General features: G+C 69.8%; 52 protein-coding genes (1 of these 52 running past the window's edge). 20 read left to right on the plus strand and 32 right to left on the minus strand.

The genetic code is table 11. The features are described from left to right. The first annotated feature begins 658 nt into the window (after window positions 1–658). Entirely contained in the window at window positions 659–1,435 is a 777-nt protein-coding gene (locus KZC51_RS00005) for a hypothetical protein (protein WP_247627972.1), read from the plus strand. Between the two features lie 120 nt (window positions 1,436–1,555). Here the strand turns inward: KZC51_RS00005 and cydC are convergent, their stop codons facing one another. The 5 genes from cydC to KZC51_RS00030 form a co-directional block, all read right to left on the minus strand. Beyond that, the gene (gene cydC, locus KZC51_RS00010) at window positions 1,556–3,226 is read right to left on the minus strand and encodes a thiol reductant ABC exporter subunit CydC (RefSeq protein ID WP_247627973.1); all 1,671 of its coding nucleotides are present in this window, start codon (window positions 3,224–3,226) and stop codon (window positions 1,556–1,558) included. Further along, entirely contained in the window at window positions 3,223–4,920 is a 1,698-nt protein-coding gene (cydD, locus tag KZC51_RS00015; RefSeq protein WP_247627974.1) for a thiol reductant ABC exporter subunit CydD, read from the minus strand. Before cydD ends, cydC begins: the two co-directional genes overlap by 4 nt. Beyond that, window positions 4,917–5,945: a cytochrome d ubiquinol oxidase subunit II gene (gene cydB / locus KZC51_RS00020; RefSeq protein ID WP_247627975.1), complete on the minus strand. Its 1,029-nt coding sequence runs from the start codon at window positions 5,943–5,945 to the stop codon at window positions 4,917–4,919. The genes cydD and cydB overlap by 4 nt, the downstream gene beginning before the upstream one ends. A 14-nt stretch (window positions 5,946–5,959) precedes the next feature. Next, window positions 5,960–7,375 carry a cytochrome ubiquinol oxidase subunit I gene (locus KZC51_RS00025; RefSeq protein ID WP_247627976.1) on the minus strand — a complete coding sequence of 472 codons (1,416 nt, stop codon included), beginning with the start codon at window positions 7,373–7,375 and terminating at the stop codon, window positions 5,960–5,962. Window positions 7,376–7,465: 90 nt separating this feature from the next. Continuing rightward, a complete protein-coding gene (locus tag KZC51_RS00030) occupies window positions 7,466–8,110 on the minus strand; it encodes a helix-turn-helix transcriptional regulator (RefSeq protein WP_247627977.1) in 645 nt (214 codons plus the stop codon). Between the two features lie 100 nt (window positions 8,111–8,210). On the opposite strand from KZC51_RS00030, the gene radA reads away from it, so the two are divergent. Then, a complete protein-coding gene (gene radA / locus KZC51_RS00035) occupies window positions 8,211–9,578 on the plus strand; it encodes a DNA repair protein RadA (protein ID WP_247627978.1) in 1,368 nt (455 codons plus the stop codon). Between the two features lie 34 nt (window positions 9,579–9,612). Here radA and KZC51_RS00040 read toward each other — a convergent pair whose 3' ends face one another. The 4 genes from KZC51_RS00040 to KZC51_RS00055 form a co-directional block, all read right to left on the minus strand. Continuing rightward, the gene (locus KZC51_RS00040) at window positions 9,613–10,023 is read right to left on the minus strand and encodes a dehydrogenase (protein ID WP_247627979.1); all 411 of its coding nucleotides are present in this window, start codon (window positions 10,021–10,023) and stop codon (window positions 9,613–9,615) included. 344 nt (window positions 10,024–10,367) lie between these two features. Continuing rightward, entirely contained in the window at window positions 10,368–11,018 is a 651-nt protein-coding gene (locus KZC51_RS00045; protein WP_247627980.1) for a hypothetical protein, read from the minus strand. A 9-nt stretch (window positions 11,019–11,027) separates the two neighbouring features. Continuing rightward, window positions 11,028–11,531: an amino-acid N-acetyltransferase gene (locus KZC51_RS00050; RefSeq protein WP_247627981.1), complete on the minus strand. Its 504-nt coding sequence runs from the start codon at window positions 11,529–11,531 to the stop codon at window positions 11,028–11,030. A 95-nt stretch (window positions 11,532–11,626) separates the two neighbouring features. After that, window positions 11,627–14,155: an ATP-dependent Clp protease ATP-binding subunit gene (locus tag KZC51_RS00055; RefSeq protein WP_247627982.1), complete on the minus strand. Its 2,529-nt coding sequence runs from the start codon at window positions 14,153–14,155 to the stop codon at window positions 11,627–11,629. Between the two features lie 231 nt (window positions 14,156–14,386). Between KZC51_RS00055 and KZC51_RS00060 the strand changes: the two genes are divergently transcribed. Genes KZC51_RS00060 through KZC51_RS00075 form a run of 4 tightly spaced genes read left to right on the plus strand, consistent with a single transcriptional unit; the run spans window position 14,387 to window position 16,648 of the window. Continuing rightward, complete coding sequence (locus tag KZC51_RS00060) at window positions 14,387–15,004, plus strand: DUF2975 domain-containing protein (protein ID WP_247627983.1); 618 nt, start codon at window positions 14,387–14,389, stop codon at window positions 15,002–15,004. After that, complete coding sequence (locus tag KZC51_RS00065) at window positions 15,004–15,645, plus strand: DUF2975 domain-containing protein (protein WP_247627984.1); 642 nt, start codon at window positions 15,004–15,006, stop codon at window positions 15,643–15,645. Before KZC51_RS00060 ends, KZC51_RS00065 begins: the two co-directional genes overlap by 1 nt. After that, window positions 15,645–16,415, plus strand: a complete 771-nt coding sequence (locus tag KZC51_RS00070; protein ID WP_247627985.1) for a hypothetical protein — start codon at window positions 15,645–15,647, stop codon at window positions 16,413–16,415. Before KZC51_RS00065 ends, KZC51_RS00070 begins: the two co-directional genes overlap by 1 nt. Then, window positions 16,412–16,648 (plus strand): helix-turn-helix domain-containing protein, encoded by a 237-nt coding sequence (locus tag KZC51_RS00075; RefSeq protein ID WP_247627986.1) that lies wholly within the window; start codon window positions 16,412–16,414, stop codon window positions 16,646–16,648. The genes KZC51_RS00070 and KZC51_RS00075 overlap by 4 nt, the downstream gene beginning before the upstream one ends. A 5-nt stretch (window positions 16,649–16,653) precedes the next feature. On the opposite strand, the gene KZC51_RS00080 is transcribed toward KZC51_RS00075, so the two are convergent. Together KZC51_RS00080 and KZC51_RS00085 are read right to left on the minus strand one after the other, a co-directional pair. After that, complete coding sequence (locus KZC51_RS00080) at window positions 16,654–17,025, minus strand: YbjQ family protein (protein WP_247627987.1); 372 nt, start codon at window positions 17,023–17,025, stop codon at window positions 16,654–16,656. A 78-nt stretch (window positions 17,026–17,103) separates the two neighbouring features. Beyond that, window positions 17,104–18,834, minus strand: coding sequence for a cation:proton antiporter (locus tag KZC51_RS00085; RefSeq protein ID WP_247627988.1), 1,731 nt, complete (start codon window positions 18,832–18,834; stop codon window positions 17,104–17,106). Window positions 18,835–18,886: 52 nt separating this feature from the next. Here KZC51_RS00085 and KZC51_RS00090 point away from each other — a divergent pair, with 52 nt between their 5' ends. Continuing rightward, the gene (locus KZC51_RS00090) at window positions 18,887–19,936 is read left to right on the plus strand and encodes an LLM class flavin-dependent oxidoreductase (protein ID WP_247627989.1); all 1,050 of its coding nucleotides are present in this window, start codon (window positions 18,887–18,889) and stop codon (window positions 19,934–19,936) included. A gap of 189 nt (window positions 19,937–20,125) precedes the next feature. Then, window positions 20,126–20,335 (plus strand): methyltransferase, encoded by a 210-nt coding sequence (locus KZC51_RS00095; protein WP_247627990.1) that lies wholly within the window; start codon window positions 20,126–20,128, stop codon window positions 20,333–20,335. A 22-nt stretch (window positions 20,336–20,357) separates the two neighbouring features. On the opposite strand, the gene pheA is transcribed toward KZC51_RS00095, so the two are convergent. Further along, window positions 20,358–21,308 carry a prephenate dehydratase gene (gene pheA / locus KZC51_RS00100; RefSeq protein ID WP_247627991.1) on the minus strand — a complete coding sequence of 317 codons (951 nt, stop codon included), beginning with the start codon at window positions 21,306–21,308 and terminating at the stop codon, window positions 20,358–20,360. 68 nt (window positions 21,309–21,376) lie between these two features. On the opposite strand from pheA, the gene pgm reads away from it, so the two are divergent. Beyond that, complete coding sequence (gene pgm / locus KZC51_RS00105; RefSeq protein ID WP_247627992.1) at window positions 21,377–23,038, plus strand: phosphoglucomutase (alpha-D-glucose-1,6-bisphosphate-dependent); 1,662 nt, start codon at window positions 21,377–21,379, stop codon at window positions 23,036–23,038. Between the two features lie 55 nt (window positions 23,039–23,093). Here the strand turns inward: pgm and KZC51_RS00110 are convergent, their stop codons facing one another. Both KZC51_RS00110 and KZC51_RS00115 read right to left on the minus strand, forming a co-directional pair. After that, window positions 23,094–24,200, minus strand: coding sequence for a glycerate kinase (locus KZC51_RS00110; protein ID WP_247627993.1), 1,107 nt, complete (start codon window positions 24,198–24,200; stop codon window positions 23,094–23,096). 125 nt (window positions 24,201–24,325) lie between these two features. Further along, complete coding sequence (locus KZC51_RS00115; protein WP_247630556.1) at window positions 24,326–25,282, minus strand: LacI family DNA-binding transcriptional regulator; 957 nt, start codon at window positions 25,280–25,282, stop codon at window positions 24,326–24,328. Window positions 25,283–25,446: 164 nt separating this feature from the next. On the opposite strand from KZC51_RS00115, the gene galT reads away from it, so the two are divergent. Genes galT through galE form a run of 3 tightly spaced genes read left to right on the plus strand, consistent with a single transcriptional unit; the run spans window position 25,447 to window position 28,809 of the window. After that, a complete protein-coding gene (gene galT, locus KZC51_RS00120; RefSeq protein ID WP_247630557.1) occupies window positions 25,447–26,607 on the plus strand; it encodes a galactose-1-phosphate uridylyltransferase in 1,161 nt (386 codons plus the stop codon). After that, on the plus strand, window positions 26,604–27,782 hold the full coding sequence (gene galK, locus KZC51_RS00125) for a galactokinase (protein WP_247627994.1): 1,179 nt from the start codon (window positions 26,604–26,606) through the stop codon (window positions 27,780–27,782). The genes galT and galK overlap by 4 nt, the downstream gene beginning before the upstream one ends. 49 nt (window positions 27,783–27,831) lie before the next feature. Next, window positions 27,832–28,809 (plus strand): UDP-glucose 4-epimerase GalE, encoded by a 978-nt coding sequence (galE, locus tag KZC51_RS00130; protein ID WP_247627995.1) that lies wholly within the window; start codon window positions 27,832–27,834, stop codon window positions 28,807–28,809. A 3-nt stretch (window positions 28,810–28,812) separates the two neighbouring features. On the opposite strand, the gene KZC51_RS00135 is transcribed toward galE, so the two are convergent. The 4 genes from KZC51_RS00135 to KZC51_RS00150 form a co-directional block, all read right to left on the minus strand. Beyond that, the gene (locus tag KZC51_RS00135; RefSeq protein WP_247627996.1) at window positions 28,813–30,138 is read right to left on the minus strand and encodes an MFS transporter; all 1,326 of its coding nucleotides are present in this window, start codon (window positions 30,136–30,138) and stop codon (window positions 28,813–28,815) included. After that, entirely contained in the window at window positions 30,135–31,046 is a 912-nt protein-coding gene (locus KZC51_RS00140) for a polysaccharide deacetylase family protein (protein ID WP_247627997.1), read from the minus strand. The genes KZC51_RS00135 and KZC51_RS00140 overlap by 4 nt, the downstream gene beginning before the upstream one ends. 21 nt (window positions 31,047–31,067) lie before the next feature. After that, window positions 31,068–32,210: an ROK family transcriptional regulator gene (locus tag KZC51_RS00145; protein ID WP_247627998.1), complete on the minus strand. Its 1,143-nt coding sequence runs from the start codon at window positions 32,208–32,210 to the stop codon at window positions 31,068–31,070. A 197-nt stretch (window positions 32,211–32,407) separates the two neighbouring features. After that, entirely contained in the window at window positions 32,408–33,841 is a 1,434-nt protein-coding gene (locus KZC51_RS00150) for a gamma-aminobutyraldehyde dehydrogenase (protein WP_247627999.1), read from the minus strand. Window positions 33,842–33,940: 99 nt separating this feature from the next. Between KZC51_RS00150 and KZC51_RS00155 the strand changes: the two genes are divergently transcribed. Genes KZC51_RS00155 through KZC51_RS00165 form a run of 3 tightly spaced genes read left to right on the plus strand, consistent with a single transcriptional unit; the run spans window position 33,941 to window position 36,185 of the window. Next, window positions 33,941–34,408: an Lrp/AsnC family transcriptional regulator gene (locus KZC51_RS00155; RefSeq protein WP_247628000.1), complete on the plus strand. Its 468-nt coding sequence runs from the start codon at window positions 33,941–33,943 to the stop codon at window positions 34,406–34,408. A gap of 29 nt (window positions 34,409–34,437) precedes the next feature. Then, window positions 34,438–35,841 (plus strand): NAD(P)/FAD-dependent oxidoreductase, encoded by a 1,404-nt coding sequence (locus KZC51_RS00160; RefSeq protein WP_247628001.1) that lies wholly within the window; start codon window positions 34,438–34,440, stop codon window positions 35,839–35,841. Next, a complete protein-coding gene (locus KZC51_RS00165; protein WP_247628002.1) occupies window positions 35,838–36,185 on the plus strand; it encodes a cupin domain-containing protein in 348 nt (115 codons plus the stop codon). The genes KZC51_RS00160 and KZC51_RS00165 overlap by 4 nt, the downstream gene beginning before the upstream one ends. A gap of 34 nt (window positions 36,186–36,219) precedes the next feature. Here KZC51_RS00165 and KZC51_RS00170 read toward each other — a convergent pair whose 3' ends face one another. The 5 genes from KZC51_RS00170 to KZC51_RS00190 all read right to left on the minus strand — a co-directional run bounded on the left by KZC51_RS00170 (window position 36,220) and on the right by KZC51_RS00190 (window position 40,924). Further along, entirely contained in the window at window positions 36,220–37,167 is a 948-nt protein-coding gene (locus KZC51_RS00170) for a DNA-methyltransferase (protein ID WP_308194273.1), read from the minus strand. Window positions 37,168–37,277: 110 nt separating this feature from the next. Further along, the gene (gene lplAB, locus KZC51_RS00175) at window positions 37,278–38,327 is read right to left on the minus strand and encodes a lipoate-protein ligase LplAB (RefSeq protein ID WP_247628003.1); all 1,050 of its coding nucleotides are present in this window, start codon (window positions 38,325–38,327) and stop codon (window positions 37,278–37,280) included. A 45-nt stretch (window positions 38,328–38,372) separates the two neighbouring features. Beyond that, complete coding sequence (locus KZC51_RS00180; RefSeq protein WP_247628004.1) at window positions 38,373–39,110, minus strand: DUF1684 domain-containing protein; 738 nt, start codon at window positions 39,108–39,110, stop codon at window positions 38,373–38,375. A gap of 174 nt (window positions 39,111–39,284) precedes the next feature. Beyond that, window positions 39,285–40,154, minus strand: a complete 870-nt coding sequence (locus tag KZC51_RS00185) for an alpha/beta fold hydrolase (RefSeq protein ID WP_247628005.1) — start codon at window positions 40,152–40,154, stop codon at window positions 39,285–39,287. A gap of 32 nt (window positions 40,155–40,186) precedes the next feature. Further along, a complete protein-coding gene (locus KZC51_RS00190; RefSeq protein WP_247628006.1) occupies window positions 40,187–40,924 on the minus strand; it encodes a copper homeostasis protein CutC in 738 nt (245 codons plus the stop codon). A gap of 83 nt (window positions 40,925–41,007) precedes the next feature. On the opposite strand from KZC51_RS00190, the gene KZC51_RS00195 reads away from it, so the two are divergent. The 4 genes from KZC51_RS00195 to KZC51_RS00210 all read left to right on the plus strand — a co-directional run bounded on the left by KZC51_RS00195 (window position 41,008) and on the right by KZC51_RS00210 (window position 45,123). Then, on the plus strand, window positions 41,008–41,448 hold the full coding sequence (locus KZC51_RS00195; RefSeq protein WP_247628007.1) for a MarR family winged helix-turn-helix transcriptional regulator: 441 nt from the start codon (window positions 41,008–41,010) through the stop codon (window positions 41,446–41,448). 5 nt (window positions 41,449–41,453) lie between these two features. After that, window positions 41,454–42,782, plus strand: coding sequence for an MFS transporter (locus KZC51_RS00200; protein ID WP_247630559.1), 1,329 nt, complete (start codon window positions 41,454–41,456; stop codon window positions 42,780–42,782). 32 nt (window positions 42,783–42,814) lie between these two features. Beyond that, window positions 42,815–44,725 carry a BCCT family transporter gene (locus KZC51_RS00205; protein WP_247628008.1) on the plus strand — a complete coding sequence of 637 codons (1,911 nt, stop codon included), beginning with the start codon at window positions 42,815–42,817 and terminating at the stop codon, window positions 44,723–44,725. 62 nt (window positions 44,726–44,787) lie between these two features. Further along, entirely contained in the window at window positions 44,788–45,123 is a 336-nt protein-coding gene (locus tag KZC51_RS00210; protein WP_247628009.1) for a hypothetical protein, read from the plus strand. A 206-nt stretch (window positions 45,124–45,329) separates the two neighbouring features. On the opposite strand, the gene rocD is transcribed toward KZC51_RS00210, so the two are convergent. From rocD to KZC51_RS00245, 7 genes are all read right to left on the minus strand, one after another. Next, window positions 45,330–46,499 (minus strand): ornithine--oxo-acid transaminase, encoded by a 1,170-nt coding sequence (gene rocD, locus KZC51_RS00215; RefSeq protein ID WP_308194274.1) that lies wholly within the window; start codon window positions 46,497–46,499, stop codon window positions 45,330–45,332. A gap of 71 nt (window positions 46,500–46,570) precedes the next feature. Further along, the gene (gene ddaH, locus KZC51_RS00220; RefSeq protein ID WP_247630561.1) at window positions 46,571–47,449 is read right to left on the minus strand and encodes a dimethylargininase; all 879 of its coding nucleotides are present in this window, start codon (window positions 47,447–47,449) and stop codon (window positions 46,571–46,573) included. 176 nt (window positions 47,450–47,625) lie between these two features. Further along, on the minus strand, window positions 47,626–48,624 hold the full coding sequence (locus tag KZC51_RS00225; protein ID WP_247628010.1) for an NAD(P)-dependent alcohol dehydrogenase: 999 nt from the start codon (window positions 48,622–48,624) through the stop codon (window positions 47,626–47,628). Between the two features lie 18 nt (window positions 48,625–48,642). Beyond that, window positions 48,643–48,858, minus strand: coding sequence for a helix-turn-helix transcriptional regulator (locus tag KZC51_RS00230; protein WP_247628011.1), 216 nt, complete (start codon window positions 48,856–48,858; stop codon window positions 48,643–48,645). Next, window positions 48,858–49,322: a hypothetical protein gene (locus KZC51_RS00235; RefSeq protein ID WP_247628012.1), complete on the minus strand. Its 465-nt coding sequence runs from the start codon at window positions 49,320–49,322 to the stop codon at window positions 48,858–48,860. Before KZC51_RS00235 ends, KZC51_RS00230 begins: the two co-directional genes overlap by 1 nt. A 317-nt stretch (window positions 49,323–49,639) precedes the next feature. Then, window positions 49,640–53,323 carry a proline dehydrogenase family protein gene (locus KZC51_RS00240; protein WP_247628013.1) on the minus strand — a complete coding sequence of 1,228 codons (3,684 nt, stop codon included), beginning with the start codon at window positions 53,321–53,323 and terminating at the stop codon, window positions 49,640–49,642. A 74-nt stretch (window positions 53,324–53,397) separates the two neighbouring features. Further along, window positions 53,398–53,958, minus strand: coding sequence for an acyl-CoA thioesterase (locus KZC51_RS00245; RefSeq protein WP_247628014.1), 561 nt, complete (start codon window positions 53,956–53,958; stop codon window positions 53,398–53,400). A gap of 130 nt (window positions 53,959–54,088) precedes the next feature. Between KZC51_RS00245 and KZC51_RS00250 the strand changes: the two genes are divergently transcribed. Beyond that, the gene (locus KZC51_RS00250) at window positions 54,089–54,595 is read left to right on the plus strand and encodes a GNAT family N-acetyltransferase (RefSeq protein WP_247628015.1); all 507 of its coding nucleotides are present in this window, start codon (window positions 54,089–54,091) and stop codon (window positions 54,593–54,595) included. Between the two features lie 125 nt (window positions 54,596–54,720). On the opposite strand, the gene KZC51_RS00255 is transcribed toward KZC51_RS00250, so the two are convergent. Next, window positions 54,721–56,235, minus strand: coding sequence for a cytochrome b/b6 domain-containing protein (locus tag KZC51_RS00255; protein WP_247628016.1), 1,515 nt, complete (start codon window positions 56,233–56,235; stop codon window positions 54,721–54,723). Window positions 56,236–56,237: 2 nt separating this feature from the next. After that, window positions 56,238–56,795 carry the 3' portion of an electron transfer flavoprotein subunit alpha/FixB family protein gene (locus tag KZC51_RS00260; RefSeq protein ID WP_247628017.1) on the minus strand. It continues 414 nt past the right edge of the window, so the window shows 558 of its 972 coding nt (coding positions 415–972); its start codon lies off the right edge, out of view; its stop codon occupies window positions 56,238–56,240.

Genomic DNA, 56,795 nt, shown 5'->3' on the forward strand with positions numbered 1-56,795 from the left:
CAGCCGAAGCTAGACGAGGATAATTTGGCATTTGACAAGTGCACGCTGTTGAGTTCTCAAGGATCGGATGCTCCCACGACCCAGTCATCACAACCAGGCCCGAAGGGCAACTTCTCTATCTTATCCGTATCTTCCGGGCTGTCAAACCGACACGCCGAAAGGCTCGGAACCAGATCTGCAGCTCGGGGCTCAAGGCCTCCGAGGCAACTTCACTAGCTTATCCGTTCCGTCCTCGCTGTCAAACTGACAGCTGATCCGGTGTGGATGCCCCAGGTCAGACAGAAGTGTGTCTGCGATCTTCTCCGAGGAGCTGATCGAGTGGGGGTGGCTCTCCGCTTGAGGGGGGTGAGGCTCTCGGCCTCTCCGCTTCCCTGTGGGGCGAACAAGTAATAAGTTACGCGGATCCCGGGGAACCGGCAAATCCGCCTCCACCGCCGGGCGTGTCGCCCGCGTTCCCGGCATCACTGCAGGTGGCTCGCGCACGCGAAGGGAAGCAGATCCGCGTCCGTCTGCACGCACGCACCCACGCACCCACGCACCCACGCACCCACGCACCCACGCACCCACGCACGGGAGGGTTATCCACGGCAGTCCCACCTGGGTGGGAGTCCCACCCACGGTTAGGATGGCCTAAGCACCCGAAGGAAGGATGCTCACCATGGGCTTCATCACCTCCGCCGCGCTGGCCGCGACCGGCTACGTGGTCCTCGATGACCACGACCAGGCGGCTGACCCTCCCGAATGGCTCGACCTCGAGTACGTCGGTTGGCGTTCGTCGGGCATCACCCGCTTCGCTCCCCTCTCCAGCTACGCCGGGGACATCGAGTGCAACGGATTCTGGAACCACACCCCGCCGCGCACCGACAAGAACGGCGTATGGGTGCCGTCTCAGGTCGCCATCGCCCCGGTGCTGCAGGCACGCGCGCTGGAGCCCGGCGCCATGGTCGGGCGCTGCCGCGTGATCGAGCTGCAACCGAACGAGTATGCGGATGCCATCTACAACCTCCACCAAGACGACAACAACCGCCTCAACGAGGAGGGCACGGGCTGGGTGGTGCGCGGGTACTACAACCTGACGGATGATCCTGACTCGATACTCATCCTGCGCTCGGACCGCTTCGATCCGGCGACCGAGATCCGCCTGCCGCTACGCGCGGGCGCACGCATCATCGTCGACACGCAGCGCTTCTGGCACGCGGTCTGGCACCGGGGCACCGCCCCGCGCTATGCACTCATCACGTCCTGGACCTCGGGGCCCGAGCTCGACGCGTACATCACCGCGAACCACGGCGATCCGCATCCGCCGACCGTCGAACTCGACGCGCAGTTCGTCGACGACGCCCAGGTCGAGTTGCATCGACGTATCGAGGAGCGTCGCCGTGCCTTCGAGGCGCAGGGCATCGTGATGGAACCCCCCACTCCGCTCTACGGGTGAGCGCCACGCGCTCCTCTTTCCAGTCACGCGCAGCTGCGCGGTGAGGGGTCACGACACGCCCCACACCGCAACACGCCCGCGGCGTGTCTTGACCCCTCACGGACGTGCGAAGCGGACGGGTCACACCGTGCGGCCGGCCTCGATCCGCACCACACGGTCGACGGTTCCGACCGGAGGCGCGACGTGCGAGATGAGCAGCACCGACTGCGGGCCTGTCGCCTCGAGCAGGTCGCGCAACAGGGCATCGGACGCCGCGGGGTCGACGCCCGCTGTCGGCTCGTCGAGCACCAGCACGGGGAACCCGCGCAACAGTGCGCGCGCCAACGCGATGCGCTGCGCCTGGCCGCCCGACACCAGCGCTCCCCGGTCGCCGACGCGCGCGTCCAATCCGCCGCGTTCGCGCACCCACTCCCCCAGGCCGACGCGGTCGAGCACGTCCTCCAACTCCGTGTCACTCGCGGTGTCGCGCGCGAACAGCAGGTTCTGGCGGATGTCCTCGTCGAACAGCTGAGGGCTCTGCTCGCACAGGCCGATCGTGCGTCGCAGCGCCGGCCCCGACAGCTCCTCGGCGCTCACTCCGTCGAGCGTGTACTCGCCCTCGACGCGCAGGAACCCGACGAGCGCCGCCGCGAGCGAGCTCTTGCCGGCACCGCTCGGACCTGCGACCAGCACCCGTTCGCCCGGACGTAGATCGAGGTCGACACCGCGCAGCCCCGCGGCTCCGCCCGGCCAGGTGGCCCGCACATCCCGCAACCGCAGCGTCGGCGTTCCCTCGACGACAGCATCCGCGCCCTCATCGCTGCGCAGCTGCTCCGGCATCCGTTCGGGCAGCACGTCGACGATACGCTCGGCGCTCGCGCGCACGCTGCGCCACGACGCAGCCGCGATCGGCACCGCTCCGAACACCTCGAAAACGACCATCGGCACCAGCACGGCCACGGCCAGCCAGGGTCCGTCGATCGCACCGGTCGCCAGTCCCGGGGATGCCGCGGCGAGCGCCCAGACCGATGCCGCTCCCGCCACGGCCGAGACCACGCCTGCGGCCACCGCCTGCGCGAGCGACGCTCTGCCGACGACCCGGCGCAGGGCGGCGTCGGCCGCGGTGATCCGAGCGCGGGCCTGTTCCTCGGCACCGTAGGCGAGCAGCACGTCGAGGCTTCCGAGATAGTCGACGAGCGCGGCCGACAGCTCGGCCCGGCGCGCGGAGACGAGCGCCTCCGCCCGCGAGCCGAACAGCCACCCCATCCCCACGGCGGCCGCAGCGGCGATCAGCAGACAGGCGGCGAGCGTCAGCGCGGCCGGCGGAGACACGAAGGCGACGAACCCGACCGCTCCGACCGCGACCAGACCCGACACCGCGAGCGGCTGCACCACCCGCAACGGCAGGTTCTGCAGATTGTCGACGTCGTCGACCAGGGCCGACAGCACATGGCCGCGGTCGGTCGCGCCGAGACCGGCCGGCGAGAGCGGGATGAGCCGGCGCACCATGTCGGCGCGGGTCGTGGCGAGCTGACGCAGCGCGGCGTCGTGTCCGCTCAGCCGCTCGAGGTACCGCAGCACGGCACGCGAGACCGCGAAGAAGCGCACGCCGACGACCGCGATCGACAGCGGCACGAGCGAGTCGACGATCGAGGCGCTCACGATCAGCCATCCGCTCACCGCGAGCAGGCTGACCGCGGCACCGGCGGACAGCGCACCCCACAGCAGTCCGGGGAGGAAGCGCCGCACCGGCGGCTGGGCGAGCCGCAGCACCGCACCCACCCGTGCACGGCGGGATTCGACCACGCTCATGCCCTCACCCCCAGCGCGACGACCTGGTCGGCGATCTCTCGCGCGGAACGGCGGTGCGAGACGAGCAGGATCAGCGCACCGGCATCCGCCCGTTCCCGCAGCGCCGCCCACAGCCGTGCCTCGGTGTCGACGTCGAGGGCGCTGGACGGTTCGTCGAGCGCGAGCACGCGCCGGGGATCGTGCGCGTGCCGATACAGGGCCCTGGCGACGGCGACCCGCTGCGCCTGGCCGCCCGAGAGTCCTGCGCCCTGCACGCCGAGCTCGAGAGCCGGATCGATCGTGTCGGCGCATGCGGCGTCGAGCGCGGAGCGGATGCCGTCGATGTCAGGAGAAGGATCGCCGAGCGCGACGTTCGCTCCGACCGTGCCGCGCAGGAGCCCGGGGGTCTGCCCTGCCCACGCGAGCCAGTCGGCGGGATCGAGCCCACGCACGTCGCCGCCGTGGAAGGATGCGGAGCCCGCGAACTCCTCCGCCCCTCGCAGCGCCGCGAGCAGACTCGACTTTCCCGCCCCGCTCGGCCCCTCGATCAGCGTGATCGTGCCCGGCGCGGCCGCGAAGAAGACCGGCGGCAGGTCACGGACGCGCAGTCCGTCGACGACGAGCCCTGCATCGGCATCCGCATCCGCCGTCTGCAGGATCGATGGCCGAATGCGGGAGGAATCACCGGTGTGTGCTCCTGCAGATCGCGGATGCTCCTGCAGACGGGCAACCCCACCGGACGCACCGGCACCCCGCGCCGACGACACGTCCCCGGCCTCATCCAGCACGGCGAAGATGTCCTCGGTCGCCGCGACCCCCTCGGCCGCGGCGTGGAACTGCACGCCGACCTGCCGGATGGGGAGGAACGCCTCGGGTGCGAGCAGCAGCACGAACAGCCCCACCTCGAGCGAGAGGTCGCCGGACAGCAGCCGGAACCCCACAGACACCGCGATCAGCGCGACCGCGAGCGAGGCGAGCAGCTCCATCGCGAAGCCGGAGAGGAACGAGAACCGCAGCACCTTCATGGTCTCGCGGCGGTACTCATCGGCCGTCGACTCGATGCGGTCTGCGGCGCGCTGCTCGCGTCCGAACAACCGCAGCGTCGCGAGCCCCTGCACGGTGTCGGCGAAACGCACGGCGAGCCGCTGCAGCGTGTGCCACTGCTTCTGCTGCACGGTGCGGGTCGCGATGCCGATCAGGATCAGGAACAGCGGGATCAACGGCAGCGTGATGACGGCGGTCAATCCGCTCGGCCAGTCCTGCCACCACATCACGGCGAGCACCACCGGCGTCGCGATCACGGTCAGCACCAGCTGCGGGATGTAGCGCGCGAAGTAGGAGTCGAGCGCCTCCAACCCGTGCCCGGCAGTGACGGCGAGCGCCGTGCGGTTGCGCTGCGCGAGCCACCCGGGGCCGAGGCGCCCGACCGCGCGAACCAGCGCCGCCCGCAGCTGCATCCCGGTCTTCGCGGCTGCGCGGGCGCCCGCCGCATCCGACGCCGCGATCAGCAGTCCGCGCAGCAGCGCCACGGCGAGCAGCCACAGCAGGGATGCCGTGACATCGCGCCCCGCGAGCGCACCGGTGACGGCATCCGTCAGCAGCCAGGCGAACACGATCACGACCGCGGTCTGGACGACGCCGATCAGCGCGGATGCCGCGAGGAACCCCCTCGCGGCACCCGCGTAGCGCAGCAGTCTCGGATCGACGGGTTTCACGCGTGCGCCGGAGCCCCCTCGATGGTGCTGCGGCTGACGCGCTTGCGGAAGACCCAGTAGGTCCAGGTCTGGTACGCGATCACGAGCGGCAGCGCGATCAGCGCGGTCCAGCTCATGATCTGCAGCGTGTACGGGGTGCTCGACGCATTCGCGATCGTGAGGCTGTACGCCGGATCGATCGTCGAGGGCATCACGAACGGGAACAGCGCGGAGAACAGCATGACCACAGCGAACAGCACCGTGAGCATCCCGGAGAAGAACGCCCAGCCGTCGCGCCGCGCGAGCGAGAACCCGACGGCGGCGATGAGGCTGACGGCCGCGAGCGCCCCGGTGCCGATGACCAGCCAGAGCAGAGGAGCCTCACGGCCCATCGCGATCGCGACCGTCCAGATCACGGTCGCCGCTGCGACGAGGATCGTCGGGATCGCGGCCTTCTTCGCCAGCTGCTGCGCGTCCTCATGCACCTGGCCGTCGGTCTTGAGCGCGACGAACAGCACCCCGTGCAGGAAGAACAGCAGCAGCGTGGTGACGCCGACCAGCAGCGCATACGGGTTCAGCAACGCGAAGAATCCGCCGACGTAGATGTGGTTCTCGTCGAGCGCGACGCCCTGCACGATGTTGCCGAAGGCGACGCCCCACAGCAGCGCGGGCACGGCGGAGCCGATGACGATCATCCGGTCGAAGCCCGCCTTCCACTTCGTGCTCTCGCGCTGGTGGCGGTACTCGAACGAGACGCCACGCAGGATCAGTGCGAGCAGGATCAGCAGCAACGGCAGGTAGAAGCCGCTGAACAGGGTGGCGTACCACTCGGGGAACGACGCGAACAGGCACGCGCCCGCCACGATGACCCAGGTCTCGTTGAGGTCCCAGACCGGACCGATCGTGTTGATGACCTGCCGACGCGACACGTCGTTCTTGCCGAGGAACGGCAGCGACATCCCGACGCCGAAGTCGAACCCGTCGAGCACGAAGTAGCCGACGAAGAGGAAGGCGACGATCCAGAACCAGAGTGTTGCGAGATCCATGATGTCCCTTCCTCTCAGTACACGACCGACGGCAATTGGGCCGTCTCGTCATGGGGTTGCTCGGTGGTGTCGGGGCCCTTCTGCGCGGCCTTGATGATCAGGCGGATCTCGACCACGGCCAGCGCGGCGTAGATCGCGGTGAACGCGATCAGCGAGATCAGCACCTCGAGACCGGAGACCCCCGGCGAGACGCCGTCCTGCGTGGTCATGAGTCCGAACACGATCCAGGGTTGCCTTCCCATCTCGGTGAAGACCCAACCCATGATGTTGGCGACGAGGGCGAGCGGGAACGACCAGATCGCGAGCTTCCACATCCACTGCGCCGGGGGCTTCTTGGCGCCCTTGCGGGTGAGCCACAGACCGACGACGGCGACCAGCGCGGCGGCCATGCCCAGCCCGATCATCCAGCGGAACGCCCAGTAGGTGATCCACAGCACCGGTGCGAAGTCGGTGAGCCCGGTGGCCGCGTAGGTCTGGCTGTACTCGGCGTTCAGGTCGTTGATGCCGTGCACGCACGCGTCCAGCGTGTGCGTCGACAGCAGCGAGAGCAGATACGGCACACGGATCGAGAAGAGCTCCGAACTGCCGTCAGGGGTGCCGAGCGTGAAGAGGCTGAAGGAGGCGTCGGGTCCACAGACCGTGTTGAACGTGGCCTCGGCGGCGGCCATCTTCATGGGTTGCGCGTCGTACATCGCGAGCCCGAGCTGGTCGCCCGTCAGCACGACGCCGGCGGTCGAGATGATCATCGCCCAGAGCCCGAACTTCAGCGAGATGCGCATGGTGTCGAAGTGCTGGCCGCGCGAGAGGTGCCAGGCGGAGACCGAGATGACGACACCCGCGGCGAACATCAGCGCGCCGAAGATCGTGTGCGGGAAGGCGGCGAGCGCCACCGGGTTGGTCAGCAGCGCCCAGAAGTCGGTGAGCTCGGCGCGGTTGGTCACGGGGTTGTACGTGTAGCCGACCGGGTTCTGCATGAATGCGTTGGCCGCGATGATGAAGTAGGCCGACAAGATGCTGCCGATCGACACGCACCAGATGGTGGCCAGGTGCAACTTCTGCGGGAGCTTGTCCCAGCCGAAGATCCAGAGACCGATGAAGGTCGCCTCGAAGAAGAACGCCAGCAGGCCCTCGAAGGCGAGCGGAGCACCGAACACGTCACCGACGAAGCGGGAGTAGTCCGACCAGTTCATGCCGAACTGGAACTCCTGCACGATGCCGGTGACGACGCCCATCGCGAAGTTGATGAGGAAGATCTTGCCGAAGAAGCGGGTCAGGTGCAGGTACTGGACCTTGCCGGTGCGCACCCACGCGGTCTGGAAGATCGCGGAGACCAGCGCCATGCCGATCGTGAGGGGCACGAACAGGTAGTGGTACACGGTCGTCAACCCGAATTGCCATCGGGACAGGACCAGGGGGTCGAGCCATTCCATGGGCCACTCCTCTTTCTCAGCCTGCAGCCACGCTAACGGCGAGCCCGCCGCCGCCGTGGGGCCGCGGGCCGTGAATAAGACAGATGTCGCCTAGGCGGCGGTCATCTCCGTCAGTCGCAGCTGCACCACGCAATCCGCCGGAAGGGCGGAGGTGCGCACGGCCTCAGCGGCGAGCGGCCCACCGGCTTCGGTGAGCACCCCCTGCATGAGGCCGAGGTGCACGGTGCACAGCATCGGACGGTCTTCGGCGCGGCCCGCGGCATGCGGGCAGGGGCTGAGGTCGACAGTGAGCTGCTCGTCATCGACGACGGGCTCGAAGCCGCTCTCCTCCAAGTGTTCGATCAGGGCGTCCAGCTGGTAGGTCGCATCGCGACCCAGAACGGATGCCGGTGCGGGAAGCACCCGGCGCAGCAGGTCTCCGCGGCGCGCGGCCGCCGTGACCTTGTCGCGGGCGATGGGGCTGGAGGCATCGGCGGCGCCCGTCGCCGCGCTGTACAACGTGCGCGGGCGACCACGAGTGGTGCGATGCTCGGTGGCCTGGATGACGTAGCCGCCCTCGATCAGACGCTGCAGGTGCTCGCGGATCGTGTTGGGGTGCAGGCCGGTGGCCTCGCACAGTTCGCCGATCGTGCGCTCCGGCCGTGTCCCCGCTGCGCTCGCTTCGAAGAGCAGGTGCAGCAGCTGCACGCGCGAGAACGTCGAGATCGGCCCGCAGATGGGCCCGGCATTGGCCATGACTCCATTATGGCCAGGGCGTCGTCTCGCGCGGGACCATTCGGCCGTGAATAATGCTTCGGCCGATAGGGATGTCAGATGCCGCCGATAGCCTGGGAGCATGGCCACCCGAAAACCCGCTCCACCGGCGTACGTCTGCACCGAATGCGGGTGGACGACCGCCAAGTGGGTCGGCCGCTGCGGGGAGTGCCAGCAGTGGGGCACGGTGCAGGAGCAGGCCGCCAAGACCGGCATCTTGCAGCGCGTCACCGCGCTCGCCCCGACCTCGGACCGTGCGGCACGACCCATCACGCAGATCACCACGCTCGATGCGCCTCGGCGCACGAGTGGCGTCGGCGAGTTCGACCGCGTGCTCGGCGGCGGCATCGTGCCCGGTGCGGCGATCCTGCTCAGCGGTGAACCGGGCGTCGGCAAGTCGACGCTGCTGCTCGAGGTCGCCGCCCAAGCGGCGCGCGCCGGGCGGCGGGTGCTCTACGCGAGCGCCGAGGAGTCCCAGGCGCAGGTGCGACTGCGCGGAGAGCGCACCGGCGCTCTGCACGACGAGCTGTATCTGGCGAGTGAGACCGACCTGGCCACGATCCTCGGTCACATCGACGAGGTCCAGCCCCAGCTCGTGATCGTCGATTCGGTGCAGACCGTCTCGTCATCCTTGATCGACGGCGCGGCCGGACAGCCGAGCCAGGTGCGCGAGGTCGCATCGGCGCTGATCCGGGTCGCCAAGGAGCGCGGTCTTCCCGTCATCCTCGTCGGCCACGTCACGAAGGACGGACAGGTCGCCGGTCCCCGCGTGCTGGAGCACCTGGTCGACGTCGTGTGCCACTTCGAGGGCGATCGGCAGACGTCGCTGCGGTTCATCCGGGCTCTCAAGAACCGGTACGGCCCCACCGACGAGGTCGGCTGCTTCGAGATGGCGGGAGACGGCATCTCCGAAGTCCCCGATCCGTCCGGCCTCTTCCTCTCGCAGGGTGCCACAGAGCCCGGCACCTGCGTGGCGATCTCGCTGGAGGGCCGGCGTGCGCTGCCGGTGGAGGTGCAGGCGCTCACGGTTCCGAGCACCTCGCCGAACCCACGGCGCATCGTGCACGGTGTCGATTCCTCTCGCGTGGCGATGGTGCTCGCGATCCTCGAGAAGCGGGCGCGCATCCCCACCGGGCAGCTCGACGTCTACGTCTCCACCGTGGGGGGCGTGCGCTTCACCGAGCCCGCAGCCGACCTCGCCATCGCGGTCGCGGTCGCGGGATCGATCCAGCAGTTCTCGGTGCCGCGGTCAGTCGCGGCGGTCGGCGAGCTGAGCCTCGCCGGCGAGATCCGTCCCGTCACCCAGGCGACGCAGCGCCGCTCGGAGGCGGCGCGCCTGGGCTACGAGCGCGTGGTCGACGACCGCTCGAAGTCCCTGCGCGCGGCGCTCGACGACGTGCGGGCGCACAAGCCCGGGCTGCGGGCCGTCCCCGACCTCCCGCCGTTCTGAGCAGCACCCACGGGTCCGTGAGCGTGTCGAAGGGTCAGGCGTCGAGCGCGTGCAGCAGATCCGCAGGAGCCGCCTGCATCGGATGCGGGCCGGCGATGTCGAGGAACACCGTGGTGATCGGATGCGCGGCAAGGAACTTGCGCAGCCAGGCCGCGTCGTAGATCCCCACGCCAGGGGGAAGGTTGGCCGGCTTGTTCACGGCGTCGCTGAACAGCAGCAGCGCGAGATCGCCGGTCTCGCGATCGCGGTACGTCCACACCTCACCGCTGTCGAGCGGATTGTCGCGGGCTCCGGGAGCGATGAGGGGAACGACGGTCGTGCCGTTGCGGAGCGCCAGCGCGACCGCGGCGATGTCCTGCTTCTCGAGCGCCTGCGCGAGCGCCTCGGAGCGGAACTCCTCGGGTGCGGGCTTCTTCTTCGCGGACTTCGCCTTCTTCGCTGCCATGCCTCCAGCTTAGGCACCACGAGACGCATGCACGCCGGAGGGAGCGGAGACGATTGGGGCCCTCTCGAGTCCCACATTGGGGACTGGGGTACTCGAGAGGGCCCTCGGACTCTCGAGCGGCGATGTCGAAGCGCTGGGGACGCTGTAGTTCGACGCCACTGGGGATGGCATATGCCGCATGATCCCGAGAGCCATGTCAATGGTATCCCAAAGAATGGGGCCTGTCAGCCCCCCGCCGCTCAATAGCAGCGAAATCAGAACCTTCCGAACCGAAACTCGGCGTATCCATCGATATTCGAAGGCGTGACCGAAGATCCCCTTCGAACTGCTCTCGGATCCTGCGCTCAGTACAGCAGGATCTGCTTCGTGTCGAGGCCGGTGAAGCCGCCGATCGCGACCTCCACGTGATACGACGCCCCGCCGCCGGGGGCACGCTGGCGGTTCTCCTGATCGCAGGTCTCGACGCTCGACCGGGTGCGGTCCCACGTCACCGGCTCCTTGCTGGTGACCGTCGTGCCGGCCTTGAGCGTCACGATCATGCTGCTCGGATTCTCCTGGCAGTCCGTCGACCGCCACCACACGTCGGAGCCGCTCATCACGGTGAATGTCTGCGTGGACGATCCGACATCCAGCGTGCAGTCGGTCGTGCTCTTGTTCGTCAGTGAGATCGACAGCTTCGGCAGCACTCCTGCCGCATAGCTGTCGGCGTCCGTGATCGCAGCGACCTCCACATCCTTCGCCGTGCAGGCGACGATCGCGGGGGTCGCCGGCGCCGTGGGATCCGGCGAGGGGGACTCATCGCCTGCAGACGGCGTCGCGGCCGGGGTCTCGCTCTCGGAGGTGGTAGGCGTCGACGTGGGCTGATCGGCTCCCTGCGCCCACGGCTGGGCGATCAGGAGCCACACCCCCACACCGATCGCGGCAAGGAACAGGACGAGGCTGCCGAGCAGGACCACCCGACGCCGACGGTAGACAGCTGCGGAGGGGCGGACCATCCCTCCAGGTTAGTTGAGCTGCCTGATCATCCTGGTGTTGCCGAGCGTGTTCGGCTTCACATGGGCGAGGTCGAGGAACTCCTCCACGCCGGCGTCCCCGCTGCGCAGGAGCTGCGAGTACACGTCGGGGTCGACGACCTGCTCCCCGATCGGCGTGTATCCGCGCCGCCCGAAGAAGTCGACCTCGAAGGTCAGGCAGAACAACCGCGAGAGTCCGAGCGTCACAGCGTTCGCCTCGAGCTGGTCCACGATCGCGCGGCCGACTCCGTGGTGCAGCCAGTCCTCGCGCACCAGAAGCGTGCGCACCTCCCCGAGATCCTCCCAGATCACGTGCAGGGCACCGCAGCCGATCAGCTCGCCGTCGGCCTCCGCCACCACGAACTCCTGCACGGAGCCGTAGAGCACGGCCAGATCCTTGCCGAGCAGGATGCGCTGCTCGACCATCGGCTGCAGAAGGTTCCGGATGCCGATGATGTCGGCGCTGCGCGCCGGTCGGACGATGTACTCGCTCACCCTTCCACCCTAGAACCCGCGGCTGGAAGATCGACGAAGGGCGGATGCCGCAGCATCCGCCCTTCGTGTGATCCTGGTCTGTCGACCGGCTCAGGTCACTCTCCGCTGGCGACCGCCAGATCGGGAGTGGCCGTGATCTCTCCGCCGGTGTTGACGCCGACGGAGACCTGCTCGCCGCGAGGACCGTGCTCGAACTGGAACTCGCCGTCCTGGACATCCACCTTGACGTGGTCTCCGGGGTTGAGCTCGCCGTGCAGGATCTTCTCGGACAGACGGTCCTCGACCTCGTGCTGCATCGCGCGACGCAGCGGTCGGGCACCGAGCGCCGGGTCGAAGCCGATCTCGATCAGACGCTCCTTGGCGGCCTGCGACAGCTCGATCGTCATGTCGCGGTCGAGCAGACGCTCGCTCAGGCGCTTCGTGAACAGGTCCACGATCTGCACCAGCTCGTCCTTCGACAGCTGCGGGAACACGATGATGTCGTCGACGCGGTTGAGGAACTCGGGCTTGAAGTTGCGCTTGAGCTCCTCGTTGACCTTGCCCTTCATCCGCTCGTAGGTCGTGGCGTTGCTGCCCTCGATCTGGAAGCCGACCGGCCCACCGGCGATGTCACGCGCACCGAGGTTGGTGGTCATGATGATGACGGTGTTCTTGAAGTCGATCACGCGACCCTGGCCGTCGGTCAGACGACCCTCTTCCAGGATCTGCAGGAGCGAGTTGAAGATGTCCGGGTGCGCCTTCTCGATCTCATCGAAGAGCACGACGCTGAACGGCTTGCGGCGCACCTTCTCGGTGAGCTGGCCGCCCTCTTCGAATCCGACGAATCCGGGAGGGGCGCCGAACAGACGCGAGACGGTGTGCTTCTCACCGAACTCGCTCATGTCGAGCGAGATCAGTGCCGCTTCGTCGTCGAACAGGAACTCGGCGAGCGCCTTGGCGAGCTCGGTCTTTCCGACACCCGTGGGGCCGGCGAAGATGAACGAACCAGAGGGACGCTTCGGGTCCTTGAGACCGGCACGCTGGCGACGGATCGTCTTGGAGAGGGCGGCGATCGCCTCCTCCTGACCGATGACGCGCTGGTGCAGGGCCTTCTCCATGAAGACGAGTCGGCTGGACTCCTCTTCCGTGAGCTTGAAGACCGGGATGCCGGTGGCCTGTGCGAGCACCTCGGCGATCAGGCCCTCGTCGACGACCGCGGCGGTCGCCACATCACCCGAGCGCCACTGCTTCTCGAGGCGCAGGCGCTCGGCGAGGAGGTTCTTCTCCTCGTCGCGCAGCGATGCGGCCTTCTCGAAGTCCTGCTCCTCGGAGGCGATCTCCTTCTGCTCGCGGACCTTGGCGATCTTCTCGTCGAACTCGCGCAGTTCCGGCGGGCTCGACAGGATCGACAGACGCAGGCGGGCGCCGGCCTCGTCGATCAGGTCGATGGCCTTGTCCGGCAGGAAGCGGTCGGAGACGTACCGGTCGGCGAGGTTCGCCGCCGCGACGATCGCGCCGTCCGTGATCTGCACCTTGTGGTGCGCCTCGTAGCGGTCGCGCAGCCCCTTGAGGATGTTGATCGCGTGGGGCAGGCTCGGCTCGGCGACCTGGATCGGCTGGAAGCGGCGCTCGAGCGCGGCATCCTTCTCGAAGTGCTTGCGGTACTCGTCGAGCGTCGTCGCACCGATCGTCTGCAGCTCGCCACGGGCGAGGAGCGGCTTCAGGATGCTGGCGGCATCGATCGCGCCCTCTGCGGCACCCGCACCCACGAGGGTGTGGATCTCGTCGATGAAGACGATGATGTCGCCGCGCGTGCGGATCTCCTTGGTGACCTTCTTCAGGCGCTCCTCGAAGTCGCCGCGGTAGCGGGAACCGGCGATGAGCGAGCCGAGGTCGAGCGAGTAGAGCTGCTTGTCCTTCAGCGTCTCGGGCACATCGCCCTTGACGATGGCCTGCGCGAGACCCTCGACGACGGCGGTCTTGCCGACGCCGGGCTCACCGATCAGGACGGGGTTGTTCTTGGAGCGGCGAGACAGGATCTGCATGACCCGCTCGATCTCCTTCTCGCGACCGATGACCGGGTCGAGCCTGTTGTCGCGCGCGGCCTGGGTCAGGTTGCGACCGAACTGGTCGAGCACGGCCGAGCCGCCCTGGGTTCCGGCAGGCGAGTCGTTGCTCTGCGCGCCGACGGCGGCGGGCTCACGACCCGGAGCACCGGAGAGCAGCTGGATGACCTGCTGGCGGACCTTGTTCAGGTCGGCGCCGAGCTTGACCAGGACCTGCGCGGCGACACCCTCGCCCTCGCGGATCAGACCGAGCAGGATGTGCTCGGTACCGATGTAGTTGTGGCCGAGCTGGAGCGCCTCGCGGAGGCTGAGCTCGAGCACCTTCTTGGCACGGGGGGTGAAGGGGATGTGGCCGGTCGGCTGCTGCTGACCCTGGCCGATGATGTCCTGCACCTGCTCGCGCACGGCGTCGAGCGAGATGCCGAGGGACTCGAGCGCCTTGGCAGCGACACCTTCGCCCTCGTGGATGAGGCCGAGCAGGATGTGCTCGGTACCGATGTAGTTGTGGTTGAGCATCTTCGCCTCTTCTTGGGCGAGGACGACCACACGACGGGCTCGGTCCGTGAATCTCTCGAACATGCTGTGACTCCTTATTCGCACGGGGCGAAGCGCTGACGCCGATGACGTTCTCTGCGCCTGTACATCGAGAGTAACCACCGCACAGGGCAGGTATGCCCGTGTTCGCCGTCGGCGGAGTGGGGCCGCGGCGGTCGGCATGACGGGGCCTCTGGAGGACGAGGGTTGACGAGGTTATCGTTTGTCGTTACTTTATCGTTTATCGCTAATAACGATCATCGATAAGGAGCGATCATGACCTCGACGAAACAGGGCACGCTGTCCCGCGGCGACGCCGGCGCGCTCATCGCCTTCTGCATCGCCGGAGTGGCGATCGCGGCGTACATCATCGTCTTCTCGATCATCCGCATCATCACTCTCGTCAGCGGCACGATGATTCCGGTGATGGTCGAGTTCGTGGACCAGCCGATCGAAGCCCCGCTCGGCGCGAACGGCGAGAGCATCACCCTGGAGCTGGATCGGGCGAGCCTCACCGTCCCGTCGCTGCCGCCGGTCGCGATCGGAGCGGGAGTGCTCGGACAGATCACCCAGATCGTCACGATCGTGGTGGTGATCGGATGCCTGATGCTGCTGGCCCGCGGCATCCTGTCCGGCACCGTGTTCAGCCGACGCAACACCGCACTCGTGATGGTGGCGGGCATCGTCGGCCTGGTCGGCTTCGCAGCCGTGCGCTTCTTCGAGAACATGGTGGCCAATGCCGCCGTCTCGGCTGTGACCGACAACGCGCTGAACAACGCGGTGATGAGCATCGAACCGTTCACCTTCATCCTGGCGGCATTCATCATCTCCGTCATCGGCACCGCGTTCGTGATCGGCGACCGACTGCAGCGCGAGACGGAAGGACTCGTCTGATGCCTTCCACTCCCACCAGGACCGCCCGCTCGCAGACCGCGGATGCCATCACGGTGCTGCTGTTCGGTGCCGCTGCGCTGGTCGTCGTCGCGATCAGCACCGTCCTGCGCACCCTCGGCACCTTCCGGGATCAGGGGATCGCGTGGTCCGTGCCGATCGACGAGCAGCCGATCAGTGCGACTGCGGACTCCGGAGCGGTATCCGTCGACGGCATCGCCCAGGAGGTGATGGTGTTCGCGACCGACGTCGATCCGCTCTCGACCGCGGCGATCATCGGCTCCCTCGCGCTGTGGACGCTCGCCCCGCTCATCGTGATCCTCGGCGTCATGCTCGTGGCGTGGAACCTCCTCCGCGGCCGCTTCTTCGTGCGGGCGAACGCGCGAGCCTTCGACGCGATCGGGTGGACGCTCGTACTCGCGCCGATGCTGATCGTGATGCTCGAGAACAGAGGGCTGAACGGGGTGCTCGGCGCCGTCGGACTCGGCCCCGGTGAGCCCGTGCATCCGATCGATTTCTGGTCGATCGTGCCCGTCTTCGCGACCGGTGTGGCGGTCGGACTGATCGCCAACGCGTTCCGCCAGGGCATCCGGCTGCAACAGGAGAAGAACGTGCTCGAGAAGGAAACGGAAGGACTCGTCTGATGTTCGCCTACTCATCGAGAGAGCTCGGCCCCTCGCTGCTCTTCATCGCAGCCGGACTCGCGGTCATCGCGGTCATCGTCGCGATCGTGGTCTGGCGCGGCAAGCGCAGAGGCAGCCGCACGCTGGCGATCGACGCTGCACTGACAGTCTCCGGATGGTGGGTCACGCTGTCGGCGCTGGGCGCGATCATGATCGTGATCAAGATCTTCGCGACAGACTGGGCCGAGATCGCCTCCACCTCGCTGTGGGTCCCCTGGCCGAGCGATCTCGCCTGCTCGGACGACTTCGAGACCACCGGCGCCGTGCTCCGATGCGGGGGCGGCACGATCGAGAACATCGCCGTGGGCGGCGCCTCGCTCGGATTGCGGGCGCTGGCCGGCGCGGCTCAGCTCTCCAACCTCGCCTTCACCACGATGCCGGCAGCGATGATCATGGTCATCTGCTTCCAGACGCTCCGCGGGCGCGCGTTCTCACAGACCGTGTCACGCGGCCTGACGATCGGCGCGATCGGGGTTCTCGTGTTCGGGCTCGCGTCCGACATCTGCGGCGGCATCGCCGCGACCGCGGGACTCCGCGAGGTGTTCTCGCCCGACAGCGAGTGGTACCCGATGACGTTCCAGCTCACCGTCACCCCGCTGCCGTTCGCGGCGGCGCTCGGTCTCATCGCGCTTGCGGCCGTCTTCCGCCAGGGTCTGCGCCTCGAGCAGGAGCGGGAACGCCTGCAGCGGGAGAAGGACGCACTGCTCAAGGACACGGAGGGCCTGGTGTGAGCCCTGCCGAGAACGAGGACGAGCTCACCGGCATCCACTGCCGCCTGGACGAGCTGCTCGCCGAGCGCGGCATGACGCTGACCGAGCTGAGCGCCCGCGTCGGCGTCAGCATCGTGAACCTCTCGGTGCTCAAGAACGACCGCGCGCGCGCCATCCGCTACTCCACGCTGCGGGCGATCTGCGACGCGCTGGACTGCGAGGTCGGCGAGCTCCTGGTGCTCGCCGAGCGCTGAGACCGTCAGGCGGCGGGAGCCGGAGGAGTCGGCGCGGGAGCCGGTGCAGCGGGTGCCGGCGTGAGCGGCTCCACGACCACTGCGGTGCCGTAGGCGCAGATCTCGGTGAAGTTCTGGATCGATCCGGCGTCGAACCGCATCGCGACGATCGCGTTTCCACCGCGCTGCTGCGCCTGATCCCACATCCGCGCCATCACGACCTGTCGCGCCTCGTACATCACCTGGGTGTATTCGGGGATCTCCCCTCCGCCCAGCGAGCGGAAGCCCGCGGTGAACCCCTGCCCGAAGTCGGTCGAGCGGACCGTGAGGCCCATCACCTCTCCCAGCACCTGGGTGATGCGATAGCCGGGGATGTCGTTCGTCGTCACCATGAACATGAGGCCATCGTGCCAGCATCCGCCGCTCGTCCGCACCCGCCGCAGGCGTGGCGCGTCGGCTCCGGACGCGAGCCGGGGCTACGCCCGACCGAACTGGCGCGTCGCGCCGCGTGTGTCGAGAGCGAGCTCCTCGGCATCCATCGCCGCGATCAGCTCGCGCATCAGCTCCTCGTCGAGCTCGCCGGCATCGCGCTCCTGCAACAGGATCTCGCGCCGCACGTGCAACCACCCGCGGGTCAACGCGACGAGGTCTTCGTACGACGGCCGCGGCACGGTGTCCTCGACCTCCTGCGCAGCATCCGTGTCCTTCTCGACGCGGCTCATGCGCTTGGTGAACGCATCGAACACGCTGAGGTCGACGGCACCGTACTTCTCTTCCCACTCGACGCGCTTCTCGGCGAGATAGGCCTTGCCCGCCTCGCGACTCTTCTCTCTGACCGCAGCCAAGGCGCGTTCGTCGTCTTCGTGGTCGACATCGCCCTCGATACCCAGGCGACGGATGAGCATCGGCAGTGTGAGCCCCTGCAGCAGGAGCGTGCCGACCGTCACGATGAAGGCGACCACCACGATCGCGTGCGAGGCCTCGGCGTCGAGCGTCGCGAGGTCGGCGGCGGCGAGCGCGATCGCCAAGGTGACCACTCCACGCATCCCGGCCCACGAGATGACCGCGTTGTCCTTGGCGGTGAGCTGCAGTCCTGCCATCTGCTCGCGCACGATGTGGGTGCGCAGCTCGTCCGCGGTGTACTTCGCCCACCGGCGACTCCGACGATGCCGCTTCTCGAACTCCCCCGACTCGACGCCACGGTCCCAGCGTTCGAGCCGCTTGCGGTCCTGGAAGTTCGCCCACGCGCTCGTGGGGTAGATGTACAGGGGCCGCACGATGAGCACGACCAGCAGCACCGCGCCCGACAGCATCAGGATCTGCTCGACGGACTCGCTGCCCAGGTCGCGCAGCACACGCGGGAACTGCAGCCCGATGTACGCGAACACGAAGCTCTCCAGCAGCAGATCCGCCGAGAGCCACAGCGGCTTCTCCTGCTGACGCGTCGTGTAGTCCGTGCGCGGGGAGTTGAAGCCGACGTAGAGCCCCATCGCGACGACCGCCAGCACGCCGGAGCCGAGCAGGTGCTCCGCGATCGCGTACGCGCCGAACGGGGCGAGCAGTCCGAAGGTGCCGATCACGACCGGGTCGTTGATGCGCATGCGCAGCTGGTGCAGCACGATGCCGAAGAGCAGGCCGATCGCGACGCCGATCACGACCGCCATCAGGAACTGTCCGACGCCTCCCCAGACCGAGATCGCCTGACTGGCGAGGATCGCCGCGAACACCCGGTACAGCGTGAGCGAGGTCGCGTCGTTGATCAGGCTCTCACCCGAGAGCACGGTCATGATGCGGCGGGGCAGCCCGAGCTTGCGTCCGATCGCCGCTGCGGACACCGCGTCGGGCGGGGCCACGATCGCGCCGAGGAGCAGTGCGCCCGGCAGGGTCAGCGACGGCATGATCCACCACGCGACGAAACCCACCGCGACCGCGGTGAGAAGCACGAGCCAGATGCCCAGGCGACGGATCTGCGGCAGGCTGCGCTTGAAGCCGACGAACGAGACGTCGAGCGCGGCCGAGTACAGCAGCGGCGGCAGCACGAGGCTGAGGAGCAGGTGGCCGTCGATGTCGAGATCGGGCACGAACGGGAGGAAGGATGCCGCCAGCGCGACCACCGTCACCAGCAGGGGTGCCGGCCACCCGCGCCAGCGCGCGAAGGCGGCGACGGCGACGGCTCCGACGAGGACGTAGAAGATCCCGGCTTCCATGCCTCCACGGTAGTGGGGAATGCAGCGCCAGCAACGCGCGTTGCAGACGGGGATGTCCGATACAGCTCTCTCCGTCCTCGACCTCGTGCCGGTGCGCACCGGGCAGACCAGCACGGAGGCCATCGCCGCTTCCCTCGACCTCGCCGAGACGGCCGACCGCCTCGGCTATCGGCGCTACTGGTTCGCGGAGCACCACAACATGCCCGCCGTGGCGTCCACGACCCCGCCGGTGCTGATCGCCGCCGCCGCGACCCGCACGAGCCGTATCCGCCTGGGCTCCGGTGGCGTCATGCTCCCCAACCACGCACCGCTCATCGTGGCGGAGCAGTTCTCGGCGCTCGAGGCCATCGCCCCCGGGCGCATCGACCTCGGCCTGGGCCGCGCGCCCGGCAGCGATCCCGTGATCACACAGCTGCTGCGCGGCTCGGGCACCACGAGCGACGTGGAGCAGTTCCCCCGGCACGTGCAGGACATCTCGGCGCTGCTCTCCGGAGACGGCGCCACCCTGCGCTTCACCTCGGGCGGCGAATACACCGTGCACGCCACCCCCGCGGCGACCGGCGTGCCGGAGGTGTGGCTGCTCGGATCGAGCGACTACTCCGCGCAGCTCGCGGCGTCGCACGGCTTGCCGTACGTGTTCGCGAACCACTTCTCGGGCCAGGGCCTGGAGCGAGCGCTCGACCTGTATCGCACCGGCTACCGTCCGAGCGAGGAGCACCCGGAGCCGCGCACCTTCCTCACGGTGAACGCGGTGGCCTCGCCGACCGTCGAGGAGGCGGAGGCTCGCGCCCTCCCCCAGCTGCGAATGATGGCGCGGCTGCGTCTGAACAAGCCGCTCACCGCGCTCGAGACCGTGGAGGAGGCGATCGCGGCGGGTATCGCCGAAGCGGATGCCGCCACCGACCAGGTCGTGCAGGGCGCCCGGTCGCGCTGGTTCGTCGGCACCGGAGAGTCGGTCGCCGCAGAGGTGCGCGACTTCGCCACGCGCTACGGCGTCGACGAGGTCATGCTCTCCCCCGTCGCCGGCGCGTACGAGGCCGAGCCGAAGTCATCCGCTGTGGGCCGCGCCCAGACGCTGGAACTCGTCGCCGCAGCTCTCTAGCCGCGCCGCAGCCGCACCGCCGAATGCACGACCTGGCGCCGAGTTGCACGACCTGTTCGCGTCGGCATCCCGTCCACTCGGCGCGATCCCGTGCACTCGCCGAGAGCGCGCACTCACGAGGGCTGTGTCAAGGGGCCTGGCCTTCGGGAGAGGACGGGCGTAGCCTCGGGACGAGAGAGGGGTTCGACGATGAGCACCACCAAGACACTCGCACTCTGGGTCGCCTACGGCACGAACGGTGTGGTCGGCAGCATCCGCCACGACGACGAGGGCTATCAGGTCACGATGGCGGGAGCGGACGGCCCAGCGGGGACGTACCCGACCCTCGCCTCGGCGAAGGGGGCCCTGCACGCCCGGATGATCCCTGGGAGCGCCTGGCCACTGTTCCAGGAGCACTGAGCTCGCGGACACCGGGCCCCGACTACTCCGCCGGTTCGCCGCTGAGGATGCCGCGCAGCCAGTCGCGCGCCTCGACGAACACGTCGTCGGCGTAGCGCTCCGGGTAGTGCACGATCTGGCGGTCGGCGCGCGGGTACGAGCCGAGGAACACCACGCGGGGGCTGAAGCGGCGGATGCCGAGCATCGCATCCGCCATCCGCTCGTGCTCGATGTGTCCATCGGCGTCGATCACGAAGCGGTATCGACCGAGCTCGTCGCCGATCGGCCGCGACTCGATGAGCGAGAGGTTGATGCCGCGGGTCGAGAACTGCTCGAGCATCTCGAGCAGCGACCCGGGGTGGTCGTGCGGCAGTTCGACGATCAGCGACGTCTTGTCGGCACCGGTCGGCGCGGGCGGGGCGGTCGTGCGGGTGACGAGCACGAACCGCGTCACGGCCTGCGCGTTGTCGCCGATACCGGAGGCGAGGACGTCGACGTCGTAGTGGTTCACGATTCCGGGGGCGGCGATCGCCGCCTGCGCCGGGAGTGTGCCGTCGAGCACACCGATGGCCGAGGCCACGTTGCTCGCCGCCGGCACGTGCGAGTGCTGCGGCAGGTGCTCGCCGAGCCAGCCGTGGCACTGGGCGTAGGCGACGGGGTGGGCGGCGATGACCTGCACCTGGTCGAGCGTGGTGCCGGGGGGCGCAACCAGCACGAAGTTGACCGGCACCAGGTACTCGCCGATGATGCGCAGGCCGGGGAGCGTCGCAAGAGCGTCCTGGGTGGTGGAGACACCGCCCTCGATGGAGTTCTCGATCGCGATCATCGCCGCGAAGCTGCGACCGTCGAGCACGTCGGCCAGCGCTTCGCCGACGTTGTGCACGGGACGCCACTGCTGACCGCGCGCCTCTGCGACCTGATCGAGTGCCGCTTCCGTGAAGGTTCCGGCAGGGCCGAGATAGCTGTAGGTACGGCGTTCAGTCACGCGTTTCACCTTAGCCCTCCCCGCGATGGAGGAGACCGAAGTTTCTCCTGCAGCGGGATCGGGGGCAGACTGTGTGCATGACGAGCCGTGCCGGCCTCCCCGCGGAGGACACTGACCTCATCGATGTCGACGAACTGATCGCCGCGTACTACGACCGCATCCCGAAGCCCGACGTCGCCTCCGAGCGTGTGGCCTTCGGCACCAGCGGCCATCGCGGTTCATCGCTGTCGGGCAGCTTCAACGAGAACCACATCCTCGCCACCACGCAGGCGATCGTGGACTACCGGGCGGGCCAGGGCATCACCGGTCCGCTGTTCCTCGGCAGAGACACGCACGCGCTCTCGCTCCCGGCCGAGCGCACGGCGATCGAGGTGCTGCTGGCGAACGGGGTGGACGTGCGGGTCGACTCGCGCGACTCCTGGGTGCCGACCCCGGCGCTCAGCCATGCGATCCTCACCTACAACCGCGCCCTTCGACAGGCTCAGGGACCGGGTGAGGGGAACGCGGGTCTCGCCGACGGCATCGTGGTGACGCCCTCCCACAACCCGCCGCGCGACGGCGGCTTCAAGTACAACCCTCCGCATGGCGGACCTGCCGACACGGATGCCACGGGCTGGATCGCCGACCGCGCGAACGAGCTCATCGCGAACGGGCTCGACGGCGTCAAGCGACAGCGCTTCGGCGACGTCGACTGGGATGCCATCACGGGCTACGACTTCCGCGACGCGTACGTGCGCGACCTCGCCACGATCATCGACGTCGACGCGATCCGTCGCGCGGGAGTGCGCATCGGCGCCGATCCCCTGGGCGGCGCATCCGTCGAGTACTGGGCTCTCATCAAGGAGGTCTACGACCTCGACCTCACGGTCGTGAACCCCGAGGTCGACCCGACCTGGCGCTTCATGACGCTCGACTGGGACGAGAAGATCCGCATGGATCCGTCGTCGCCTTCGGCGATGGCATCGCTGGTGGCGAAGAAGGGCGACTTCGACGTGCTCACCGGCAACGACGCCGATGCCGACCGGCACGGCATCGTCACCCCCGATGCCGGCCTCATGAACCCGAACCACTACCTGGCCGTCGCGATCGACTACCTGTTCTCGCACCGCGCCGAGTGGCCGCGCGACGCCGCGATCGGCAAGACGCTGGTGTCGTCGATGATCATCGACCGCGTCGCCGAATCGCTCGGTCGCCGTCTGCTCGAGGTGCCCGTCGGGTTCAAGTGGTTCGTCCCGGGACTGCTCGACGGCTCCGTCGCGTTCGGCGGCGAGGAGTCCGCCGGCGCCTCGTTCCTGCGCAAGGACGGCTCGGTGTGGTCGACCGACAAGGACGGCATCCTGCTCTGCCTGCTCGCCGCCGAGATCATCGCTGTGACGGGCAAGACCCCGTCCGAGCGGTATCGCGAGCTGGAGGAGGCGTTCGGCTCGTCCGCGTACCAGCGCGTCGACGCGCCGGCCTCGCCCGAGCAGAAGGCCGCGCTGGCGAAGCTCGCCCCCGAGTCAGTGTCGGCGACCACCCTGGCCGGCGAGGAGATCACCGCGAAGCTCTCGCACGCACCGGGCAACGGCGCGGCGATCGGCGGGCTCAAGGTGCAGACCGAGCACGCCTGGTTCGCCGCCCGTCCCTCTGGCACTGAAGACGTGTACAAGCTCTACGCCGAGAGCCTGCGTGGCCCGGAGCACCTCGCCGAGGTGCAGGCCGAGGCCCGCGCCGTGGTGTCGGCCGCACTCGGCGGCTGAGTGCTCCGGCGGCTCAAGCGCGCACGCGCTCCTGAGCCTGTGACAGGTGACGACGTCACCTGGCGGCGCGCGCCAGTGCGCTGCCGGCCGCGCGCAACCAGCGGGCCGGCTCGGCGAGCGCGGCGGCGGAGGACCCGGCGAGATCGGCGAGCGACACGGATGCCGCGAACAGCGAGGTGTCCGCGTCCGCAGTGATGCGACCGGCGGCCAGTACCGCCCGTGCCCCTGCATCGGCCGCGAGGGATGCGAGGAACGAGGGCACCTTGCCGTCGCCGGACTGCCCGTCATACGACCCCTCGCCCGTGATGACGACATCCGCATCAGCGATGGCCTCGGCGAGGCCGATGAGCTCCGCGACCTCGGCGGCACCGGGCACGAGCACTCCGCCCCACACCACCAGCGCTCCTCCGGTTCCACCGGCCGCGCCGGTGCCGGGAAGCGCGGCGTCGATGCCGAGCAGTGCTGCCAGGCGGACGAGAGCGGCATCGACGCGCACACGGCCGACCTCGTCGACGAGTCCCTTCTGAGGGCCGAACACGGCGGTCGCGCCGCGTGGACCGGCCAGCGGGTTCGTGACGTCGGTCAGCACCCGCACGTCAGGGGCCGGGCGCAGGGCGCTGAGGTCGACGATCGTGAGGCTCGCGAGTCCCCGCGCGCCACGGGCGATCACCGCACCGTCGGCGTCGAGGAACCGCGCGCCGAGAGCCGTGAGCATGCCGGTGCCGCCGTCGGTCGACGCGCTCGAGCCGATGCCGAGCACGAGGCGCGAGACGCCGTGGTCGAGGGCGGCGGCGATGGCCTGTCCGAACCCGGAGGTGTCGGCGTCCCAGGGGCGCAGCTCGTCGAGCAGCTCGATGCCGGAGGTGGAGCCGAGGTCGACCACCGCGGTGCCGAGCGGTGCATCGGCCGTGGGCGGCAGCAGCAGCCAGAAAGTGTCGACCGGGACCCCCGCGGGGCCATCGACCGTCACCGGCATGCGCAGAGATCCGGCGACGGCGGCCTCGAATGCCGCGACCGTGCCCTCGCCGCCGTCGGCCATCGGCCGGTGCACGAACTCCGCAGCGGGGTCGACTGCTGCCCATCCCTCGGCAAGTGCACGCGCGGCGTCTGCTGCCGTGATGGTTCCCTTGAAACTGTCCGGAGCCAGCACCACCCGTGTCATCGTGTCCTCCCGGACCCGAGCTTAGCGACGTCGCCGACGGGCGCATTCCGGGTGCGGAAGGGTGCCCGAATCGCCTGGTGTACGTGCTGTGGCGCAACCGGAAGGATGTCGGTGAGTCGTCGGGGTCAGCTCCGGCGGGCGCTGGCGCGCTCGACCAGCACGGTGGGGACGACCGACGCCGACGAGCCGGCACCCTCGCCCTCGATGTCGGCGACCAGGGCCGCGACGGCTCGATGGGCGAGGGCGGTGAAGTCCTGCCGGATCGTGGTGAGCGGTGGACGGTAGTTCGCCGCATCCGGCACATCGTCGAAGCCGACGACGCTGACCTCCTCCGGCACCTGTCGCCCGCCTTCTGCGAGCGCACGGAGCAGCCCGAGCGCCATCTGATCATTCGCGCAGAAGACTGCGGAGGCGGCGGAGAGCTGCGCGCCTGCCGCGAAGCCGGACTGCGCGCTCCAGTCTCCACGCACCACGGAGGGCGGACGGATGCCGGCGGCGGCGAGAGCCTCACGCCATCCGCGCTCGCGTTCGGTCGCGGCGAAGGAGTCGGCAGGACCGGCGAGATGGTGCACGACCTGGTGCCCGAGCGAGAGCAGATGACGCGTCGCCGCAGCCGCCCCTCCGGCGTGATCGCTGTGCACGGCATGGAATCCGGTGCCGGCCACCGCATCGACCACGACCAGCCGGAGCCCGGCAGGGCGGTCGGCGGTCGGCACGAGGGCGGACGCCTCGTTCAGCACGATCGCGCCGTCGACCTCCTGCTCGGCGAGGCGCTCGAAGGCCTCCGCCACGCTCGCCCGTGCCGTGACGAGGGTGAGGGCGTAGCCGCGTTCGGCTGCCGCCTCGGCCGTCGCCTGCAGCATGCGCGAGTTGCCGACGGTGGCCAGGGTCGTGACGACGAGGCCGATGGTCTGTGAGCGACCGGTGCGCAGGGCGCGGGCGGCGCGGTGCGGACGGTAGCCGAGCTCGGACATCGCCTGCTCGACCCTGGCGCGCGTGGCGGGGTCCACCCGAGGACTGTCGTTCACGACACGAGAGACGGTCTGGCCGGAGACACCAGCGCGTGCGGCGACGGCAGCCATCGAGACGCGGCCGGTGGCGGGACGGCGACGGCGCGGTCCACGGTCGAGCGCGAGGCTGAGATCGTCTCCGGTCACTGGTATCCCCCGTCCATAACTCCGCAATGTTGACGTTACCACGGCCGAAGTCGTACCATGTTTACGTGAACACGACCGAACTTCCTGAGATGCGGACCGAGACCCTCGGCGCCGGCGTCGTCAAGCGCGCAACCCAGCTGGCCGACGGCCGCGACATCATCTACTACGACGACCGCGACTCGACGCTCGGCCCCGACCGCGCGGTCGACGCTCGCACGCTCGACCCCCGTCCCGACACCGCGACGATGCGACTCGACGTGCTCACCGGCGACTGGATCACGGTCGCCGCGAACCGACAGAACCGCGTCATGATGCCCGGCGCCGACGCCGACCCGCTCGCACCGCAGACCCCGACGAACCCGTCGGAGGTGCCGTCGCTGTACGACGTCGCCGTGTTCGAGAACCGCTCTCCCGCGTTCGGACCCGCCCTGGCCGAGGCGATCGGCGCCGCGCCCGCCGCGAGCAACCCGCCCCGCGGTCTCGACGACCTCGCCGCACTCGGACTCGGCCGCACCCGCACCTCGGTCGGACGCTGCGAGGTCGTGTGCTTCAGCCCCGAGCATTCCGGATCGTTCGGCACCCAGTCCGTCACCCGCGCCCGCACGGTGATCGAAGCCTGGGCCGACCGCACGGCCGCCCTGTCGCAGCTGCCGGGGATCGAGCAGGTGTTCCCGTTCGAGAACCGCGGAGAGGCGATCGGGGTGACCCTGCCACATCCGCATGGTCAGCTGTACGCCTACCCCTACGTGACCCCGCGCACCACCCGGCTGCTCGACGCGATCGACCGCACCGCCCCCGACCTCTTCGCCCGCGTGCTGGAGTTCGAGCAGGCGTCGGAGCGCGTCGTGTTCCGCGGCGAGCACTGGACGGCGTTCGTGCCGTTCGCCGCCCGCTGGCCCCTCGAGGTGCACCTGACGCCGCACCGCCACGTACCCGACTTCGCCGCGACGTCCGAAGCCGAGCGCGATGAGCTCGCGCCGCTCTACCTGCGTCTGCTGCGCGGCGTCGATGCGATGTACGACACCCCGACGCCGTACATCGCCGCCTGGCACCAGGCGCCCGTGAACGTGGGCCGCGACACCGTGCGCCTGCACCTGCAGCTCACGAGCCCGCGCCGCGCCGCCGACAAGCTCAAGTTCCTCGCCGGCTCCGAGGCCGCGATGTGGGCCTGGGCCGCCGAGGTCACCCCGGAGCAGGGCGCCGCCCGCATCCGCGAAGCCATCGCCCGCGCCGAGGAGGCCTCCGCATGACCGCCGCGCAGCACAGCGCCCGCGCGCTCTTCGCAGCCCTGACGGGACACGAGCCGGACGGACTCTGGTCGGCCCCCGGCCGCGTCAACCTGATCGGCGAGCACACCGACTACAACGAGGGCTTCGTGCTGCCGTTCGCGATCCCGCACCGCACGGTCGCGGCGGTCGGCACGCGCGACGACGGCCGCATCCGCGTGGCATCGACCTTCGCGGATGACGTGGTCGAGGTCGCGCTCGACGAGCTGACCGCGCTGTTCCCGACCACCACGGGCTCCGCGCCTGCGGTCCCCGAGTGGGCCGCCTACCCGCTCGGGGTCGCGTGGGCGCTGCAGCTGGCAGGAGCCGCGGGTCGCGGTGTCGACATCGCGATCGCCTCGGACGTGCCTGTCGGCGCCGGACTCTCCTCGTCGGCCGCGATCGAGGGGGCGACGGCATCCGCTCTCAACGACCTCTGGAACGCCGGACTCGACAAGGTGGCGCTCGCCCGCATCGGACGCCGCGCCGAGAACGAGGCCGTCGGAGCGCCGACCGGGATCATGGACCAGATGGCGTCGATGCTGGGCGAGCCGGACGAGGCGATCTTCCTCGACTGCCGCTCGCTGGAAGCGCAGACCGTGCCGGTCGGCGCCGCGGCATCCGGCCTGGCGATCCTCGTGATGGACACGCGGGTGAAGCACGCGCATTCCACGGGAGGCTACGGCGAGCGCCGGGCGTCGTGCGAGAAGGGAGCGGCGATCATGGGCGTGAAGAGCCTGCGGGATGTGTCGGTGACCGACCTCCCCCGCGCCGAAGAGCTCATGGACGATGTCACGTTCCGCCGCGTGCGGCACATCGTGACCGAGAACCAGCGCGTGCTCGACACTGTGGGGGTGCTGCGCGAGCAGGGCGCGCGGGCGATCGGCGAGCTGCTCGTCGCCTCGCACGCCTCGATGCGCGACGACTTCGAGATCTCGGTACCCGAGCTCGACACCGCTGTCGAGGCCGCCCTGGCCGCGGGTGCCATCGGCGCCCGGATGACCGGCGGGGGCTTCGGCGGCGCCGCGATCGCCCTCGTCGAGCAGGGCGCGGTGGAGGCGGTGTCGACCGCCGTGGACGCGGCCTTCGCCGACGCCGGATTCAGTGCCCCGCACCTGTTCACGGTCGTCCCGTCGGCGGGCGCGCACCGCGACGCCTGAGAGAATGACAGACGGAGTCGCCCCTCGGGTGCGACAGGAGAGGAACGCAATGTCCTGGATCGTCACCGGCGGCGCCGGCTACATCGGTGCGCACGTGGTGCGCGCTCTCGCAGATGCCGGGCTGACCCCGGTCGTGCTCGACGACCTCTCCAGCGGGGTGGCGTCGTTCGTGCCGGAGGGCGTGGCGTTCGTGCAGGGCAGCATCCTGGATCGCGCGCTCGTCGAGAAGACGCTGCGCGACCATGATGCGGAGGGCGTGATCCATGTCGCCGGCTACAAGTACGCCGGGGTCTCGGTGCAGCGTCCACTGCACACCTATGCGCAGAACGTCGAAGGCACCCGCGTGATCCTCGAGGCCATGCAGGCCGCGGGCGTCGCGAACATCGTGTTCTCGTCATCCGCCGCCGTGTTCGGCACCCCGGATGTCGCGCTCGTGGTGGAGGACACCGCGAAGAAGCCCGCCAGCCCCTACGGCGAGTCCAAGCTGATCGGCGAGTGGCTGCTGCGCGACCAGGCGATCGCGACCGCCGACTCTGAGACGCCACTGCGCCACACCTCGCTGCGCTACTTCAACGTGGTCGGCTCCGCGGATCCGACGGTGTACGACGTCAGCCCGCACAACCTGTTCCCCATCGTGTTCGAGGCGCTGATCGCGGGCAGCACCCCGAAGATCTTCGGCGACGACTACGCGACCGAGGATGGGACGAACGTGCGCGACTACGTGCACGTCGGCGACATCGCCGCGGCCCACGTCGCCGCCGCGAAGCGCCTGTCGTCCGGTGAGGCCATCGAGCCCGCGTACAACCTCGGCTCCGGTGACGGCCTGAGTGTGAAGCAGATCATGGATGCCGTCGCCCGCGTGACCGGCATCGACTTCACGCCCGAGATCGGCCCGCGCCGCCCCGGCGACCCCGACCGGATCGTGGCCACCGGAGAGCTCGCCGCCCGTGACCTCGACTGGACCATGCGGTACACGGTCGACGAGATGGTGCGCACGGGCTGGGAGGCCCGCCGCAACGCCGGCTGAGCCTCAGAGATCGCGACGGCGGATCGGGTAGAGCCAGAAGCAGAGCCACGCCAGCGCGGTGAACAGCAGCGGGATCACGGCGAGCATGAGCCGGATGCCGCCGTCGACGGTAGCGGGCTGCGCATCCTCCAGCGCGGCGTCGAAACCGGATGACGTGAGCACCACCGCCGCGACGATCGCCTGCAGCACGACCGAGCCGCGCACCACGAAGCCGTTCACGCCGAAGTAGGCGCCCTCGCGGCGGTGGCCGGTGCGCCCGGCATCCTCGTCGATGATCTGCGCGAGCACCACCTCGAGCAGCTGCAGCAGACCGCCGACACCGACACCCACCGCGACGCCCACCAGCGCCGCGCCGAGGACGCTCGTCGGCACCAGGTAGCCGAGCACGGCGATGCCGAACACCGCCACGCTCCACAGCAGGGCGGTGCGCGGGTTCGTGCGGCGCACGATCGCGCTCCACAGCACGATCGAGGGGATCGCGGTGACGAAGATCGCGCCGAGCAGCAGACTGCTCTCCCCGTCTGGGGCGCGCAGCGAGTAGCGCACGTAGAACGGCACGGCGGCGAGGATGATCGCGATCGACGTCTGCACGAACAGCGACCCGAGCACGTAGGGCACGAACGCCCTGTTCGCGAACGTGTACGTCAGCTGGTCGCGGAAGCGCATCGCCTCGGACGCCGCCTCCGGCACGCGGCGTTCGACCATGCCCCCGAGGAACGACCAGACCAGCAGCACCAGGCACACCGCACCCAGCACGAGCGCCATGCCCGGCCAGCCGATCGAGTCGTACAGCAGCGGCGCCCCCGCGGTGCCGAGCACCATGCCGAGGATCGCGAAGATCTGCCGGGGCACATTGCCCCGCGCCCGCTCGGCCGTGGTGCGGAAGATCTCGGGGAACAGCGCGGAGATGTTGAGCACCACGACCACGAACGCGATGTCATAGACCGCGACCACGATCAGGAACCAGGCGATCAGCCCACCGGTCGGCAGCTCCGGCGGCATCCAGACCAGCACGAATCCGACGACCAGCGGCACGATGCCGAAGCCGATCCACGGGATGCGCCGACCCCACGGGGTGCGGATGCGGTCCGACAGTGCGCCGATCACCGGGTTCAGGAGCGCGTTGAGGATGCCGTGGGCGATCAGCGCGGCCGCCACCCATGCGGCGGGCACGGCGAGGTGCGAGACGTAGAAGTAGACCGCGAACGCCGAGAACGTCTGCGCCATGAGCTGGGTGGGGAACCCGGAGAGACCGAAGGCGGTCGACTGCGCCCTGGTCGGCGCCGCGTCGAGTCGGCGGTCGCGCAGGTGCGTGAGGAGCGAGGTCATCGCGTGCCCCGCTGCAGATCGCGCAGCGCACGCCAGCCGATGCGCACGAGGCCCTCATCGGCGATCGTCTGCACCACGACCGGGTCGGAGAGCAGGCGCAGCTCGTAGCCGCGCTTGACGGCGGCGAAGTCGACCGCGGACCGCAGCTCCTCGGTATCGGTCATCGGATGCAGGTAGATCTCGGTGACACCGGCGGGGACGGCTCGCAGCAGCGCGACGAAGCCGTCTCGCACCTGCTCGTAGGTCTCGGCGGCGTCCGTGCCCTCGCCGACCAGCTCGAAGGGGTGCGACCAGAGCCGGTCGATGATCTCGACCCCGAGCGCGTCAGCCGCGCCGGTCGCCCTGGCGAGGGTGTCGGCGCTGACGCCGTCCATGCTGCGTGGCAGGCGGAACGGCAGCCCGTGCTGCGCGGCCAGCGCGAAGACCTCGCCGAGGAAGTCACGGCCGGTCGCGAGTCCATACACGGAACCCATGTGGTTGTCGAGGTGGGTGACATCGACCCCGGCGTCGAGGGCGGCCTGCAGCTGCGCCGCGAGCTCGGCGACGACGTCGTCGGTCGCGGCGTGCTGCTCGACCGAGGCGACATCGACCGGGAAGAAGCCGTCGGCGTCGACCAGCGTGGTCGTGGTGCCGGTGAGCGGACGCCACCGGTAGCGGGACCACTCGCTCGTCAGCACCAGGTGCACGCCGACGTCGAGGTCACGGCGCGCGGCGGCGAACGACAGCGCCTCCGGCGCCCACGAGCACGGGACCATCAGCGTCGTGGAGTCGATGCGTCCGGCATCCAGCAGCTCGACGATCGCGGTGTTCGCCGCATGGCACATGCCGAAGTCGTCGGCGTTGAGGATGATCGCCCTGGCCCCGGGAGCGAGCCCGAGGCGTTCGGCGAGATCGGAGGGAGCAGTCATCGTCGACTCCTATCGGGTGGGTCAGCGTCCGGTCTTGTCGGGTGGGGTCAGGATACGGGTGAACAGCGCGGCGCGAAGAGCGGATGCGGCCTCCCCTGTCGCGCCGATCAGCGGGGCTTCGACGCCGAACGACGACACCCGGAAACCCACGGACAACAGCGGCGCGTACTCATCGGCGATCCGGGCGACCGCCCCGGCGAGCACAGGGTGCGCGGCGCTGCCGCTCAGGATGAACGCCTCGGGGTCGAGCACGAGCGTCATGGTGCCGGCGATCAGCACCAGGCGTCTGGCGACCTCGGTGACCAGCTGCAGCGCGGCATCGTCACCGTCGGCCGCGGCTTCGAGGTGCGCGCCGAGCAGCGCGTCGGGGTCGAGATCGTACGCGCGGGCGAGGTCGCTGACCACGGCGTCGTTCACGACCGGAGCACCGATCGGCAACGGGCTCTGCGGCAGGTACATGATCTCGCCGGCGATGCCGGAGGCGCCGCGGTGCAGCGCGCCGTCGATCACGATCCCCGCACCGAGGCCGTCGTCGACCAGGAGCAGCAGTGCGAAGCTGGACAGATCGGCGACCGCACCGACGGAGAGCTCGGCGAGAGCGGCCAGGTTGACGTCGTTCTCGATGCGCACCTCGCACCCGAGCGCGGCGGCGAGCGCCGAGCGGAATGCGCCGCCGTCCGGACCCTCGTCGTTGCGGATACTGCCGTCGGCGGTGACGATGCCCGGGACGCCCACGACCGCCGCGTGCACCGGCCCATTCACCACGCGGCGCCCCCGATCGACCAGGCGGGCGATGTGCGTGACGCGATCGTCGACGCGGGGGAAGTCCTCGTGCAGTTCGGCGCGCACCGCGCCGGTCGGGTCGACGAGCACGACGTGTGCCGCATGGTGGTCGGCGTGGATCGCGGCGGCGAACCCGAGATGCGGGTGCAGCGCGACCCGACTGGCCGCGGGACCGCGGGTGTCACGGTCGACGCCAGCCGGAGCGACGGCCCCTGCGCCCTCGAGCATGCGGAGCACCTGCGTGACGGCGGTGCGAGACAGCCCGGTCGCGGCCATCAGCTCGGCACGGGTGCGCGGGCCGGTGCGCGCGAGCGCTTCGAGAATCGCGCGGCCGTTGAGTGCGCGGAGCAGGGTCTGGGGCCCTGCGAGTGGCCTGGTCATGGCGATCCCCCCAAGTCAGCTCCGCCCAGCCTCCCACATCGCGCCGCGTCCCCGGGCCGCCGCCCGGAAACATGACGCGCGGGGCGCCCGGTCGAGCGCCGAGTGCACGGCATCCGCCCGCGTGCACGACCTCTCCGCGCAAGTTTCCCGTGCACTCGGCGACAACCCGTGCACTCGGCGGGCGCGGGCGGGGGAGCTCAGTCCAGCGCGGACATGACGTGCTTGATGCGCGTGTAGTCGTCGAAGCCGTACTGCGAGAGGTCCTTGCCGTAGCCGGAGTGCTTGAATCCGCCGTGGGGCATGTCCGACACGAACGGGATGTGGGTGTTGATCCACACGCACCCGAAGTCCAGGTCGCGTGAGAACCGCATCGCACGCGCGTGATCCGTCGTCCACACCGATGCGGCCAGCGCGTACGGCACGTCGTTCGCCATCGCCAGCGCCTCCGCATCCTCGGAGAACGACTGCACGGTCAGCACCGGCCCGAAGATCTCGCCCTGCACGGCCTCGTCGTCCTGGTGCAGACCCGACACGATCGTGGCCTCCCAGAAGTAGCCGCGGTCGCCCTGGCGTGCACCGCCGGTCTCGATCTTCGCGTGCGCGGGGAGTCGTTCGACGAACCCCGCCACCTGGGCGAGCTGTGCCGCGCTGCTGAGCGGGCCGTACAGCACGCCCTCCTCGTGCGGTCCGCCGGTGCGGGCGTGCGTGCGGGCGCGAGCGACCAGCGCCGCGACCAGTTCGTCGTGGATCGAAGCGTGCACGAGCACACGCGTCGCGGCGGTGCAGTCCTGGCCTGCGTTGAAGAACGCGCCGGTGACGATGCCCTCGACCGCTTTCTCGATCGACGCATCCGGGAACACGATCGCCGGGGCCTTACCGCCCAGCTCGAGGTGAACGCGCTTGACGTCGTTCGCGGCCGAGCGGGCCACGGCCATACCCGCGCGCACCGATCCGGTGATCGCGACCATCTGCGGCGTCGGATGCTCGACCAGAGCCACACCGGTGTCACGGTCGCCGAGCACGACGTTCAGGGTTCCCGCCGGGGTGTGCGCCGCGACGATCTCGGCCAGCAGCAGCGTGGTGAGCGGCGTCGACTCGGCCGGCTTCAGCACGACGGTGTTGCCCGCGGCGAGCGCGGGGCCGATCTTCCACACCGCCATGTTGAGCGGGTAGTTCCAGGGGGTGACCTGACCGATCACGCCGATCGGCTCCCGGCGCACGAAGGAGGTGTGCCCGGCGAGGTACTCCCCCGCGGCGCGGCCCTCGAGGCTGCGGGCGGCGCCGGCGAAGAAGCGCAGCTGGTCGACGGACTGCATGATCTCGTCGGCGACGAGCGTGGCGCGCGGCTTGCCGGTGTCGCGCGACTCCAGGTCGGCGAACTTCTCGGCGCGGGCGAGCATGTCGTCGGCGATGCGGAACAGCGCCAGCTGCCGGTCGGCGGGCGTGGTGTCGCGCCAGAGCGGGAAGGCAGCGGATGCCGCGGCGTAGGCGTCGTCGACGTCGCTGCCGTCCGACACGGGGAGCGCGCCGTACTCCTCCTCGGTCGCCGGATCGATGAGCGGCAGACTGCCCGCTCCACGCACGGGAACGTAGCGACCGCCGATGAAGTTCTGCAACGTCTCTGAAGGCATGTCCACATGGTAGCGAGGAGTGTGCGAAATCTGAAGCACTTTCCTGACGAAACAACTGAATCGGTTGCCAGAGCATGTTCAACCTGTCAATATCGACACATGAGCACCACGCCGAAGCAGCCTGCCCTGGACGACATCTCCAAGCGGATCGTCGAACTCCTCCAGGAGGACGGCCGTCGGCCCTATGCCGAGATCGGTCGCGAGGTCGGGCTCAGCGAGGCAGCGGCCCGCCAGCGCGTCCAGCGGATGACCGAGGCGGGCATCATCCAGATCGTCGCCGTGACCGATCCGATGCAGCTCGGCTTCCACCGCATGTCGATGATCGGCATCCGCGTCACGGGCGATCCGCGCACGATCGCCGAGGAGCTCACGAAGATCCCCGAGCTCGCGTACGTCGTCGTCACCCTCGGCACGTTCGACATCCTCGTCGAGGCCGTGTGCGAGGACGACGAGCACCTGCTCGACCTCATCGCGACCCGCATCCGCACCATCGACGGCATCGCGCAGACCGAGAGCCTGCTCTATGCGGGCCTGTACAAAGACCTCTACAACTGGGGTACGCGCTGAAGCGCGCCCCGTCATCCAACGGAGTGATCATGGGAACCACCGTCTTCGAGCGTCAGCAGCCGCCGCAGTCCGTCATCGACGACTCCCTGCGGTCCACGGCCTTCGGGGTGTTCTGGCTCGATGACGTCGAGCGACCGGTGCATCCGCCGTTGTCCGGCTCCGTGCACGCCGACCTCGCGATCGTCGGCGGCGGTTACACGGGACTGTGGACCGCGATCCGCGCCAAGGAGCGCGACCCCGAGCGCCGGGTCGTGCTGCTCGAGGCATCCCGCGTGGCCTGGGCCGCATCCGGCCGCAACGGCGGGTTCTGCGAGGCCAGCCTCACCCACGGCCACGAGAACGGCGTGAATCGCTGGCCCGACGAGATCGACCGGCTCGAGGAGCTGGGCCTGGCGAACCTCGACGGCATCGCGCAGACCGTCGCGCGCTACGGCATGGACACCGACTTCGAGCGCACCGGCCAGCTGGCGGTCGCCGTGGAGCCGCACCAGGTCGAATGGCTCCGCGGCGAAGACGACTTCCTCGACGAGGATGCGGTGCAGGCCGAGGTGCACTCGGAGACGTTCCTCGCCGGCTCCTGGGACCGCGAGGGCTGCGCGATGGTACATCCGGCCAAGCTGGGACTGGAGCTCGCACGCGTCGCGTCCGAGCTGGGCGTCGAGATCCACGAGCGCACCCTGGTGCGCGGCATCGAGGGCGACGGCTCCTCGGCGCTCACGCTGGTGACCGACGGCGGACGCGTGACAGCGGATGCCGTGGCGCTGGGTACCAACGTCTTCCCGTCGTTGCTCAAACGCAACCGCCTGATGACCGTTCCGGTGTACGACTACGTGCTGATGACCGAGCCGCTCTCGGACGCACAGCTCGCGTCGATCGGATGGTCGCACCGCCAGGGTCTCGCCGACAGCGCGAACCAGTTCCACTATTACCGGCTCACCGCCGACAACCGCATCCTGTTCGGCGGCTACGACGCGATCTACCACTACGGCGGCAAGGTGCGCCCGGAGTACGAGGACCGCATGGAGAGCCACCGGCGCCTGGCCTCGCACTTCTTCACGACGTTCCCGCAGCTCGCGGGGCTCACGTTCACGCACCGGTGGGCCGGGGCGATCGACTCGTCCAGCCGGTTCTGCGCCTTCTTCGGCACCGCCCGCAAGGGCCGCGTCGCCTACGCGACCGGGTTCACCGGGCTCGGCGTCGGCGCCGCGCGGTTCGCCGCCGACGTCATGCTCGACAAGCTCGCGGGCGAGGAGACCGAGCGCACGACGCTGAAGATGGTGCGTGAGAGGCCGGTGCCGTTCCCGCCCGAGCCTGCCGCCGCGATCGGCATCAACCTGGTGCGGGCAGCCATGAATCAGGCCGACCACCGCGAGGGCAAGCGCAACCTGTTCCTCAAGACGCTCGACGCGCTCGGGATGGGCTTCGACTCGTGAGCGGGCTCGCCGCAGGAACCGGCGTGGACGCGGGCGCCCTCCGTCTCACCCATGAACCGCTGCCGGTCGACGAGGTCCTCTCCGGCACTCCCACGACGGGCACGCAGGCGTTGGCGTCTCTGGGCGAGGTCGAGATCGGCATCTGGGAGATGACGCCGGGCACGGCCACCGACACCGAGGTCGACGAGGTGTTCGTCGTGCTCTCCGGGCACGCCACGATCACCTTCGACGACCCGTCCCTGCCCGACATCACGGTCGGCCCCGGTTCGGTGGTGCGCCTGGCCGAGGGGCAGCGCACCACGTGGACCGTCACCGAGACGCTGCGGAAGATCTACATCGCGTAGCCGGGCGGTACGCGCCTGTGGATCGTGCGGAGCCTCAGCCCAGCGCCGTCACCTCGGCATGCGGCATCCGCTCGCGCATGACGCGGACCGCCTCGGGGTTGTCGTCGATGAGCACGGCATCCCGCCCCAGAGCCGACGCCACTGCGCCGGTCGTACCGCTTCCGGCGAAGAGGTCGAGCACGCGGTCGCCGGGGCGGCTGGAGGCGCGGATGATGCGGCGCAGGATCCCCTCGGGCTTCTGCGTGGGGTATCCGGTCTTCTCGCGGCCCGTGGTGGGGACGATGGTGTGCCACCAGACGTCGGTCGGCAGCTTGCCGCGCGCTGCCTTCTCGGGCGTCACGAGGCCGGGCGCCATGTACGGCTCGCGGTCGATCTCGTCGGCGTTGAAGACGTACGTCCGCGGGTTCTTCACGTAGACGAGGATCGTGTCGTGCTTGGTGGGCCAGCGCCGGCGCGACTTCGCCCCGTAGTCATAGGCCCAGATGAGCTCGTTGAGGAACGAGTCCCGCCCGAACACCGCGTCGAGCATGACCTTGGCGTAGTGCGCCTCGCGGTAGTCGAGGTGCAGGTACAGGGTGCCGTCGTCGGCGAGCAGCCGCCACGCCTCCTCGAGCCGCGGCATCAGGAAGGTGCCGTAGTCGTCGAAGCGGTCGTCGTACGTGCGCAGCATCCCCCGCACCCGCTCGTAGGCGTGGCCGTGGAAGCCGTGGCGGATCTCGGTCTCGGCGGCCTCCGGTTCAGAACTCCTCACTTCCGGGGTCTCCGCGCTCTCAGACTCCCGCGAGTCCGCACTACTCGAGTCGGGGGCCTCGGATTCTTGAGGAGTTGTGGACGCCCGCCGCGCCGTGACCACCTGCCGTTCCTGCGTACGGCCGGTGTTGAACGGCGGATCGAGGTAGATCAGGGTGAAGGATGCCGCGGGCAGAGTCGCCGCCGCGGCGAGGTTGTCGCCCTCGATGATCGTGACGGCACCGGGCGTCACCTCTGTCGGAGAGGTGCATGTTCTTCGGCCGGATTCGGCGGATGCGGCCGCAGAAGGCGCATTCTCCCGAATTTCGGATGCGCCACCCTCCGAGCCTGTCGAGGGGTCGGTCACGGGACCCGGTGCAGCCACGCGTCGGTGGCGAACTTCGACTCCACCAGAGCCTCCGCGGCGGCGTACTCCTCGGCGCTGATCGCCCCGGTCTCGGCATCGGTCAGCGAGCGGAAGGTGCCGATGAACCGGTCGATGATCTCGGCGCGGGTGAGTCCGGTCTGGCTGCGCAGCGGATCGACGCGCTTGGCCGCGGACGTGGTGCCCTTGTCGCTCAGCTTCTCCCGCCCGATGCGCAGCACCTCGATCATCATCTGACCGTCGATGTCGTACGACAGCGTTGCGTGGTGCAGCACTCCCCCGTTGGCGAGACGCTTCTGCGCCGCCCCGCCGATCTTGCCGGTGGGGCTCGCGATGTCGTTCAGCGGCTGGTAGACCGCGTCGATGCCGAGGGACCGCAGCGCCTGCAGCACCCAGTCGTCGAGGAAGGCGTAGGAGTCGGCGAAGGTCATGCCCGCGACCAGCGACGCCGGCACGTACAGGGAGTACGTGATGATCTGCCCCGCGGCCATGAGCATCGCCCCGCCGCCGGAGATCCGGCGCACGACGTCGAATCCGTGGCGGGCCGCCCCTTCGGGGTCGACCTCGTTGCGGTACGACTGGAAGGAGCCGATCACGACGGCGGACTCGTCCCACTCCCAGATACGCAGAGTGGGGCGGCGGCGCCCCTCGCCCACGCGGGCGGTGAGCACCTCGTCGAGTGCGAGGTTCATGCGCGGGGAGACGGCCTTGTCGTGCACGATCTCCCAGTCGAAGTCGCGCCACCCCGGCGCCGTCACCAGCGCGCGCCGCACCGCCGTGCCGACCGCGTCGGGGGTGAATCCGAGCAGCTGGGCGCCCGCCGGCAGGGCCTCGCGCACGGCGGTCGCGATCGCGGTGGCATCCGTCTCGACGGGCAACCCGGTCACTGCGGCGTTGATGTCGTCGAGCGCGGAGTCCGGCTCGAGGAAGAAGTCACCGGCCAGTCGGAACCGCGCGATCCTGCCGTCCTCGACATCCAGGTCGACGACGACGAGCTTTCCCCCTGGGACCTTGTATTCACCGTGCACGGTTCCAGCTTAAGTCCGCGCGCCCCCGACCGCCCCGGTCCCGCGTCAGCGGCCCAGCACCACGGCGCGCTCACCCGCACGGATGGGCACGGTGTAGCGGTTGCCCGGCGGGGGCAGCGGGCAGACGAACTGGTCGGAGAACGCACACGGCGGCAGGTACGCCCGGTTGAAGTCGATCACCGCCGTGCCGTCGGCCGCGGGCTCGTCGACGAGCAGAAACCGGAACCGGTAGGTCTCACGCCCGTTGGTGCCGTCGCCGAACACCGCGCTCAGCGCGCCCTGCGCGTTGCGGGTGACCGTCAGCTCGTGATCCTTCTCGCGCACGGAGAAGTGCAACCGACCGGCGAGCGGGGACTCATGCGCCCCACCGTCGACCGTGGTGATGGTGACCTGCTCGCCCGGGGTCGGCTCGAACGTCGCCGCCACCCGCCACGCACGGTCGGGGCGGTAGGCGTCGATCCCGCTGAACCGCTCCCGCTCCGGCCGTCCGGGGTTGTAGACGCGCAACGCGACGGTGTCGTTGCGCGTGAACCGTCGCAGCTCCCGTCTCCCGAGCCGCAGCGTCTGCACTCCGCGCAGTGCCACGCTCTCGCCGGCCCGCCCGAGGTCGGTGCCGCGGATGCCGCCGTCCTCCGTGAGCGCCCAGAGGCCAGGGATGCCGTCGACCGCGGCCGGCATCCCGATCAGCCAGTTCGTCGACTCGAGCGCGGCGGGCCCATACTCCGCGCCGGCGTAGCGCTCGCGCGACGTGTGCCAGTCATGCCAGTCCTTCTCGAAACTCATCGGAGCAGCGCCCTCCCGTGCGAGCGCACCGCTCAGGCGCACCTCGCTCGTCCGCGGAATATTGCCCCCGAATCTATGGGCGCGCCACTTACGGAGACGGGGATCACGTCACGCAACTTCACCGACTGTCATCGGCGTTCATGGTGCGTAACACGGCGACGCCGGAGAACGCCGTCAGTCGCGCGGCGGGAAGCGCTTGTCGAGCCAGGAGAGCACGTCGGCACGTACCTCTCCCTGCTGCAGCTCGTTGAAGATCTCGTGCCGCGCGTCCGGGTAGACCAGCGTCGTGATGTCGGTGTAGCCGGAGCGGGTGCGGTACTCCTCGGCCAGCTTGTGCACGCTGCGGGGTCCGCCGACCGGGTCGTCGCGTCCGACCAGGAGCAGCAGCGGGATGTCGCGTCCGCCCTTCGCGACCAGGTCCTTCGCCGGGCGCCCGTAGAGCTTCGCGGCCTCGATGGGACCGAAGAGCTTCAGCAGTGGAACGTCGGTGGTCAGCGGATCGTTCTCGAACGACTCCCAGACCGCGGGGTCGCGACTGAGCCACTCGAACCCGGTCGCATCAGGGCCGGCCCAGCGGGCGTTCAGCGGCGCGGCGTTCAGCGAGCCGGGCATGCGCAGCGCCGATCCGGAGAGGATGACGGCATCCCACGCGTCGGGGTGGTCGTTGACGAGCATCTGCGCGAGGAAGGAACCCCAGGAGTGACCGAGCAGCACGAGCGGCAGGTCGGGGTTCTCATCGCGGATGATGCCGGTCAGCTGCCAGACGGCGTCCTCCGCCGCGCGCAGCCCGCCCTTGCCGAGACGGCCGAGCCTGGCCGGCCCTTCGTGCTGACGGATGCCGGTGCGGCCGTGTCCGCGGTGGTCGTCCGCGTAGACCGTGAAGCCCGCGCCGGTGAGCGCGCCGATCAGCGCGCCGTAGCGTCCCGCGTGCTCGCCGACGCCGTGCAGCAGTTGCACGACTCCGCGCGGCGCGCCCTCAGCCGGGTGGACGTCGTAGACGATGGCGATGCCGTGGGCATCCGTGAACTCTCGCGTATCCGTCACGCTGAGAGCCTACCCATGGCGGCGAGGACCGGCTACAGGCCGAGCGCCGCCCGCACGCCGAGCGCGATGTCGCGATCCGTGACCTCGTAGCCGCCGACGCCGTCGGATGCCGACCCCATGCGCACTCCGCCGTCTTCGCGCACGGCCCGCTTGGCGGAGAAGTGCAGTGCGTCGACGCCGATCGCGGCGAGCGCCGGTGCCGTGGCGGCATCCACACCGCTGCCTGCCATGATCTCGATCTCGCCCTCAGCCGCGGCGACGAGTGCGCGCAGGGTGTCGATGCCGTCGATCGCCGCGGAGGCGCCGCCCGAGGTGAGCACGCGACGCAGTCCGAGGCTCCGCGCCGCCGCGAGCGTGGCCACCGGGTCGGCGGTCACGTCGATGGCGCGGTGCAGGGTCACCGACGCTCCCCCGGCGGCGTCGCGCAGACGGGTCATCGCCTCGATGTCGAGGCGCCCGTCCGCGTCGAGCGCGCCGATGACGACCCCGGTGGCACCGGAGGCGAGGGCCAGGCGCACATCGCGTTCGGCGACCGCGAGCTCGTCGGCGTCGTAGTGGAACCCTCCCGCACGGGGGCGGATCAGCACGTGCACCTCGGGGCCGGTGTCACCGGCGGTCTCGACCGCGATCTCCACGGTCGCCTGAGACGGGGTGAGTCCCCCCAGCGCGAGAGCCGTCGCGAGCTCGACGCGTGCGGCGCCGACCTCCGTGGCGATGCGCACACCGGCGGGGTCCTGTACGGCGAGTTCCAAGGCGAGAGTTCGGGTCACGCCCTCCATTCTGCCGGGTACACGCGGCCTCGACGGCATCCGCCCTTCCCTCTTCGCAGAAGATTAGATAGGCTATCTAAGTAATGTCTGCGTCTGAAGAAGCCCTCCACCTCACCGCCACAGACCTGCGCATGGCCACGTTCCGCCTGGCCCGCCGGCTCCGCTGCGCCCGCGCCGCCGACTCGATGAGCGACGCGCAGCTGGCCGTGCTGGCCACCCTGCGCATGCACGGCCGTCGCACGATCTCCGCTCTCGCCGAGCACGAGCGGGTGACCGCGCCTTCCATGACGAGCACGGTCGACGGTCTCGAGAAGCAGGGGTTCGTGGCACGCACGCCCGACGAGGAAGACCGCCGCCGCGTGCAGGTCGACATCACCGAGGCCGGCACCGAGATCGTGGTCGAGACCATCCGCCGCCGCGACGAGCTGCTCGCCGACATGCTCCGCGAGCTCGACTACACAGAGGTGGAGCTCGAGACGCTGCGCGCGGCGAGCGAACTGATGCGGCGGGTGACCGACCGATGAGCGCCATGTTCCGGTCGTTCGCGAACATCAACTACCGCATCTGGTTCGCCGGGGCCCTGGTCTCCAACATCGGCGGGTGGATGCAGGCGACCGCCCAGGACTGGGTCGTGCTCACCGAGCTGACCGACAACGACGCGACCGCCATGGGCGTGACGATGGCGCTGCAGTTCGGTCCGCCGCTCGTGCTCGTCAGCCTGACGGGCTGGGTGGCCGACCGCTTCGACCGCCGGCACATCCTGCTCACGACGCAGAGCGCCCTGCTCGGACTCGCGATCGCGGTGGGCGTGCTGCTGCTCAACGGCCTCATGACCCTGCCGATGATGTTCTGCTTCGCGCTCGGTTTCGGCATCGTGAACGCCTTCGATGCGCCGGCCCGCCAGGCCTTCGTCTCGGACATGGTCTCCACGGGCGACACCTCCAACGCGGTCGCGCTGAACTCGGCATCCTTCAACCTGGCCCGTATGATCGGGCCGGCCGTCGGCGGGCTGCTGATCGTGGCGATCGGCTCCGGATGGGTGTTCATCGTCAACGCGGCGACCTTCCTCGCGATGATCCTCGCGCTGGTGATGCTGCGCACGAGCCTGCTCGCCCCTCGCCCGAAGCACCGCAGCCGCGGAGGCCTCGCCGCCGGCTTCCGCTACGTCTGGGGGCGCAGCGACCTGCGCGTCGTGTTCGTGACCGTGTTCCTGATCGGCGCCTTCGGCATGAACTTCCCGATCTTCGCCTCGACCATGGCGATCGAGTTCGGCGCCGGCGCCGACGGATACGGCGTGCTCAGCTCGATCCTCGCGATCGGCTCGCTGGCGGGCGCCCTGCTGGCCGCGCGCCGCGACCGCGCCAGAGTGCGCGTCGTGATCTTCGCGGCCGGAGGGTTCGGCATCGCGGCCTTCGTGTCGTCGGCAATGCCGAGCTACGCGGCGTACGCGGTGACCCTGATGTTCACCGGCTTCATGATCGTGACCCTGCTCACGACGGCCAACGGCTACGTGCAGATGACCACCGATCCCGCGCTGCGCGGGCGCGTGCTCGCCCTCTACATGGCCGTGATCATGGGCTCGACGCCGGTCGGCGCTCCCATCGCCGGGTGGGTGGCCGACGCGTTCGGCCCGCGTGCCGCCATCATGCTCGGTGGCACGGCAGGTCTCATCGCCTGCGCGATCGGCGCCATCTGGGTGTTCACCTCCGGACGGCTGCACCGCGATGAGAACCGCCGCTTCCTGCTCACGCTCGACGAGACGCGGCCGCTCAGCATCATCGACGAGGTCGACCCCGTGGAGTTCAGCGACGAGGCGGCGGTGACCACTCCGATCCGGTCGCCCCGGCCCCAGGACTGACTCCGCGACCGTCGGCGATATACCGTTGACGGATGAGCGGACCGGAGAACGACCCCCAGCCGACCCCTGCCACCGCCGCAGAGCCGGTCTCGACGGACACCACCGAAGGCACTGCGGTGCGCCGCGCACTGCCGCCCTTGCAGCGCTGGGTCTTCTGGCCCGCGACGGTGATCATCGTGGCCTTCGTCGCTTTCACGCTCGCCGCCCCGCACCTCGCCGAGGCGCTGTTCGGCGCGATCCAGACCACGATCGTCAACGCTTTCAACTGGTACTACGTGCTGATCGCCGCGTTCTTCGTGGCCTTCAGCCTGTACCTCGGCTTCAGCCGCTTCGGCGACATCAAGCTCGGCAAGGATGACGACGAGCCGGAGTTCTCGCTCATGTCGTGGTTCTCGCTGCTGTTCGCCGCCGGTATGGGCATCGGCCTGGTCTTCTACGGCGTGAGCGAGCCCCTCACCCACTTCGCGACCCCGCGCCCCGGCGTCACCGGCACCCCGGAGCAGCTCGCGCAGGCGGCTCTCGGTCAGACCTACCTGCACTGGGGCGTGCATGCCTGGTCGATCTACGTCGTGATCGGTCTCGCGCTGGCCTACGCCATCCATCGCCGCAAGCGCCCGATCTCGATCCGCTGGACGCTCGAGCCACTGCTCGGCAAGCGCGTCGAGGGCGGATGGGGCCACGCGATCGACGTGATCGCCCTGGTCGGCACGCTCTTCGGCGTCGCGACATCGCTCGGGCTCGGCGTCATCCAGATCAGCGCCGGCCTCAGTGCCGCGGGGCTGGCGGAACCCGACGAGACCACGCAGGTCATCATCATCCTGATCATCTCGGTGTTCGTGCTGATGTCGGTGCTGTCCGGCGTCACCAAGGGCATGAAGTGGCTGTCGAACGCCAACCTCGTCATGGCCGGACTGCTCGTGCTGTACCTGCTGGCCGTGGGACCGACCGAGTTCCTGCTGCGCGAGTTCGTGCAGTCGATCGGCTACTACGTGCAGAACTTCATCGGGCTCTCGTTCAACGTCAGCGCCTTCCAGGGGACCGCCGGCGAGGAGTGGCAGGCGCAGTGGACCTCGTTCTACTGGGGCTGGTGGATCTCATGGGCGCCGTTCGTCGGCATCTTCATCGCCCGCATCTCGAAGGGCCGCACGGTGCGCGAGTTCGTCGCCGGCGTCATCCTGGTGCCCACCCTGCTCGGCATCCTGTGGTTCGCGGTGCTGGGCGGGTCCGCGCTCGCGCTCGAGCTGCAGTCCCCCGGCACGCTGACCGGGGCCGACGGCACGGTCAACCTGCAGGGCGCCCTGTTCGAACTGCTCGCTCAGGTTCCCGGCAGCGCGATCGTGAGCCTCGGCGCCGTGCTGCTGATCGCGATCTTCTTCGTGACGTCCGCCGACTCGGGAGCCCTCGTGATGGGCATGATCGCGACCGGGGGTCAGCAGAACCCGAAACGCTGGATCCGCACGTTCTTCGTCGCCGTCACCGCGGCCCTCGCGATCGCCCTGCTGCTCGCGGGTGGCCTGACTGCGCTGCAGACCGCCGCCATCACGATCGCACTCCCGTTCAGCGTCGTGATGCTGCTGATCTGCTGGTCGACGGTCGTCGCGTTCACCCGCGAGCGACGCGCCTACGCCCGCGCGGAGCGCGCGCAGCTGATCGACAAGATCGGCGACTACTACGGCCTCGAGGTCGAGGCCCGCGACGAACGCGGAGTGCTGGGCGCCCAGCCGCGGTGGATGCGTTCGCTGCAGCGCCGACTCGGTCTGCCGGTCGCGCCGACCACGCCGATCCGGATCCCTGCGCAGCTGCTGAGCTCCGAGTCGAAGGCGGATGCCGGACCGGCCACCCTCGACGTCGACGACCTCGTGTCGTCCGACGAGCTCTCCGGGTACGACGACCCGGACGTGCCCTCGCACGGTGAGGACGAGTCGCCGCAGTACCCGCGCTGACCTGTTCGGCCGCGGTGTCAAGGGGGTGCGCGGCCTCGGCCTCACGGACGTACGTTCGCGTCATGACTGAGAACACCGACACCACACCGCACCCCCAGGACCCCGCGGAGGGGGCATCCGACGTCGACGGCACCGAGGAGCACGACCCGCAGGGCGGCAGCCAGGGCGGAGCCATCCAGGGGGACAGCTCGCACGGCGACTCCCCGCACGGCGCGATCCAGGGCGACGCCAGCCACGGCCACTCCCCCGACGGCGCCATCCAAGGCGACGCCAGCCGCGATGACGACACCCCGGCTCCGCTCGGGGGCGACGAGACGACCGAGCAGCAGCTGCACGCCGACAACCCCGCCGAGGAGGAGACCCTCAAGCTACTCGACCCCGATAACCCGCCGGCCTGAGCCCCTGCGCCGGCCTGCCGCCCTGCGCCGGCCTGCCTCCTGAACCGGCCTTCCGCCCTGAACCGGCCTTCCGCCCTGAACCGGCCTTCAGTTTTTCGGAGGACGTGAAGAATCGCGGAGGAATCCTCCCGATTCGTCCGCGATTCTTGATCAGGGCCGCAAAAGTTCAGCCTGCGGATGCCGGATGCCGGGCCGGATGCCGCGGGCTACGCCCCGAGCACCACCCGCAGCTGCTCCACGGCCCAGTCGAGCTCGGTCGCGCGGATCACGAGCGGCGGTGCGATGCGGATGGTCTGCCCGTGCGTGTCCTTCACCAGCACACCACGATCGAGCAGCTTCTCGGCGATCTCGCGCCCCGTCCCCTTGGCGGGGTCGATGTCGACACCCGCCCAGAGTCCGGCGATGCGCACGGCCGTGACGCCGTGTCCGATGAGCGGCTGCAGACCCTGGTCGAGGTGGGCGCCGAGGGCCCGGGCGCGCTCCTGGAACTCGCCCGACTCCAGCATCTCCACGACGCGCAGTCCGACGGCCGCGGCGAGCGGGTTGCCGCCGAAGGTCGATCCGTGCTCGCCGGGGCGGATGACCCCGAGCACGTCCTCGTCGCCGACGACCGCAGACACCGGGAGGATGCCGCCGCCGAGGGCCTTGCCGAGCAGGTACAGGTCGGGCACCACGCCCTCGCGGTCGCACGCGAAGGTCTCGCCGACGCGGCCGAGTCCCGACTGGATCTCGTCGGCGATGAAGAGCACGTTCTTCTCGTCGCAGATCTCGCGGATGCGGCGCAGGTACCCCTCCGGCGGGATCACGACCCCGGCCTCGCCCTGGATCGGCTCGACCAGCACCGCGGCCGTGTCGTCGGTGATGGCGGCGGCGATGGCATCCGCGTCACCGTAAGGCACGACATCGAAGCCGGGGGTGTAGGGACCGAAGTCATCTCGCGCCTGATCGTCGTCGCTGAAGCTGACGATCGTGGTCGTGCGACCGTGGAAGTTCCCGGCGGCCACGATGATGCGCGCCCTGCCCTCGAGGATGCCCTTGACCCGGTAGCCCCAGGCGCGCGCGACCTTGATGCCGGTCTCGACAGCCTCGGCCCCCGTGTTCATGGGCAGCACCAGATCCTTGCCGCAGAGCTGCGCGAGCGCCGCGGCGAACGGTTCGAGCCGATCGCTCTGGAACGCACGGCTGACGAGAGTCACCCGGCCGAGCTGCTCGGTGAGCGCAGCGACGAGGGCCGGATGACGGTGCCCGAAGTTGACCGCGGAGTACGCGGCGAGCAGGTCGAGGTAGCGCTTGCCCTCGACATCCGTCACCCAGGCGCCCTCACCGCGGGCGATGTTGACGGGCAGCGGGTGGTAGTTGTGCGCGACGTGCGTCACGGCCGACCCGCGCTCGGTCGCTGAGCCTGGGATCCTGAGCTTGTCGAAGGGCGAAGCGCCCCCCACGCCGCTCACTCGGCACCCCGCAGTTCGAGCGTGCAGCACTTGATGCCGCCGCCGCCGAGCAGCAGCTCGGAGAGGTCGACCATGATCGGGTTGTAGCCGCGCTCGCGCAGCTGCGCCTCGAAGCCCTTGGCGCGGGGCGAGATCACCACGTTGTAGCCGTCGCTCGCGGAGTTCAGCCCGAACACCGAGCCGTCTTCATCCGACACCAGGATCGCGTCGGGGAAGCGCTCCTCGAGGATCGCGCGGCTCGCGTCGTCGAAAGCACCGGGGAGGTAGGCGATGTTCGCGCGCTCCGGGCCGCCGTTGTCTGTGCCCTGCACCGGGTCGAGCACGGCGATCGCGGTGTCGAGGTGGTAGAAGCGCGGATCGATGAGGTTCAGCGACACGACCTCGCGGCCGAAGACCTCGCCCACCTCGCGGTGGCTGTCGCCGGTCGAGCGGAACCCGGTGCCCGCGAGGATCACATCGCCGACGAGCAGGAAGTCGCCCTCGCCCTCGTTGACCTCCTCCGGGACGACGGTGTCGTAGCCGGCCGCGCGGAACCAGTCGGCGAACGCGGGGGCCTCACCGGCACGCTCGACGAAGCGGAACTTCGGCACGTAGGCGCGGCCTTCGATCAGGAACCCGCCGTTGGCCGTGTAGACCATGTCGGGGTAGCCGGCGAGGGGCTCGATCAGCTCGACCTCGTGACCGAGCTCGAGGTACAGGTCGTGGAGCTTCTGCCACTGCGCGACCGCTTTGGCCGTGTCGGTCGGCTTCGTCGGCTCCATCCACGGGTTGATCGTGTAGCTGACGGTGAAGTGCTCGGGGCGGCACATCAGGTAGCGGCGGCGGTGCGCGGTGCGCGTGGGTGCTGACGCGACCGCGGTCTCAGGCGTCGACATCGTACTTTCGAAGGACATGGATGCTCCTCAAGGAACGGATGCGGCGGACGCTGTCCAGGGGCCCGACGGTCCTTCGACCCGCCGCTCGTTCAGAGCCGGCGCCGGGGAAGATGCGACTCGGGCACGCCACGCTCCATTGTGCCATCCGAGGGCTCTGCGACGCCAGGGTGCCGCGGCTACGCGGCGCGGACGACGACCTTGCCGACCGTGTGACCGGCCTCGATGTGCGCGAGGGCGGCGGATGCCTCGGCGAACGGATACTCACGCTCGATGACCGGCACGATGCGCCCCTCGGCGGTCAGCTCGAGCAGCGTGCGCAGCACCTCGGGCCGGGTCGTCGCGGCAAGGGGACGGATGCGGCGGCGCGACCCGATAGACAGCAACGCGGCCTTCAGCATCCGCGGCACCGGCCCGAGCACGTGTCCGCCGTCGCCCGTCGCCAGCACGACGGTGCCGCCTGGCGCCGTCAGCCGCTGCAGTTCGCGCAGCGGCATCCCTCCGGCGATGTCGATGACCGCGTCGAAGTGCGCGGTGGGCAGCTCCGACAGCGGATGCGTGCGGTGGTCGAGCGTGCGCACGGCGCCGAGCCGTTCGATGAGCGGGGCGTTGCGCGCGCCGCACGTGGCCCACACCTCGGCCCCTCGGAGCGCCGCCAGCTGTACCGCGAACGTGCCGACACCACCGGATGCCCCGATGATCAGCACGCGGGGCGCCGTCGCGTCGGTCAGCCCGACGCCGGCCAGGTCGAGCGCCTGCCACGCGGTGCCCCCGGCGATCGGGAGGCAGGCGGCGGGCTCGGGGGCGACGTCGGTCGGCCGCGGCACGAGTCGGGATGCGGCGACCGTGGCGTAGGGCGCGAGTCCTCCGCCACCGGAGAGCTCGCCGATGACCTCTTCGCCGACCTCGGCGCCGACCACATCCGGCCCGACCGCGATGACCGTGCCGGCGACATCCATCCCGCGCACCGGGAACTTCGGCCTCGTGAGCCCGAAGATCGGACGCACCAGCAGCGGATCGCCGAGCATCAGGCGCACATCACCCGCGTTCAGGGCGGTCGCGCGCACCTTCAGCAGCACCTCGCCGCGACGCGGGACGGGGACGGGTATCTGGGCGAGCGTCGTGCCGGTGGAAGGCCCGTAGGCTTCGCCGCGCCACGCGGACATCATCTCGGTCATGTCAGTGCTCTCGCTCTCTCACTGCTCGGGGTACTGGAAGAGGTCGTCGAGTCCCACGCCGAAGGCGCGGGCGATCTGGAACGCGAGCTCGAGCGTCGGCGAGTACTTCTCCTGCTCGATCGCGATGAGGGTCTGCCTGGTCACCCCCACGGTGCGGGCGAGCTCGGCCTGCGTGAGGCCGACAGCCTCCCGATGATGGCGGATGCTGTTGGAGACGAGCGTGGGCTTGACCATCACACCAGGCCCCGGCGGTAGGCGATGACGCGGGCGATGCTGCCGACGAGGGCGGCGACGGCGAATCCGGCGTACATGGTGTTCGCGATCCAGAACACGTCGGCGCCCACCGCGCACAGCACGATCACTCCGAGCCCCGCGATCACCAGGAAGGCCTGTTCGACACGCCCGCCCAGACGACTGATGTCGCGGTCGCGGATGTCGGAGCGGCCCGCGTCTTCGGGGTCTTTCACCCGCGCGATGATGCCCCAGACGATGCTCAGCACGATGGTCGCGACGATGCTCGCGCCGATGACCCACAGCATGAGGGGGAACCAGTCGACCTCGGTCAGCGGTCCTCCCCCGGCCAGCTGGAAGACCAGCCCGATATAGACGGCCAGCGAGATCGGGGTCAGGATGACTCCCGCCCAGGCGTTGCGCTCCTCGTAGACCATGACGACCTCCGTGTAAAGAATTATTGACACGCTCACTGTACGTCGCCACCGCGACGCGTGTCAAGAATTCTTTACACGCGTCGCGACCTTCCTCGTGAGGGGTCAAGACACGCCGCACGCCCACCACGAGACACGGCGTGTTCTGACCCCTCACCTCGCAGCACCCCGCCACCCCGCCAGCTCGCCAGCACGCCACCTCGCCAGCACCTCACGCCGCCTCCTCGCGTTCGACCTCGCCTTCCAACGAGGGGTCAAGACACGCCGCTCCCCCGCCACGAGACACGGCGTGTTCTGACCCCTCACCTCGGGCGCGGGCTCGGGCGCGGGCGCGGATGCGAGCGTCGACGTCAGATCACGTCGCTGAAGGTGCGGTCGGGGTTGCCGTAGCGGTGGGCGGTGATGCTGATGGACTGCTCGTGCACGAACGGCAGCAGCTCGATGCGTCCGGCCGCCGTCACCTCGCCGTCGTACACCGCGAGGTCGGGGTCGCCCTGGACCGCGGCGGCCAGCAGGCCGTGCAGTTCCGCCACAGCATCGCGCGGGCCTACCAGACGCACCCGATTCACCCACGGCGCCGGAGCCGCGCCCGGCTCGACGGGTTCTTCGCGGCGCAGCATCCGCTGCATCCACTCCTCGTCGCTCTCCAGGTGCACGGCGGCGTCGAGGTCGCCGAGCGCGTGGCGCACCCCGGCAGGGAGCCCGACCGGCGTCGACAGCGTGAAGCCCGCCCCCGCGCGCACCGCGGCGATGACCGCGCGCAGCAGGTCCTGCAGCGGGGCGTCGGCGGCGGCGCGGATCTCGACGGGCACCGGTCGATACCGGAACAGGTTCCGTTCGATCCCGAGCTGCGAGACGTCGCGCACCTGGCCGAACTCGCGGCCCCAGGCGAGGGCATCCGACAGGGCGGCGCGGCGCAGCCACTCGAACGACTCGTACTCCAGAGACGGCTGAGCCGACTCGATGAGCGCCGTGATGCGCGAGTCCAGGCCGCGCAGATGCAGCGTGCTGGATGCCGCGGCGCCGGGGTGCGAACGCCAGGTGCCCAGTCCGATGAGGTAGTTCGGTCCCCCGGCCTTCGCGCCCGGACCCACTGCGGAGCGCTTCCAGCCGCCGAACGGCTGCCGCTGCACGATCGCGCCGGTGATGCCGCGGTTCACGTAGAGGTTTCCGGCCTGCACCCGGTCGAGCCAGAACGCCAGATCGTCGGGGTTCTGCGTGTGCAGCCCCGCGGTCAGCCCGTAGGCGACCGCGTTCTGCAGCTCGACGGCCCGCGCGAGGGTCGGCGCGTGCATGACCCCCAGCACCGGACCGAAGAACTCCTCGGTGTGGAAGCGCGATCCCGCCTGCACGCCGACGCGGACGCCGGGGCGCCACAGCCGCCCGCTCTCGTCGTCGGCCGCGACGGCCGGCTCGATGAGCCACTGCTCGTCACCCTCCAGCTCGGTCAGCGCCCAGGCCAGCTTGCCGTGCGGCTTCTCGATCACCGGGCCCACCTCGGCCAGAGGGTCGCTCGGCCATCCGACGTGCAGCGAGCGCACGGCATCCGCGAGCTGCCGCGCGAAGCGCTGCGACCGGCCGACCGGACCGACGAGGATCGCGAGCGACGCCGCCGAGCACTTCTGGCCTGCGTGCCCGAACGCACTCTTCACGAGATCCGCGACCGCCAGATCGAGATCGGCCGACGGTGTGATGATGATCGCGTTCTTGCCGCTGGTCTCGGCCAGCAGCGGCAGATCGGGGCGCCACGAGCGGAACAGCGCCGCGGTGTCCCAGGAGCCGGTGAGGATCACGCGGTCGACGGCCTCGTGCGTGATGAGCGCCTGACCGAGCTCGCCCTCCTCGATGTCGACGAGCGCCAGCACGTCGCGCGGCACCCCCGCCTGCCACAGCGCCTCGGCGACGACGGCAGCGCATCGGCGAGCCTGTGGTGCGGGCTTGAACACGACGCCGGAGCCGGCGGCGAGGGCCGCCAGCACTCCCCCCGCCGGGATCGCGACGGGGAAGTTCCACGGCGGGGCGACCACGGTCACCGCGGCCGGAACGAAGGCCGCACCCGAGATCGCGTCGAGCTCCCGGGCCTTCGCGGCGTAGTAGCGGGCGAAGTCGACGGCCTCGCTGACCTCGACATCCGCCTCGGCGAAGACCTTGCCGGTCTCGGATGCCGCGACCTCGATCAGCTCGCCTCGGTGCGACTCGAGCGCGGCCGCCGCACGCAGCAGCACCTCGGCACGCTCCGCCGCGGGGTGGGATCCCCAGCTCGGTGCCGCATCGCGCACCTGGCGAACCCGTTCATCCAACGTCTCGGCGTCGTCGATACGTGAGGTCGCGAGCGTGTCGACCCCGGCCGTGGAGTCCGCGATGCGTGCGCGCACGTCCTGCGCCCATTCACGGTTCGCGGCGAGCGAGGGGTCGGTGTCCGGCGCGTTCACGAAGCCGGGAGCGCCACCGGCATCCGCATCCAGTTCCCGTGCCGAGTAGACAGCCGTCTCGAGGAAGGGCTCCCCGTCTGACCCGCGCGAGATGCCGAGCACCGCCTTGGTGAGGTCCACCTCGGGTGCCGGGGCTGCCGGCACGGGGCGCACGGCCTCGTGCATCGGGGCCAGCCGGTTCTGGGTGCGCCGCGGCCCGCGCCAGAACGTCGGCTCGGTCGAGCGGTCGAGCGCGTCGAGAAAGCGGTCCCGTTCGCGCACGAACAACGACTCGTCGTCGTCCAGCCGGAGCGCCGCCGAGAGGAAATTGTCGGGCGAGGCACTCTCTTCGAGTCGCCGCACCAGATAGCTGATGGCCACGTCGAACTCCGCCGGGGCGACCACCGGCACGTAGAGCAGCACGGCTCCGACCTCGCGCGAGACCGCCTGCACCTGCCCCTGCGCCATGCCGAGCAGCATCTCGAACTCGATCCGGTCGCGCACGCCGCGCTCCCCCGCGAGCAACCAGGCATAGGCGATGCCGAACAGGTTGTGTCCGGCGATGCCGAGCCGCACGGCAGCGGTGTTCTCGGGCTGCAGCGCCCAGTCGAGGCAGCGCAGGTAGTTCGCGTCCGTGTCGAGCTTGGTGTCGTAGGTCGCCGGCGTCCAGCCGTGGAGCTTCGCCTCGACCTGCTCCATCGCGAGGTTCGCCCCCTTGACCAGACGCACCTTGATGGGGGCGCCACCGTACTCGACGCGCTCCCGCGCCCACGCGGTCAGCTCCTGCAGCGCGGGCAGAGCATCGGGCAGGTAGGCCTGCAGCACGATGCCCGCCTCGAGACCCTGCAGTCGCGGATCCTCCAGCAGCCGGGTGAACACCGCGATCGTGAGGTCGAGGTCGCGGTACTCCTCCATGTCGAGGTTGATGAATGTGGGCCCGGCGCCGGCATCCCCCGCCGCTGTCAGATACAGCGGCAGCAGTCGCTCCACGACCTGATCGACGACCTCGTCGAACGCCCACATCGAGATGTGGCTCATGATGGCCGAGACCTTGACCGAGACGTAGTCGACGTCGGGACGCCGGATCAACTCGTGGATGCCGTCGAGGCGGCGCTTGGCCTCAGCCTCGCCCAGCACGGCCTCGCCCAGCAGGTTGAGGTTCAGGCGGACGCGGGATTCCGCGCCGTCCGCCGGTTCACGCAGCTTCGCGAGGGCGGGGCCGAGCTTCGCCGGTCGCGCATCCACCACGAGATGGCCGACCATCTCGCGCAGCATCCTGCGGGCGATCGGCACCACGGGCGACGGCAGCAGGGGCGCGACGCCGCCGCCCAGACGCACGGCTCCGCGCAGGTACCAGGGCAGGAAGCCGGGAACATCCGGGGCGATCCGGTGCAACTGGGATGCCGCAGCACCCAGGCTCTCCGGGCGCATCACGCCGTCGACGAAGCCGAGCGTGAACGGCAGCCCGCCGGCATCCTGAAGGACTCCGGCCAGACGCTCAGCGGCGGGGTCGACCTCGACGGCGCCCGCCTCGATCACCCAGCGGCGGGCGAGTTCGACAGCACGTTCGGCGAGGGGCGCGGATGCCGCGGCATCAGCGGAGGATGACGACGACTCGACCATGGCCCCAGCCTATGACTCCACCCCTCTCCTGCCCGGCGCCTCGCCTGGGGCGTCGCGGCGCGGGCACGCCGGGATCAGTGCCAGATGCTCGGTGCCGCGCTGCGCGTCGACGGCAGAGCGGATGCCGCGGCCCAGTCGTGGATCCACTCGTCGATCTCCGGCAGTCCCTCCGGCTTGCCGAGGGCGCCGAACAGCTCCTCGTGCGAGACCGTGCCGCCGCTGCGGCGCAGCATCCGGGCCCGCACGATGACCTTGGCGTAGACCTCACCGTCCACGACGGCGCGGTGCTCCAGGAACAGCGCCTTCTCGTCATGACCCACGAAGCGCGATTCCACGTCGAAGCGCTGCCACAGTTCGAGAGACTTGCGGAAGGTGACGGTCTCGCTGGAGACGACCGCGTACCATCCTCGAGCGTTCATCGCGTCGAACAGCCCGGTGCGGATCAGCAGATCCCAGCGCCCGAGGTCGAACAACGACAGATAGCGGCCGTTGTTCATGTGGCGCAGGATGTCGATGTCGGTCGGCAGGGTCGTCAGCCGGATGCTGCCGACGGCATTCGGATCGAGGACATCGCCCCGCCGCACGCGGCGCCGAGCGCCGAGGATCACCAGGAGAGTGCGCCAGATCACGTTCACGAGGATCGATCGTAGCCAGAAGCGCATGATCCGCGAATACCGTTGTCGGATTCCTCCATCACCCGCGGGAGCGGGTGACGGGGCATCCGCTCGATTTCCTGATCGCGGAAGCCACGCGTAGAGTCGCCGCATGAGCGCCGAAGCCCAGCCCGAAGTCATCGTCCGTCCGGTCCGTGATGTGGATGCGGAAGCCCTTGGTCGCGTGCACGCGCAGTGCTGGCACGAGACGTACGACCACCTGATCAGCAAGGCCGCGCTCGAGAAGGTGTCCCCCCGTCGCATGGCGGAGCTGTGGACGCACTGGGCTTCTCAGGGCCCGGACTTCAAGATGAACGCCGCGCTCGTCGACGGCGAGATCGTCGGCTTCGCCGGCTCCGGTCCTGCTCGCGACAAGGATGCCCCTGCGCTCCGCGAGCTGTACTTCATCTACCTGCTCGACGCCTGGCACTCCACCGGCATCGGCCAGAAGCTGTTCGACGCCACGATCGAGAAGGATGAGCCGCTGTACCTGTGGGTCGCCGAGGACAACCCTCGCGCGCACCGCTTCTACACGCGCAACGGGTTCACCCTCGACGGCGCGCAGCACACGGAGCCGTTCCTCGGCGAGACGCTGACCGAGGTGCGCTTCACCCGCTGATCCGCTTCGCGCGGGTCCGGGTCGCCGAGACCCACCCGTAACGCCGAGACCCACCACCGCAGACGTCTGCGATGGTGGGTCTCGGCGTTGGTGGTGGGTCTCGGCGCGTGGCTGACGCGCAGGGCTCAGCGGCCGGAGACGGTGCCCATGGTCTTGGCGATCGGCGCGAGCACCAGCGGGCGCGCCGCGAACCACGCTCCGGCGATCACCACGAGGGATGCCACGAACACCCAGAACCCGGTCCACGTGACCGCATCCTGCGAGGCGTACATGTGGTTGAGGTTGCGCAGGAACCCGGTCAGCATCACCAGCGCCACGTGGGCGATGATGAACACCACGAAGTACAGCATCACCGGGAAATGCAGGGCACGGGCCCACTCCACCGGGTACGCCTTCGACAGACGCTCTGCTTTCTTGGGCCACATGCCCGACATGCGGAAACCGGTGATCGCCGCGAGCGGCGCGGCCAGGAACACCGTCGTGAAGTAGGCGAGCTGTTGCAGGCTGTTGTAGTTGTTCCAGCCGTTCTCGTGCGGCCAGTCGAACGACACGTACTGCAGCGCCGCGGACAGCGCGTTCGGGAAGACCTCCCAGCTGGTCGGCACGATGCGCACCCAGTGCCCGGTGACGATCAGCAGCACCACGAAGATCACTCCGTTGACGAGCCACAGGATGTCGAGGGCCTGGTGGAACCACAGCGTCAGGCTGATCTTGCCCTTGGGGTTGTTGCGCGGCGACCAGAAGACGGTCGGCCGCTTCTCGCTGCGCACCCGCAGACCGGAGCGGATGATCAGCACCATCAGGAACACGTTGAAGAAGTGCTGCCAGCCGACCCACGGAGCGAACCCGGGCGCGACCGCGATCGCCGGCTCGTACTCGCCGGGGAAAGCCGCGAGGAAGTCCTGCATGAACGGGAAGCTCAGCAGCGCGCGCACGAACGCGATCGCGGCCCCCGCGAGCACGCCGAGAGCCGCGGCCCCCATGAGCGCGGCGATCGCCTGCGGCCAGGTCGGACGACGACGAGCGGATGCCGGCGCCGGTGCAGCGGGGAGGTGACGCGGAGCACGGCCGTTCCAGACCGTGCGCGCGCCGCGCAGCGGAGTGTCGATGTCGGCCGCGAGCACACTCGTGCGGGCTGCCGGGAGAGTAGTGATCTCGGTCCCTGAGCCCACCTCGACCTCGGCCCCTGAGCCTGACGAAGGACCCTCCGAGGACACTGCCGCCGTAGGCAGCGTTCCGGCCGGAGGCCACGGGTCGCCACCCGCCACGCGCGGAAGCCCGCGGCGCACCGCGGAGGCGGCTGCGCCCGGTGCCGGCGCTGCGCCCGCACTCGGTGCCGCAGCTATCGGTGCGGCGGTCGGCACCGTCGCTGCCGGTGCTGTGGGCGCCTCCGGGCGAGCGGATGCCTCAGCCGGCGCCGGGGACGGCGAGACATTCGCGGGGGCAGCGGTCGCCTCGGCGGGAGGCCAGGGCTCACCTCCCGGCACGCGCGGGAGCCCGCGACGGACGCGGAGTGCGGAGTGCCGCGAGGTCGGGGACGCCTCGTCCTTCGCCGCCGCGTCTTCGACCTCCACGGCGGGCGGCCACGGATCCCCGCCCGCCACGCGCGGCAGTCCGCGCCTCAGCATCCGCGATGGCATGGCTACTTCTTCCGCGCCTCGAGGGCGGCGATCACCTGGGGCACGACCGTGAACAGGTCGCCGACGATGCCGAAGTCGGCCACGTCGAAGATCGGCGCCTCGCCGTCCTTGTTGATCGCGACGATGGTCTTGGAGGTCTGCATGCCCGCGCGGTGCTGGATCGCGCCGGAGATGCCGAGCGCGACATACAGCTGCGGCGACACCGAGACGCCGGTCTGCCCGACCTGGTGCGACTGAGGGATGTAGCCCGCGTCGACCGCGGCACGGGAGGCTCCGACCGCGGCGCCGAGCGCATCGGCGAGCTCCTCGACCAGGGCGAACTTCTCCTTCGAGGCGAGGCCGCGACCGCCCGAGACGACCCGGGTCGCTCCACGCAGCTCTGGGCGCGAGGAGGCGACCTCGACCGCCTCGACCGCACCGGCCGTGGCGGCGACGGCTCCGGACGGGGTGACCTCGATCGCCTCGACGGTCGGGGAGGCGACGGCATCCGCCCTGGCATCCACCGCCCCCTGGCGCACCGTGATCACGGGTACCCCGAAGGTCGGCGCGGAGTCCACGAG

It is taken from the genome of Microbacterium croceum, assembly GCF_023091245.1.
In the GTDB taxonomy this organism is placed as follows: domain Bacteria; phylum Actinomycetota; class Actinomycetes; order Actinomycetales; family Microbacteriaceae; genus Microbacterium; species Microbacterium croceum.

What these genes read in the sequence shown, in the direction of transcription:
- KZC51_RS00005 (WP_247627972.1), top strand. Translation starts at nt 659, where the DNA reads ATGGGCTTCATCACCTCCGCCGCGCTGGCCGCGACCGGCTACGTGGTC.
- cydC (WP_247627973.1), bottom strand. Translation starts at nt 3,226, where the DNA reads ATGAGCGTGGTCGAATCCCGCCGTGCACGGGTGGGTGCGGTGCTGCGG.
- cydB (WP_247627975.1), bottom strand. Translation starts at nt 5,945, where the DNA reads ATGGATCTCGCAACACTCTGGTTCTGGATCGTCGCCTTCCTCTTCGTC.
- KZC51_RS00025 (WP_247627976.1), bottom strand. Translation starts at nt 7,375, where the DNA reads ATGGAATGGCTCGACCCCCTGGTCCTGTCCCGATGGCAATTCGGGTTG.
- KZC51_RS00030 (WP_247627977.1), bottom strand. Translation starts at nt 8,110, where the DNA reads ATGGCCAATGCCGGGCCCATCTGCGGGCCGATCTCGACGTTCTCGCGC.
- radA (WP_247627978.1), top strand. Translation starts at nt 8,211, where the DNA reads ATGGCCACCCGAAAACCCGCTCCACCGGCGTACGTCTGCACCGAATGC.
- KZC51_RS00040 (WP_247627979.1), bottom strand. Translation starts at nt 10,023, where the DNA reads ATGGCAGCGAAGAAGGCGAAGTCCGCGAAGAAGAAGCCCGCACCCGAG.
- KZC51_RS00045 (WP_247627980.1), bottom strand. Translation starts at nt 11,018, where the DNA reads ATGGTCCGCCCCTCCGCAGCTGTCTACCGTCGGCGTCGGGTGGTCCTG.
- KZC51_RS00055 (WP_247627982.1), bottom strand. Translation starts at nt 14,155, where the DNA reads ATGTTCGAGAGATTCACGGACCGAGCCCGTCGTGTGGTCGTCCTCGCC.
- KZC51_RS00060 (WP_247627983.1), top strand. Translation starts at nt 14,387, where the DNA reads ATGACCTCGACGAAACAGGGCACGCTGTCCCGCGGCGACGCCGGCGCG.
- KZC51_RS00065 (WP_247627984.1), top strand. Translation starts at nt 15,004, where the DNA reads ATGCCTTCCACTCCCACCAGGACCGCCCGCTCGCAGACCGCGGATGCC.
- KZC51_RS00070 (WP_247627985.1), top strand. Translation starts at nt 15,645, where the DNA reads ATGTTCGCCTACTCATCGAGAGAGCTCGGCCCCTCGCTGCTCTTCATC.
- KZC51_RS00080 (WP_247627987.1), bottom strand. Translation starts at nt 17,025, where the DNA reads ATGTTCATGGTGACGACGAACGACATCCCCGGCTATCGCATCACCCAG.
- KZC51_RS00085 (WP_247627988.1), bottom strand. Translation starts at nt 18,834, where the DNA reads ATGGAAGCCGGGATCTTCTACGTCCTCGTCGGAGCCGTCGCCGTCGCC.
- KZC51_RS00090 (WP_247627989.1), top strand. Translation starts at nt 18,887, where the DNA reads ATGTCCGATACAGCTCTCTCCGTCCTCGACCTCGTGCCGGTGCGCACC.
- KZC51_RS00095 (WP_247627990.1), top strand. Translation starts at nt 20,126, where the DNA reads ATGAGCACCACCAAGACACTCGCACTCTGGGTCGCCTACGGCACGAAC.
- pgm (WP_247627992.1), top strand. Translation starts at nt 21,377, where the DNA reads ATGACGAGCCGTGCCGGCCTCCCCGCGGAGGACACTGACCTCATCGAT.
- KZC51_RS00110 (WP_247627993.1), bottom strand. Translation starts at nt 24,200, where the DNA reads ATGACACGGGTGGTGCTGGCTCCGGACAGTTTCAAGGGAACCATCACG.
- KZC51_RS00115 (WP_247630556.1), bottom strand. Translation starts at nt 25,282, where the DNA reads ATGGCTGCCGTCGCCGCACGCGCTGGTGTCTCCGGCCAGACCGTCTCT.
- galT (WP_247630557.1), top strand. Translation starts at nt 25,447, where the DNA reads ATGCGGACCGAGACCCTCGGCGCCGGCGTCGTCAAGCGCGCAACCCAG.
- galK (WP_247627994.1), top strand. Translation starts at nt 26,604, where the DNA reads ATGACCGCCGCGCAGCACAGCGCCCGCGCGCTCTTCGCAGCCCTGACG.
- galE (WP_247627995.1), top strand. Translation starts at nt 27,832, where the DNA reads ATGTCCTGGATCGTCACCGGCGGCGCCGGCTACATCGGTGCGCACGTG.
- KZC51_RS00135 (WP_247627996.1), bottom strand. Translation starts at nt 30,138, where the DNA reads ATGACCTCGCTCCTCACGCACCTGCGCGACCGCCGACTCGACGCGGCG.
- KZC51_RS00140 (WP_247627997.1), bottom strand. Translation starts at nt 31,046, where the DNA reads ATGACTGCTCCCTCCGATCTCGCCGAACGCCTCGGGCTCGCTCCCGGG.
- KZC51_RS00145 (WP_247627998.1), bottom strand. Translation starts at nt 32,210, where the DNA reads ATGACCAGGCCACTCGCAGGGCCCCAGACCCTGCTCCGCGCACTCAAC.
- KZC51_RS00150 (WP_247627999.1), bottom strand. Translation starts at nt 33,841, where the DNA reads ATGCCTTCAGAGACGTTGCAGAACTTCATCGGCGGTCGCTACGTTCCC.
- KZC51_RS00155 (WP_247628000.1), top strand. Translation starts at nt 33,941, where the DNA reads ATGAGCACCACGCCGAAGCAGCCTGCCCTGGACGACATCTCCAAGCGG.
- KZC51_RS00160 (WP_247628001.1), top strand. Translation starts at nt 34,438, where the DNA reads ATGGGAACCACCGTCTTCGAGCGTCAGCAGCCGCCGCAGTCCGTCATC.
- KZC51_RS00180 (WP_247628004.1), bottom strand. Translation starts at nt 39,110, where the DNA reads ATGAGTTTCGAGAAGGACTGGCATGACTGGCACACGTCGCGCGAGCGC.
- KZC51_RS00195 (WP_247628007.1), top strand. Translation starts at nt 41,008, where the DNA reads ATGTCTGCGTCTGAAGAAGCCCTCCACCTCACCGCCACAGACCTGCGC.
- KZC51_RS00200 (WP_247630559.1), top strand. Translation starts at nt 41,454, where the DNA reads ATGTTCCGGTCGTTCGCGAACATCAACTACCGCATCTGGTTCGCCGGG.
- KZC51_RS00205 (WP_247628008.1), top strand. Translation starts at nt 42,815, where the DNA reads ATGAGCGGACCGGAGAACGACCCCCAGCCGACCCCTGCCACCGCCGCA.
- KZC51_RS00210 (WP_247628009.1), top strand. Translation starts at nt 44,788, where the DNA reads ATGACTGAGAACACCGACACCACACCGCACCCCCAGGACCCCGCGGAG.
- ddaH (WP_247630561.1), bottom strand. Translation starts at nt 47,449, where the DNA reads ATGTCGACGCCTGAGACCGCGGTCGCGTCAGCACCCACGCGCACCGCG.
- KZC51_RS00225 (WP_247628010.1), bottom strand. Translation starts at nt 48,624, where the DNA reads ATGACCGAGATGATGTCCGCGTGGCGCGGCGAAGCCTACGGGCCTTCC.
- KZC51_RS00230 (WP_247628011.1), bottom strand. Translation starts at nt 48,858, where the DNA reads ATGGTCAAGCCCACGCTCGTCTCCAACAGCATCCGCCATCATCGGGAG.
- KZC51_RS00240 (WP_247628013.1), bottom strand. Translation starts at nt 53,323, where the DNA reads ATGGTCGAGTCGTCGTCATCCTCCGCTGATGCCGCGGCATCCGCGCCC.
- KZC51_RS00250 (WP_247628015.1), top strand. Translation starts at nt 54,089, where the DNA reads ATGAGCGCCGAAGCCCAGCCCGAAGTCATCGTCCGTCCGGTCCGTGAT.
- KZC51_RS00255 (WP_247628016.1), bottom strand. Translation starts at nt 56,235, where the DNA reads ATGCCATCGCGGATGCTGAGGCGCGGACTGCCGCGCGTGGCGGGCGGG.